Origin of the sequence: Marinobacter sp. GH_1 (assembly GCF_048595985.1) — a bacterium.
In the GTDB taxonomy this organism is placed as follows: Bacteria; Pseudomonadota; Gammaproteobacteria; order Pseudomonadales; family Oleiphilaceae; genus Marinobacter; species Marinobacter shengliensis.
On record NZ_CP184460.1, the window covers coordinates 2,181,497 to 2,238,894 of the forward strand.

Sequence of the window (57,398 nt, forward strand, 5' to 3'; positions counted from 1 at the left end):
GCTGGTGGACAAACTGAAGAACGAAGCGAAGGTGATCTAAATGAGCATCCTGGTAATTGCTGAACACGACAACAGCAGCCTCAAGCAGGCTACCCTGAATGTTGTAGCGGCTGCCAAGGCCATCGGTGGTGACATCGACGTGCTGGTCGCCGGTGAGAACGTAGGCGCCGTCGCTGAAGCCGCTGCCAAGGCAGAAGGCGTGAACAAGGTACTGGTTGCCGACAATGCTGCCTACGGTCATTTCCTGGCCGAAAACCTGGGCGAGCTGGTTGCTGAAGTAGGTAAAGGCTACAGCCACATCCTGGCGGCTGCCGGTACTACCGGTAAAGACTTCATGCCGCGCGTTGCAGCGCTGCTGGACGTTGCCCAGGTGTCTGACATCGTGCGCGTTGAATCCGAGGACACGTTTGTTCGTCCGATCTACGCGGGTAACGCCATCGCCACTGTTAAGGCGAGCGACGCCATCAAGGTTATCACGGTACGCCCGACCGGTTTCGACCCGGTAGCTGCCGAAGGTGGTTCCGCTTCCGTTGAGCAGCTGGACGTTGTAAAAGACGCCGGCCTGTCTTCCTTCGTTGGTGAAGAGAAAGCCCAGTCTGATCGTCCGGATCTGGCTTCTGCCGGTATCGTTATCTCCGGTGGCCGCGGCATGCAGAACGGCGACAACTTCAAGATGCTGGAGCAGGTTGCTGACCTGATGGGCGCTGCCGTTGGTGCATCCCGCGCCGCGGTTGACGCAGGTTTCGTACCCAACGACATGCAGGTTGGCCAGACCGGCAAGATCGTTGCGCCGCAGCTGTACATCGCGGTCGGCATCTCCGGTGCCATCCAGCACCTGGCCGGTATGTCTGATTCCAAGGTGATCGTTGCGATCAACAAGGATGAAGAAGCGCCGATCTTCCAGGTTGCTGATTACGGCCTGGTTGCGGATCTGTTTGAAGCCGTACCGCAGTTGGAAGAAGAGCTTAAGAAAGTCCTGTAACTTTCTGTTAGTTCGATCAAAAAAGGCGCCTCAGGGCGCCTTTTTTGGTTTTGAAGCAATGCGTTTTTCCGCTTTGCTGATAATCAGCGTGTCTGCCAGGATGTGCAGGGCACGATTGGTGGTTCTCACCGCCTGATAAACCTGTTCACTTTTCTGGTGATGGGTTTGCCGGGCCTTACGGGTACTGTCTTTGAACTCCTCATCCTTGGAGAACATGTCGATCAGACCGAAGGTGGTGTTGGCTATCGCCTTATGCACCTTCTCAACCGCAGAAGCGCCGCCTGAGACGGTATCTTCGAGAAGTCGGGCCCGGTTGCGCACTTCCGCCAGGTCCATCCGGCTCTTCTGGATGGCGCTACGGGCCGCAATTCGATGGGCATTGATAATCAGTAACCGTTTTCGGGTTTGGTTCGACAGACGGAACCCCGAAAAAAGAAGCGTTGCCGTGCCGGCAAGGCAAATGATGACCAGAACCTGAGAGACCATAGCCGTGCTCCTCAGCGATACTCAATGTGCATTTCAACGTCGATATCCCGCTCAAACAGTTCGCTTTCCAGTTCTTTCATGACTTCCTGATAGACCATTTTCCGGGTCATAACCGGCAGTTTGTCTGCCAGCGCCCGGCCGGTTCGGGATTCGCGCTTTGCCAGGGCAATCGGATCCAGCACCCGCAACGTAAGCACCAGTTCCGGTTCGCGATGGATATCACTGATATCCTCGTTTTCGAGCATGTTGTTGATCATTTTGCGCTGTTCAAGCAGTTGCCAAAGCAGTAAACCGCTGATGGCCAGCAATATCAGGCTTGTGATGGTCAGAAAGATGATCAAGGGATGCCTCCACACTTGTGTCATTATGCGCCACAGTGTGCAACAAGCTGTATGACAAACGATTGGCCGGCCGGACGCCTGTTATGGTGTATCCGGGAAAGTCGTGCCGGTTTTAAACCTGTTACCATCAATTCAATGAAACTCGAAAGGAATCCAATATGGTCTGGATAAAGGCGTTTGTTGCGGGCTTTCTGGCAACACTGATTTTCCATCAGGGGCTATTTGCCGTGTTTTACCTGGCAGGTGCCGCACCCGCAGCGCCATTTAACCTTACTCCCGTGCCGCCATTGGGGGTACCATCGGTGATCTCCCTGGCATTTTTCGGCGGCTTATGGGGTGTCGCGATATGGGCCATCGCCGGCCGCCTGAAAGGAGCGTTGTACTGGCTTGGCCATGTGATACTGGGTGCCGTCGGCCCAACCGCCGTAGCGATGCTGGTTGTCTTTCCGATGAAGGGTTTGGCAGTATCAGCTCAGACTTGGGTAGGTGGTCTCATTCTTAACGGCTTCTGGGGGCTGGGAGTGGCCGTATTTATGGTGCTGATGGCAGCAAAAGCGTCTCGCCAACCCTGACCGATCAGAGATATTCGTACACGCAAACCAAAAAGGACATGTAATGACGAATTCCAAGCAGGCAGACTATGATCTGGTGGTATTTGGTGCCACCAGCTTTGTGGGCCAGATTCTGACCCGATACCTGGTAGAGAACTATGGCGCGGCCGGCAAGGTGAAGTGGGCGATCGCTGGCCGTTCAGAGGGCAAGCTGAATACCCTCAAAGCCGAACTGGGTGCTCAGGCTGCGGACTTGCCGGTTCTGGTGGCAGACGCGGCCGACGATGCCGCACTGGCGGGCATGTGCCGACAGACCCGCGTGGTGATCTCCACCGTTGGCCCATACGCATTGTATGGTGAACCGCTGGTCAAGGCCTGCGTGGACACTGGCACCGATTATTGCGACCTGACCGGTGAGGTGCAGTGGATTCGCCGGATGGTCGAGGGCTATGAAGCCCAGGCCAGGAAAACCGGTGCTCGCATTGTCCATTGCTGCGGTTTCGACTCAATCCCGTCTGATATGGGCGTCTGGTTCCTGCAGCAGCAGGCTGAGAAAGCCTTCGGCAAAACCTGCCAGGATGTGCGCATGCGGGTGAAGGTCGCCAAGGGCGGCTTGTCCGGTGGCACCGTGGCATCCATGATTAACGTGGCCAAAGAAGCTGGCGCCGATCCGAAACTGCGCAAGGAGCTGGCCAATCCCTTCTCGATCTGCCCGGAGGGCCACCGTTCGAAGGTGCGTCAGCCCAGCCTGAAAACCGCAGAGTACGACAAAGACTTTGACGTGTGGCTGGCGCCGTTCGTGATGGGTGCCATCAACACCCGCGTGGTGCACCGTTCAAACGCGCTTCAGAAGGCCCGTTACGGTCAGGAGTTCACCTACGACGAAGCGATGATGACCGGAAAGGGCGCCAAAGGCCGCCTGACCGCTTACGGCATCACCGCCGCACTTGGCGCTTTCTTTACCGCTTCCGCCATCAAGCCAACCCGTTGGGTGGTTGAGAAGTTGGTGCCCAAGCCCGGTGAGGGCCCAAGCCCGGAAGACCAGGAAAACGGCTTCTATGACCTGCGTTTTGTGGGGCGTACCACAGACGGCAAGACCATCATCACCAAAGTCACCGGCGATCGGGATCCGGGTTACGGTTCCACGGCCAAAATGCTGGGCGAGGCAGGCCTGTGCCTGGCGTTTGATTTGTCAGACGATGACCAGGGCGGTTTCTGGACGCCGGCTTCCATGCTGGATGGAAAACTGCTGGAGCGCCTGACCAGCAAAGCTGGCCTGACTTTCGACGTGTTAGAAACCCGCTGAGGGTCAATTCAGATGCAGGGTATGGCCGGAGGAGGGCAATAGCGCCTCCGGTCCATGCCCCAGGCAGATAACCGCTCGATCTTCCAGCCATCGATTGATCTGGGGCGCTATCCGCCCCCTGGTGTCTGTATCCACTCCAGTAAAAGGTTCATCCAGAATCACCAGGGGTGCCGTGCTCAGCAACACCCTCGCCAGCACCAGACGCCTTGCCTCACCACCAGACAGCCGGTTACCGGCACTCCCCAGCCAGGTGGATAAACCTTCGGCTTCACGGGCAAACCTGTCTGCCAGCTCTACCAGTTCCAGAACACGCCATAGATCCCCATCGGTAGCATTGGGGTTGCCCAATAACAGATTGGCTTTAACCGTGTCTTCGAACACCACCGTCGCTTGTGTGAGATAGGCGCAGGGCAGGGAGGCGAGTTTCCCTTGCCGGGGCGGAATCACGCCGGCGAAGGTATCCGCCAGGGTAGATTTACCGGAGCCGGAGGCGCCAACAATGCCGAGTCGTTCTCCTGGGCCAACCTTGAGGCTGAAATGGGTCAGAACCGGTGGCAGCCCTGGGTGGCCAACCGAGAGATCCCGTGCTTCCAGTGCATTGGCGGTGGCTTCTGCCGGCTGCCTGTCAAACGCTGAAGAATAATCGGTTCCCGGAGCGGGCTGCACCTCCTGGTTCAGGCGCCGGGCTGCAGACAGGGTGGCGCCGAGTTTGGCAAAGGCATCGGGCAGCATGGCATAGACTTCCAGCAGTCCCATCAGGGCGATGGGCAGCAGAACCAGCACGGGGCCGGTTACCGATCCCTGGTTAAACAGGGTAATACCAACCCACAGTGTCACCACAACCGCCAGATTCACGATTAACTGCGTGGCTGCCTGATGCCATCCGGCACGGCTATCCACCCGCGCCTGGGTTCTGGACATCGACAGCGCTTGCCTCATCAACCGGCCGGAGTGTTTGCCCGTGCGCCCGGCTGCAGTGAGTTCGGCAAATCCTTCCAGGTGCTCAATAACATCGCCACGGAGTTTCTCCTGCTGGTCACTTAGCTGGCCCGATAAGTGTTGTGTACCGGCGAACACTCGCCAACTCGAAAGCAAGATAGCCACCGCCAACAGTATTAGCAGTATCAGCGCCAATGAGCCCGAGAACAGCAGCCATGCTGAGAGCACCAGCAACACGCTGACGACCCCGGCCAGGGCCGTGGGCGCGATCACCCGAAGGTACAGGGTATCCAGAGCATCCACGTCTGCGGTAAGCCTGGATAGCCATTGGGCGCCAGATTTCTGGCCCCGGTCACGGTGTCCGGCTTCGGCCATTCGGTTAAACAGGGCAACACGAATATCGGTTAGCAACTGCAGTACCGTGTTGTGGTTGTACACCCGCTCAAGATAGCGGGAGACCGTGCGGGACACCGCGAAAAAACGGATGCCGCCGCCCGGAACGTACAGGTTGATGTAGGCTTGTGTGCCAGCGGCCAGCAGCAGGCCCACCAGTGCGGTCTCGGTCAGGAACCAGCCCGACAAGGCCAATAACCCGATACCGGAGAGCAGGGTAGCCAGCAACAACAGGGCACCAACCACCAGGCGGCCGCGCCGCTGAAGAATCAGGTCCAGCCAGGGCTTGAGCTCATGCATGGCGAACCTCGCCGTCATTGACAATCAGCACCTGGTCCGCGAGGGCCAGCAGGGCTTGGTGATGCGTTGAGAAAACCAGCGTCTTGCCCGCTTCCGCCAGTTTGTGAAGCGCTTCCAGAACCAGAATCTCGCTGGTCGCGTCCAGCCCGGCGGTGGGTTCATCCAGCAGGATCAGGTCATAATCCGCCAGGAAAATACGTGCCAGGCTCAGCCTGCGAGCCTGCCCGCCGGACAACCCCTGGCCATCTTCCCCGATCAAACTGTGAATACCCTGGTCCCGGCTTTCAAGCACACTGCCCAGGCCCACCAGGCGCAGCGCGTTCTCAATGGCAATGTCTGATGCCTCCGGACTGGTCAGGCGGAGGTTGTCTGCCCAGGAGCCCTGTATCCAGAACCCGCGCTGGCCAAGCCAGCCAAACGGGCACTGGCCGGGTGGCTGGCCGAACACGCTGATGGCACCGCTATCCGGCTGGATAAACCCTGCCATCAAGTGCAACAAAGAGGATTTGCCACCTCCGGAGGCCCCGGTCAGCGCAACCGCTTTTCCACGCTCGATGGTCAGGTCAAGGTTGGCGAGTACCGGCTTGCCGCCCAGGTAGCTGAGGGTGACGTTGTCCAGGCTAAGACCGTGATCCGGCAACGATGCGGGCGTATCGGATGCAGGCTCCCCGCCAACGGGGGTTGCCAGTCGAGCAAGGATTTCAGCACCTGCGCCAAGAGCGGCGGCCCGGTCGTGGTAGTGTTGCGACAGCGTTCGCAGCGGCTGGAAGAACTCCGGCGCCAGCAACAGAATCAACAAACCGGAGAAGAGTGTGAGGTCCGCGCTGGGCCCATAAGTGATGTAGCCCAGCAATCCAAAACCAATGTAGATGGCGATCACTGCGATGGCGACGGAGGCAAAAAACTCCAGTACAGCGGAAGACAGAAAGGCCACCTTGAGGGTTTTCATGGTGATCTTACGGTATTGGTCAGACCGCCGATGCAGGGTGCGGGAAGCATCCTCCGTCTGACGAAACAATTGCAGGGTTGTGAGGCCGCGGACCTTGTCCAGAAACTGGCCAGATAATCGACTGATGGTCTCGAAATGCTGCTGGTTGACCTTCTCGGCACCCATTCCCACCAGTGCCATGAAGATCGGAATCAGCGGCGCGGAAAGCAGCAGAAAAATGCCCGCCAGCCAGTCCAGCCAGAACACCAGAACCAGAATGGCCAATGGCACAATCACCGACAACGACATTTGCGGCAGGAAGCGGGCGAAATAACCATGCAATGCTTCCACATGGTCCAGCCATTCCCGGGCCAGAGTGCCGGCCGAACTGTCGGCGAGCGCCACCGGGCCGGCATCCCGCCAGTGGCGGTGAATCTGCCGTCGGGCATCGCGCCGCACCTGTTCGCTGCAGCGCGCCGCAAACTGTGTCTGGAAACCCTGGCCCAGCGTGCGAACCAGCAGCGTAGCCACCAGGGCCACGAACCAGGGTGCGAGTGTAGACGCAGTCTGGCCCTCAATGACGATTTGGTGCACCAGCCAGGCCAGCAGAGCCATCTGAACGATGGTTGCCAGCCCGACCAGCACCCCGGCTACGACCGTGGCGCGAATCCACCGCTGGTTTTTCCGGGCGAGCCCGGCAAGCCATTGGCGAATCTCAGCCTGGGCCGGTTCCGCCACTCAGTGGTACCCCTCACCTGCACGGACTTTGCCGCGAAATACCCAGTAGGTCCAGGCGGTGTAAGCCAGCACGATGGGGATAACGAAGAGCAGCCCCAGCAGCAGGAACAGCTGTGATTCATAGGCAGAGGCGGCATCCCACAGGGTGTACTCCGGGGGAACCACATAGGGCCAGCGGCTGACAATCAGGCCCAGGTAAGTGGTGATGAACAGCCCCATGGTCGCCACAAATGGCATGCCCTCGAAGCGATTGCGAACCGAGCGCCAGATCTGGAACGCACACAGCAGAGTCAATGCGGGCAGAACCCAGATGACTGTGATGTGATCAAACCAGCGCTCACGGACCATGTCATCCACGAACGGGGTCCATACGCTGATGATGGCGAAGATCACCAGCACCGCGATCAGCAGAGGTGTAGTAATACGGTATGCCCACTCCTGCAACCGGCCTTCCGTCTTCATGATCAACCAGGTGGAGCCCAGTAAGGCATAACCGGCAAGCAGGCCAAGACCGGTCAACACCGTAAAGGGTGTCAGCCAGTCAAGAGCGCCACCGGAGTAGGCACCGTTGGTAGTTTCAAAGCCCTGAATATAGGCGCCAACCACAGCACCCTGAGCAAAAGCAGCGATGGTGGAGCCGCCGGCGAAGGCCCAGTTCCAGAGATAGCGGGAGGTCCGGGCCTTAAACCGAAACTCGAAGGCTACACCCCGGAAAATCAATCCGGCAAGCATCAGAAATACGCCAATATAGAGCGCAGGCAGGATGATGGAATACACCAGCGGGAAGGCTGCTAACAAGCCGGCGCCACCAAGCACCAGCCAGGTTTCGTTGCCATCCCATACCGGAGCCACGGTATTCATCATGGTGTCTCGGTCGGTCTCCGTTGGGGCGAAGGGGAACAGGATGCCCACACCCAGATCGAAACCATCCATCAACACATACATGATCACGCCGAAGCCAATAATGAATGCCCAGATCAAAGACAGATTGAACAGTTCCATGATCAGTGACCTCCCTCGTTGGCAGGCTTGGCGTGGCTAACATCACCTTGGCCATGTTCAATTTCAAACGGTACATGGGCGGCAGACAAAGGCCGAGCAGGGCGGTCAGATTCGTGCTCGCCTTCATCCTCGTCTTCGAGGCCCACATAGAGCACACGTAGCAGATAGTAGACGCCTGCGCTAAAGACAAGTCCATACACAACAACATAGCCAATCAGGGTGAACAGAGCCATGCCCCCGGTAAGCGACGGTGTCAGTGCCTCGGCCTGGTTCATCATGCCATACACCAACCAGGGCGAACGGCCTATCTCAGTCACAAACCATCCTGCAATCACCGCAATAAACGGGGTGATACTCATGAACCGCAAACCCTGAAGGAACCAGCGCTTCTGGTAATAGGCGCCATTGCGTCTGAGCAACAGACCAGCGAGGGCAAAGGCAATCATCAACAGTCCCAGGCCAACCATCACCCGAAAAGACCAGAACACGATACCCACTGGCGGCTGCTCTTCTACCGCAACCTCGTTCAGGCCAGGCACCTCACCATCCCATTCGTGGGTCAGGATAAAGCTGGCCAGGTTAGGAATACCAATCTCGAACCGGTTGGTCTGGTTTTCCTGGTCGGGAATAGCAAACAGCAGCAGCGGCACGTTTCGAGAGGTTTCCCAATTACCTTCCATGGCTGCGACTTTGACCGGTTGATGCTCCATGGTATTCAAACCATGAAGATCACCAATCACCGCCTGGGTCGGGGCCAGGAACAACAACATCCACAGGCACATAGACAAGGCCTTGCGGTTTGCTTCCACCTCTCGCCCACGAAGCAGGTACCAGGCGCTGACGCCAGCTACCACAAAGCCACCAGTCAGGAACGACGCCACAACCATGTGGGCGAACCGATAGGGGAAAGAGGGATTGAATATGGCCTGAGACCAGGACGTTACATGGAATACGCCGTCCCTCAATTCCACACCCGCGGGTGTGTGCATCCAACTGTTGGCAGACAAAATCCAGAACGACGAAATAAAGGTGCCAACCGCCACCATAATGGCTGCGAACAGGTGAACGCCCGCCGGCACCTTATGACGACCGAAAAGCAGCACACCCAGAAATGCGGCCTCCAGGAAAAACGCCGTGATCACCTCATAGCTAAGCATGGGGCCGAGGAAGTTGGCTGAGGCCTGGGAGAAGTTGCTCCAATTGGTACCGAACTGAAACGACATCACGATGCCTGATACCACCCCCATCCCGAATACCACGGCAAACACCTTGGTCCAGAATGCGGACAGCTTTTCCCATAGTGGATTGCCGGTTTTAAACGCCAGGCCTTCGAGGACAGCTATGAAAGACGCCAGACCGATGGAAAACACCGGGAAAATGGCGTGAAATGACACGACAAACGCGAACTGGATTCGCGATAGGATGAGAGGATCGAGTTCCATAGTACCTCCGGTAACTCAAACATAGTCAAAAAAACGGGTCAGCGCGCCCGTTCAGCCGCTGCCTTGGCTCATCTTGTCTATTGTTATTACCGGCAGTTCATTACGATGCTACGCAAATTGTAGCAATAATGGATAGGGCAGTTTGTCGCACCCCTTGATCAAAAACAATTATGGTGAGCCGCATGAGCTTTTACGAGGATAGAGTGTTACCTCACATTATCGACAAGGCATGTTCCATGGGGCAGGTGATGAAACTGCGTAGCCAGATCGTTCCGAGGGCCCGCGGCAGAGTGCTGGAGGTTGGTATGGGCTCCGGAATCAACCTGGAGTTTTATGACCAGAGCCGGGTTGAAATGGTCTATGGCCTGGAGCCCTCGGAAGGGATGAGGCGCAAAGCATTACCAAATCTTAACCGCTCGCCCATCGCGGTGGAGTGGTTGGACCTGCCCGGTGAAAAGATTCCGCTTGAGGACAACTCCGTGGATACGGTATTGCTGACGTTCACGCTCTGCACCATCCCGGACTGGCATGCGGCTTTGCTGCAGATGAAACGGGTACTGAAGCCCGGCGGCGACCTGCTGTTCCTGGAACACGGGGAGGCTCCCCATGAAACAGTCCGAAAATGGCAGCATCGCATAACCCCGGGCTGGAAAATGTTCGCGGGTGGTTGCCACCTTAACCGACAAATTGAAGACCTTATTCGCCACGCCGGCTTTGAGATTCAGGAGCTGGAAAACCTGTACATGCCCAATGCGCCGAAAATAGCCGGGTTCATCTACAAAGGGCGCGCCACCAAGCCGGTTTGATTCAAGTTGGCGGGAAAGTGAGCAATCAGAGCTGAGGGAGTGGAACAGAATTGCGTTACGCCATCGGGCCTTATACAATTCCGCCCTTCAAGAATCTCCCCTCCGATGCCCGGATGGTGAAATTGGTAGACACAAGAGACTTAAAATCTCTCGACCGCAAGGTCGTGCCGGTTCGATTCCGGCTCCGGGCACCACTATTATTTCCCTTTGCTTAAATCCGGACATAAAAAAACCGCCCCTTGAATCAAGAAGCGGCTTTCAGTGCGTCCCTTTGCTCTGAAATCAGGCAGCCTGGCGCATCTTGCGGCGAACGCCCAGTCCCAGCAGGCCCAGGCCAAGCAAGGCCAGGGTAGAAGGCTCTGGTACCGATACCGGACGAGAGGTGATCAAGCCTTTCAGCGTTGCGGTATTGGTTTTCTTTTCCTTGGTCCAGAATTCATCGGCCAGTGCACCGTCGTAGAAGAAGCCGGCGATGTCGACGAAGTAGTTTACGCCACCGATCAGGAAGCTGTCAGAAGCCCCCACGTTCAACGCGAAGGTAACCCGGTCTGCGCAGCCGTTGATGTTGATGCCGGAGTAGTTCGCGCCACCATTCGCGCAAGGCCTGTCTTCATTCGGGGTTTCCCAGTGCAGGAACTCAAAGACCGACATGACCGTTTCTTCTACGCCATCAATCTCAAGGGTTGACTGTACGGTCAACTGCGCGGAGGTCAGCGCTGGTTCATAAATCGGGTAGTTGAAGTGCGTGAAGGTACCCAGGTTGAAGGCGATGTCTTCCGTTACCAGTGCTGGTGTGGCCGCACTGTAAAAGCGGTAACCGCTTTGGCCGCCGGAGGTGGCGGGAATGCCCCAACGGATTTCGTTTGTGTTCTGGCCGGTGACGTCCGGTGCGGAGGGTGTGGTGGCGGTCCACGATCCGGTCACACTGGTGAGGTTGATAACGGCCGCACTTGCTGTTCCTACAGACAGCATGGCGGCGGTTGCACCGGCCACCAATAGTTGTTTAATCATGAGAGGCACTCCCTGTGAGTATGTCGTTGTTATGTCGCGCTCGGAAAAGCGATTCCAAGGCATACCCGGGGGTATCAGCAATTGGAGTGCCTGAAGGCGAAATTACTCAAATTAACAACAGCTAAGAGACAACAGTGCCGCTGATAGAAGGGGTGCAGGGGTGCCCTTGTAAATAATCTGGACACACCCTTTGTCGATTCAAAGGCGCTTAAACGGCCAACGGGCGGTCGTCATTAACCCGGATTATTGGCCCTGCTCCTGATCTTCCGCTTCTTGCACCGGTTGCTGGTACTGCGATTCCTGGACCGGCATTACCGGGCGTATCTGGTTGATATCGCCGGTGGGCACCCTGGGGTCATCTTTTATCAATACCATGAGGGCGCCACCCAGGATCAGGACCAGAAGTGCTATTTTTATCAGTACATTGCGAGACATAGATTCTCCTGTTTGCATTCGCCTCTTATTACCTTGAGGGCTCTGGTGCTAATTACAACCATTGTCCAAAGGTCGGTTCGACACAGGCGCAGGGTTTGGTGATACTGCCCAGACGTGTTTTGAGGGAGGAGCAGGCTATGACACAAGCAACCGGTAATCTGGTGCGACAGCGCACGGAGAATGGCATCACCACCGTAACGCTGAGTCATCCGGAGCGGCGAAACAGTCTGTCGATGGCCATGCTGGAGACATTGTCAGATGTTTTTACAGCCATAGAACAGGATTCCGAAACCCGTGTGGTGGTGCTGGCTGCCGAGGGGCACGTATTCTGCGCGGGGCATGATCTGCGGGAGATGCGTTCGCAGTTCGACAGCCATGAATTCCAGCTGGCACTGTTTCAGCAATGTAGCAAGGTAATGCAGCAGATCGTAAACCTGCCGCAGCCAGTGATCGCCAGGGTGGCGGGGGTAGCCACGGCAGCCGGTTGCCAGTTGGTTGCCAGCTGTGACCTGGCCGTGGCGGAGCAGGGGGCCCGGTTTGCCACCCCTGGCGTGAATATTGGCTTATTCTGTTCCACGCCAATGGTGGCGTTGTCTCGAAATGTCTCCCGCAAGCACGCCATGGAAATGTTGCTGACCGGGGAACTGATTGATGCGCCCAGGGCGGAATCCATCGGGTTGGTTAACCGGGTGGTCGCGGCAGACGTTCTGGATGAGACGGTGTATCGAATGGCGGCAACGATTGCCAGCAAGTCCGGGCATACCCTGAAAATCGGCAAATCTGCGTTCTATCGCCAGCTGGAAATGCCGTTATCAGAGGCCTACGAATACACCGCAGAGGTGATGGCGGCTAATGCCTGCACGGATGATGCCCAGGAGGGGATCTCGGCTTTTCTTGAGAAGCGTGACCCCAATTGGAAGCACCAGTAAGACTGTTGTTTTTATGGCTGGCAGGCCTGTTCTGCCGGCCATAAAAGCTGATCGCCCGCAGTGATGCCCCGCGCCTCGAAGAAGCCCGCATTCATTTCCACAGCGTTCCAGAACCGCTCCCCCGATGGATAGGTTGGGCAGTTCCGGCCTTCGGATGAGGGGCAGGGAGTCATCGTATGGATACTGACGATAACGCCTTGCTTATCCAGATAGGCGATGTCCAGGGGGATCAGAGTCTGGTACATCCAGAATCCGTGATTCGGTGAGCGTTCGGTCTGGTAAGTAAACAGCATGCCGGCGTCTTCTGCCAGTGTGGTTCGTTCCATCAATCCCCGTTGCCGCTGCTTGTTTTTACTGGCCACCTCAAGCACTACGGCATGCTTGTGATCGGTGGTCGCAAAGCAGGCTTCCACAGTGGGCAGCGGTTCCAGCGTATCGGCCAGTGCGGCCGGGGCAAAACCCGCCGTTATCAGCGTGGCGACAACGGCAGCGCTGAACGGACTCATGTACGCAACCTGTAACCGGTTTTGAAGATCCACCACACGGCGACCATACACAAAGCCAGGAAGACCAGGGTCATACCCACGCTGATGGCCACATGGACATCCGCCACGCCATAGAAGGCCCAACGGAAACCGCTGATCAGGTACACCACCGGGTTGAACAGGCTGATGGTTTGCCAGGTGTCGGGCAGCATGTCGATGGAGTAGAAGGTGCCACCCAGGAACACCAGAGGCGTGACGATCATCATGGGTACAATCTGCAGCTTCTCAAAACCGTCTGCCCAGATGCCAATGATAAAACCGAACAGGCTGAAGGTGATGGACGTCAGTACCAGGAACGAGAGCATCCAGAATGGGTGCAGAACCGAGTAATCCACGAACAGCCGGGCGGTGGCCAGGATGATCAGGCCGAGGATGACAGCCTTGGTGGCGGCGGCGCCCACGTAGCCAAGCACAATCTCGAAATAGGAGACCGGCGCAGACAGCACCTCGTAGATGGTGCCGGAGAACTTGGGCATGTAGATACCGAAGGAGGCGTTTGAAATGCTTTGCATCAGCAGCGACAGCATCACCAGCCCGGGGATGATGTAGGCGCCGTAGTCGATACCGCCGATCTCGCCCATGCGAGAGCCTATGGCCGAGCCGAACACCACAAAATACAGGCAGGTGGAGATCACTGGCGACAGCACACTCTGCATGACGGTGCGTTTCATGCGCGCCATCTCGAACTTGTAGATTGCTTTTACACCGTACAGATTCATTACGCTCTCCATTCGTACCGGCGGCTATTCGTGCACCAGGCCAACAAATATTTCTTCCAGCGAGCTTTCCCGGGTTTGCAGATCCCGGTATTCAATACCCAGATCCCCAAGGGTACGGAGCAGGCGGGCAACGCCGGCCTGCTGTTGCTGGGCGTCGAAGGTATAGATCAACTGGTAGCCGTCGTCTGACAGTTCCACCGGTTCCAGGGTAAGCTCGCCGGGAATCTTTTCGAGCTTGTTCTGGAGGTGCAGGCGCAGCTCTTTCTTTCCGAGCTTGGACATCAGGCGATCTTTGTCTTCCACCAGGATGATTTCACCCTGGCGTATCACCCCGATGCGGTCCGCCATTTCTTCGGCTTCTTCGATGTAATGGGTGGTGAGAATGATGGTGGTGCCGGTCTCACGAAGTTTGCGCACCATTTCCCACATGTCACGGCGCAGTTCCACATCCACTCCGGCTGTGGGCTCGTCCAGGAACAAAATACGAGGCTCGTGAGACAGCGCCTTGGCAATCATCACCCGTCGTTTCATGCCGCCGGAGAGAGACATGATGCGGTTGTTGCGTTTGTCCCAGAGTGAAAGGTCTTTCAATACCTTTTCGATGTGGGCCGGCTTGGGTGGTTTGCCAAACAGCCCACGGCTGAACGACACCGCATGCCAGACCGTCTCAAAGGAATCGGTATTCAGCTCCTGGGGAACCAGGCCAATGGCCTCCCGGGCTTTGCGGTAGTCTTTCACGATATCGTGGCCGGCGGCTTTTACTTCGCCGTCGCCTTTATTGACGATGCCGCAGATGATGGAGATCAGGGTGGTTTTGCCGGCACCATTGGGGCCAAGCAAGGCAAAAATCTCACCGGGGTAGATTTCCAGATTGACGTCTTTCAGGGCTTGAAAACCGTCGCCGTAGATCTTGTTCAGGTGCTTTACGGAAATGTCCGGTTGCACGGGCGTGTCCTGTTTTTTGAGTGACTCAGACCAGAAAGCCCGACATTTTCTCATGCTGGCAGCAGTTTAGAAACCTTTGCTATGTCGGGATTTATCCCCATAATGCCCACTTTGGAACAGCTGGGGGCGGAGAATGGTACGAGCCATCGTGATCGTAGGTTTAGTAGTGGGAGCAATTGTTCTTACGCTGTTCGGTTCGCGCCTGCTCGATACCACGGGTGATACCGCTGACCATCCCGAGTGCGATCTTCTGGCAGGTGCCTGTAGCTGGACCACCCAGGATGGCGAATGGCGAGTGAGGTTGCAGGAGGTAGAGGAGGGCGCCCAGGGCATGGAATACGTTCTTCAGGTTTCCGTTCCGAAGGCGCCCGACCGTTTTCTGGCTGTCCTTAAAGGCCAATCGATGTACATGGGGGAGTATCCGGTGCCGCTGGTTCGGGAAGCTCCGCTCGAGTACCAGGCGAGGTTTACCGCACCGTTCTGCACGACCGGCGCCGATATGATCTGGCGAATCGATCTTCAGGATGGTCAGGAAAGATTGGAAAATGTGCCCTGGACACTGGTGTTCAAAGCGCAAAAATAGTTAAATCCTGCAAAATTACAGTTGTTTCCAGGGAAAAGTGATGGATTACGGGGAAAGTGTTCAGAAGGTTCTGTTGCGCAAGATTACGAAAGCCGAGCAGGACCTGTTGCAGCTCAAACTGGACTACTGCCGGTTTGTTTTTGGCCTGTCTCATCGCGCCCGGGTAACCGCTAACGGTAAAACCTGGCTTGTGCGCTCAGTAGACGTGCAGTCGATGACCTACACAGACGACGGCACCTTCACCAAGCCCAGTGTCAGCGGCACTCCCGAAGAAGATGATACCGGCCGGCAGGTCGTTACCCTCGGTACTGAATGGGAATTGGCAACGGTCAAATAAAGGCGTTGCCGGTTACCACCTCATAGAGGCTGAATGCCGGTGGTACGAACTGATGCTCTGCCCAGAATTCCGCGCCTTCCAACCCTGCACGATAACAGGCCAGTAGTTCGCTGCTGGAGGTAAGGGTGGCGATGGCCTGGATGGCCGCCGGCTGGCGGATCCCGGTTTTCCGATGCACAATTCTGGCAACCAGCCCTGCCAGGGCGTCGTTATGGCGATTGGCTCGTGGGCTAAGGGCGCAGGCGGCACCGTACAGCCAGGCAGCCGTGTAGGCGCGCACCACCTCTGGAGCATCTGTTAGCGCAAGTCCTTTGACCCGGCAGTCACGCTCCTGCAGTGCGGCCAGGATATGCAACTTGGTAAACAGTTCCGTTTTGTCGGAAGACTCAACTGATGGGGATTCCGACTTCGGCCGGGTAGGGTGTTCCGGGGCGGGCGATTGAGTAAACGGTGCTCCCTCAATACCGCCACCATTTCCGATAACGCCACCCTGAACCAGGGATTCCTGCCGAATGAGCGAAAACATTCGCAATCCCAGCAAAGCCATCAAAATCACGAGCCCAACTTGGGTAATAACGACCAGTCCATTGACCATCATCGGTGTGCCTGCCTTTAAAACATTCGGTTAACTGCTGATGCTGCGAATTGTAACAGCGTGTAACCGAATGGCGAGCCAACTGGCCAGCAGAACGGGCAAAAGCTGGTGGCTAACTCTGAAATTGTGAACGGTATCCCAGCGCTTTAGCAGGTGGGCATGGTTTGCAGTGCTAGTTTGCGACGTATGTAACGGCCGAGGATATCGACGCCTATGTTCAGCAAGGCCGTGATCAGTATCAGGATCATGGCGCGGTCAAACTGAATGTTCTGGATGGCGGAATCCACATAGAAGCCCAGGGTGTAGATACCCAGAATGCCCAGAATCGCGGTTTCCCGCATGATGATTTCCCATCGGTAGAACAGAAACGCCAGGAACGATCGATAAACCCGGGGCACCAGTTCCCAGCTGTAGCGGGCGAAACCCTGTGGGGCGTCCGGGCGCAGGTGGATGGTGTTGGTCTGGCGGCCAATCAGGTGCCCGATGATGCCGCCGTTGTGCAGCGCGAGGGCCACCACAGCCGGCAACATGGATGGGCCCCACAGCTGCAGCAGAATGTAAGCCAGGATGTATTCCGGGGTGGAACGGGCAATCACCAGAAACACGTGGCCGGAGGTGCGGCGCACCGGCCCGCCAAAGTGTTTCGAGATCAGCGGGAATGCCAGTAGAGACAATATCCCCGTGGCCACCAGGGCGATCTGGGTGAGCACTACCGTGTTCCATATCCCAGGCAGGGCCTCGCTGACCATCACATCGCCAAGCCAGCTGGAGAAAGCCGCCAGGCCTTCACCATTGCGTAACGGCGCCGGCACAATGTCTTCGGTAAAGAAACGCTCAACGTTACCCCAGACAATCGGAAAGCCCTCTCCCAGAAAGAACGGTGCGGCCAGTATGTAGACAGGTAGTACCTTGGGCCTTACCCAGAGCGGCATGGTGGCAATTAGCACGTAAAACAGAATAAGCATCGCTCCGGCGTCGGAATACATTCCCTGGGAGAACGACGACTCCAGATAGAAACCGAGTGTAGGCAGGCCAACAAAACCGAGGATAGCGGAGGACCGCAAACCGCATTCAAGGCGGTAGGCGGTGTAGGTGCGCAGTTGAACCCAGCAGTCCGGTATCCGGGCGTACAGGAAGGCGGCAATGGCGTGGGTGCCTTTAGGCAGAAGTTGCGCCGGTTCCGGGTCAGACTCATCCAGGATTTCTGAATACACCTTGGCAAAGATGCCGGCGTAGGGGATGGCAATCGCCAACACACCGGTCAGCGGGTGAAAGCCAAAGAACTGAAGGAAGATCAGCGCCCAGAACAGTTCATGGATTGCACGGATGAACGCACAGAAAATCCGTACCGGCATGAAACGATACAAAAGCGCCAGCAGGAAGCCGAAGAAACTTCCAAGGGTGACCCCCACAAAACCAAAGGCAACCGTGCGCAGCAGAGCAGTTAACAGGCCTTCGGTACTGAAAAAATTGGGTGTAACCACTCCCAGAAAGAATTGCCCCAGATCCCGCCAGGGGTTGGCGGTGGTGATGGCAATGTCGGCCACCAGCAGGCCTGCCACGGCGATGGCAAGAAACAGAAAGCTGGCGCGAACGGTGGGATAAGAGAACATGGGGTGCCGGCGCTGCCTGTCAGTAAAGCGTCATGATATCAGACGCGTTCAGTTTGCTGGCCGGTTGGTCCAGTGCCACCTGTCCATTCTGAATACCCACGATCCGGTTACAGTAGGCAAGGGCCATATCGACATCGTGGAGTGCAATCACGCTGGTATGGAAGCGCTCTGTCAACGCGTTCATAACCAGATGCGCCATAGGGCCGTCCAGGGCAGAGATCGGTTCGTCGGCCAGCAATAACGGGGCATGCCTGTACAGGGCCCTGGCAATGGCAACCCGCTGCCGCTGGCCACCAGACAGCGAGGCCGTGGGTGACCATTGCTTTTCAGCAATGCCCAGTTGATTCAGCAGGTCGCTGATGACGGCGCGGTCCTTGCGGAACGGCCGGAGCAGGGTAAGGGTGTTGTACCACAGCGGGTGTTGGTCCAGCTGGCCCATAAACACGTTGTGAAACACCGGCAGGGCGTTGACCAGCCCAAGCCCCTGGGGGACCAGCGAGGCGTCGCGGGTCAAACGTTCATACAGCAGTTTGATCAGCGTGGACTTGCCGGCACCGCTCTTGCCCACCAGGGCCACATGCTCACCATCGTTTACCTTCAGAGACAGCGGGCCTATCACCCGCTTGTCTCCAAAACTTGCCTTTAGCTGATCAAATGAAAAGCCTGACATCAATCGATGATTCCAATGTCTTTAGCAACGCTACGAATCGGTTCGTAATCATCGTTGGAGGCGGGAATAAAGCCTTCACGGGGGAAGCTCTCCAGCAGTGCGGGGTCGTCCAGATCAAGCAGGGCCTGGCGAACCCTGTCCGTGAATCCTTCACCGAAACGGGCGTCAACGTCGCCGCGGATGGTCCACTGGTAGTTGGGGAAGCCCGGGGTTTTCCAGATAATCCGGACGTCATCTGTGTTGATGTTGCCGTCTTCAAGCTCCTTCTCCCAAACCTTGTAGTTGAGTGCGCCGACTTCATAGGTGCCGGACTCGACCAACCTCAATGTTCGGGTGTGGTTGCCGCTGTAACCGACACGGCTGAACACAGTTTCCGGCGCTTCGCCGAAACGCTGGCGGATGTGGTACTCGGGAATCAGGCGGCCGGAAGTCGAACCCTTGGAGCCAAACGTGAACGTTTTGCCGCGAACGCCCTCGGGCAATTCGTCACCGCGCTCAAGACCGGTGCTCTTGTGGGCGATGAAGTAGTTGTAAAACGCCTGGTCTTCAACGCCCTGGGCGAGTGCTTCTGAGCCGGGAACCAATGCACGGGCCTGAACACCCGACAACCCGCCAAACCAGGCCAGTTGTACCTGGTTATTGCGGAATGCAGAAATGGCGGCGGCGTAGGACTTAACTGGAATATAGCGTACATCTACCTCAAGTTGCTCCGACAGGTAATCTGCAATGCCGCGGAAGCGCTCTACGAGTTTGGTTTCGTCTTCATCGGGAATCGCGGTAAAGACAAACGTTTGTGCAGACACAGTGCCGGAGGCAAGCAGGATCAGGAAACCGGAAACAAGCCATTTCCGTATTTGCTTGGTGATCATAATCTTTCCTTCTAAAAGAGGGTGATGATGTTGCTGTGGATTGCGACCTGCAGAGGATAACGTGATTACGGTCAAGTCTGAACCGATATACGGTAGAACTCTTTACCTGGAGCATTCAGAGCGACAGAATTGTGCAAAATCTTCCTGGCAGGCCTATGAATATTAGCATTCTTACCCCGGCGGGGCCGGACTCAAAAGCGGGGAACCGCGCAACCGCCGTGCGATGGCAGCAGTTGCTGGAGCAGGCTGGCCATCAGGTAACGGTGGTTACAGGCTATGATGGAGAGCCAACAGACCTGCTGATAGCCCTTCATGCCTGGCGAAGTGCCGACGCGATCCAACGGTTCCACACCGAATGGCCTGAAAAGCCACTGATCGTCGCCCTGACCGGCACCGACATCTATCATCACCAGTACCAATACCCGGAACCAACCCATGCCTCTATGGCAGCGGCATCGGTATTGATTGGCCTGCATGATCTTGTTGCCCAGGACATTCCTGAAACCTTCCGACACAAGCTGCTTACCTTGCGGCAGTCCGCAGCCAAGCCTGCGGTTCGCGGTGGATCCCGGCCAGAGCCAGGTCAGTTCAATATCTGCGTGATCGGGCACCTGAGGGATGAGAAGGATTCCCTGCGTGCCGCTTGGGCCAGCCGGCTATTACCGGAGGAATCGGCCATCATTGTGTCCTGTGCCGGAAAGCCTCACAACGATGAGTGGCGGGAACGGGCATTGAGCGAAAGCAAGGATAACCCCCGTTTCCACTGGCTGGGACAACTGGACAAAGCGCAGCTGGAAAATCTGATGGCCGTGAGCAGCCTGATGGTGATCAGTTCTGTGATGGAGGGTGGCGCTAACGTGGTGTCTGAAGCCTGCAGGGCAGGGTTGCCGATTCTGGCTTCGGATATTCCAGGTAACCGTGGCCTGCTGGGTGAGCACTACCCCGGGTATTATCCTGTCAAGGATGAGGCTGCCCTGGCCCGGTTGATGCGCAAGGCCGAAACCGAACCGGAATTTCTGGCACAACTGACTGACTGCGTTAAGGAGCTGGCAGAAACCTTCACTCCGGAGCGCGAACGCCAGAGCCTGGAACAGGCCGTGGCGCTGGCGCTCGCTGCGGTTAATCCCGCAGGGTGATGGGTTCTATCGGGCCGTTTTCATCCTGGGCAAGTACCCGGCCGATAATCGCGGTGTGGGGATAACCCAGGCCCTTGAGCTCCCTGACACAAGCTTCCGCCACCGCTGCGGGCACGCTGGCCAGAAGTCCTCCAGCGGTTTGCGGATCAAAGATCAGGGGATAGCGGGGGTGGTTAACCCAGTCTCCCTGGTCCCGAATACCCCGGCGCAGCCTTACGTTCGCCGGCTGCAGCGAGCTTAAAATCCCTGCTGCCACGGTTTCTTCCGCACCAGGCAGAATGGGGATAGCGGTCAGGTCCAGCTCGGCATCGACACCGGAAGGCCTGGTCATTTCCACCAGGTGCCCCAGCAGGCCAAAACCGGTGACATCGGTGCAGGCCCGTGCCCCGTGGCGCAGCAAGCACTCAGCAGCAGCTTTATTGGACTGGACCATGGAGGCCAGCGCGGCATCAATCCAGCGCCCCTTGGCCGCCAAACGGGCATGGGCGGCGAACAGGGTGCCAGTACCAATGGGTTTGGTCAGCAGAAGCACATCACCGGCCTTCAGGCCGCCCTTGCTCATGACCTTGTCCGGATCGATCAGGCCATTCACCGCAAACCCGAGCGCAAGCTCCTTGCCTTCGCCGGTATGGCCGCCGACCAGTGCACAACCCGCCTCGTTAAGCACCTCCACCGCGCCAGACATCATCTGGAACACGGTATCTTCCACCTTTGATTCGATCCCGTACGGGACAGTCGCCACCGCCGTAGCGCTCTGGGCTTCTGCGCCCATGGCAAATACATCACCCAGGCTGTGATTGGCGGCTACCTTTCCGAAAATGTAAGGGTCATCAATGAACGCCCGGAAAAAGTCCACGGTATGGACCACCGCCTTACCCGGTGGCACTTTCAACACTGCAGCATCATCCGGTGCGTGCAGGCCGATGAGAATGTCGTCGCGCTCAATCGGGCGCAGCTCACCCAGTGCCCTGGACAGTACCGTGCTGCCAACCTTGGCGCCACAACCGCCGCAACGCATGGCAACGGCCGATATGGCCTGGGAGGCTTCTTCGGGATTCTGGGCGGCCGAGGTGTCTGGCAGTCTTGCGCTGTCTTCCATGGCCGGCAGGTCAGTGAATTTCTTCATGAACCGACGGTCAATCCAGTCTTTCCAGCGCCAAACCCAGGCGCCCGAAAACCCGTAATTGCCTTTGGAGGCGACGGCGAACTGGTCACCGGTGCTGATCAACGCCAGCCAGGTTTTCTGGGGATTGAACGGTCTGGGTGGTTTTCCCAGAGCCATGCGTTTGAGGTTATCCGCCAATGGCCGCCCCTGGCGCACCGCGAACACCCCGGCTTTTTCACGGGGGTGGTTCACCACGTTGGCGATGTCGCCGGCCACAAAAATGTGGTCGTCATTCGCTGTCTGCAGGGTGTCCCGGGCCCGGATAAACAGGCCGTCATCCAGTTCCAGGCCGGTGGATTCCAGCCAGGCCGGGCCGCCGGCACGGGTAACCCAAAGAACTTCGTCGGTTTGCAGTGTCTGGCCGGATTCGGTGGCCAGTAGCCCTGCGTCTACCCGGGAAACAGCATCGCCCAGATGCAGTTTTACGCCCCGGCGAACCAGTTTGTCCCGGAACACCGCACGGACCTTGGCATTATGGGTGGGCAGAATCTCGTTTGCGGCGTCGAACAGATGAAAGTGCAGTTGTTCCGGGTCTTTGCCCCGATTTGCAAGTTCATTGCGCAAGCGGAACTGCATGGCCAGGGTGAGTTCCATCCCGCCGGCACCGGCACCCACAACGGCGATGGTCATGGGGCCATCGTGGTTCTCGATGCGTGACAGCAGCGATAGCCATCGGTTGTTGAACCCGGTAATGGGCTTGACCGGTACCGCATGTTCCGCAGCACCGCTGACCTCAGCAACCCGGGGAGAGGAACCAATGTTGATCGACAGGATATCGTAGGGAACGTTCGGGCGGCCTTTGCAGATGACGCGTTTTGCCGCACGATCAATGCCAGACACTTCCGCACGGTAGAACCGGGCACCGGCATACTCTGCCAGCCGGCTCAGATCAATATGCACATCGTCATAGCTGTAATGCCCCGCCACGTAACCGGGAAGCATACCGGAATAGGGGGTGTGGGTATCACGGCATATGAGCGTGAGCCGAACGCCGGGGACCGGATTCATGGCGAATCGCTTGAGGACCCCGACGTGGCTGTGCCCGCCACCTACCAGGACAATGTCCCGTAATACAGGTTGATCGGGTGTTTGCATCAGATGACTTTCTTGGCTTCAGCAGACAGCTCACTGAACCCTTTGATGCTCTTGAAGGCTTCCAGTTTCTGTTTATCGGCATCGCTCGGGTTGGCGATCTGGTCGATGGATGTAATGCCGGCATCTTTCATCTTCTTCGCCGTTGCCGGGCCAATACCCTTGATGCGGGTCAGATCAGACTTGTCCGCCGGCTTGGCGGTTTTGGCTGCTACCGGTTTCTTTGCTGCAGGCTTTTTGGCGGCGGCAGGCCTGGCCTTGCTGGCAGCCGGTTTTTTAACGGCAGGCTTCTTGGCCGCGGGCTTCGCACTCGTCGCCTTTTTAGCGGCAGTCGTAGCCTTCTTGGCGGTGGTGTCTGCGGCTTTCTTGACGTCTTTGCCAGATTCCTTGGCTGCAATACCCAGCTTGTCCAGCAATGAGCTCTGCAGTTCGTGGAATTCGTTCATCCGGCGTTCGAACTCTTCATTGAAGCGCTTCACTTCGCGCTCACGGAGCTCGTCCATTTCCTTGAGCAGTTTACGAACCGGATCCTGAACCTGATGCTGCAGGTGGTCAAACTGCTTCAGGGCATCATTGATGAGTGTTTCAATCTGAGCCGTGGTTTTCTCGAACTCTTTGTTCACTTTTTTGACAATCTTATCAACACTGGGTTTGGCTTTCTTTGCCATAGGGCGTCTCCTTACAGAGGGGGATAGAACGATGGAACGGTGTATCAGGCCAATTGCCTCATTCCGTTGGTCGTATTCGAGCTTCGTCTGGATTTGAGGCTTTGCTTCTTCAGAAGCACTTCACGAATACGGCGTAGCTTGTCCGAAAGAGGGGAGTTATCTCCGGATTCAAGTTGAAAAAAATCAATAGAGTAGAAGAAGTTGCTACAGTGCTTTCTCTTTTCGGTAACCAGTCCGGTAACACCCTCGGCGCGGATCTCTTCAAATGGCATATCCATGATGAGGTCGAGTGTGATGGTGTCGCCGGGCTTGAACAGCTTGTCGGTTTTCATCACGCAGCCGTAGCTGTCTAGCTCATAAAGGCGAGCTTCCACGGTTTCTTTGCGAAACAGGCCGTGGCGTACGCGGAAACGGGCAACAAGATCCGGTAGTTCTTCGTTCATGAAATGCTTTCTCTGCCTCTGAGATCAGCCAGATTATTTGAGCATAAATTAAACAATAGACGGGCTATTTAATTTTGGCAATGCCATCAGCTGTCTACCGTAACCCTTTCATGGAATAGTTCAACATCCGCCCCCCGCAAAGGGGGCCAGATGCGGTCGTTATCTGGTTTTCAATTCGTACAGATCAACACGACGATCTTTCAGATTGGTGACTGAGCCTTCGTTACGTACCAATTTGAGTTTCTCCAGGTCCATATCCGAGAACATGATCATTTCGGTGTTCGGGGTGGTCTCCGCCATCACGGCATCGTGCGGGAATGCGAAGTCAGACGGTGAGAATACGGAGGATTGCGCGTATTGGACGTCCAGGTTCTCAACCTTGGGCAGGTTGCCGACACTGCCGGTGATCACCACATAACACTCGTTTTCGATGGCGCGGGCCTGGGCACAATGGCGAACCCGCAAGTAGCCGTTTTTGGTGTCGGTCCAGAAGGGTACACAGATGATGTCCACATCCTGGCTGGCAGCTACGCGCCCGAGCTCCGGAAATTCGATGTCGTAACAGATCATAATGGCAACCCGGCCGGCATCTGTATCGAATACCTGGAACTTGTCGCCGCCTTCAATAACCCAGTCGCGGCGTTCATGGGGCGTGATGTGGATCTTGCGTTGCTCGTCCACGCGGCCATCCCGATGGCACAGGTACGACACGTTATAAACCCGGTCGTTCTCGATCAGCGGCATGGAGCCGGTGATAATGTTGATGTTGTAACTGACCGCCATTTCCGACATTTCATTGCGGAACTGCTCGGTAAAACCGGCAAGGAAACGAATGGCGCGGGTCTGGTCCATCTGGTCGGTCAGGCCCATCAGGGGTGCGTTGAAGAATTCCGGGAACAGGGCAAAGTCACTTTTGTAATCAGACAACGCATCCACGAAATACTCAACCTGCTTCAGCACTTCCTCCACTGAGGTGAATTCCCGCATCTGCCATTGCACGGCACCCAGGCGAACCTGGGTTTTCTTCACGTTCAGCACCGAGGAGGGCGGGGTATACAGGATGTTCCGCCATTCCAGCAGGGTGGCATAACCCAGCGACTTTTCATCTTCCGGAAGATATTTGTGCATCAAACGGGTTACCTGAAAATCGTTGGACAGCTGAAAGGTGAGAATCGGATCGTAGATCTCTTTGCGGTCGACGCGATGGATGTACTCTTCCGGCGTGTACTGTTCGGAATACTTGAAGTAATTGGGGATACGCCCGCCTGCGAGAATAGCCCGCAGGTTCATGGAACGGCAAAGTTCCTTGCGGGCTTCATAGAGCCGCCGGCCCAGGCGGTAGCCCCGGTACTCGGGATGAATAAATACATCCAGGCCATAGAGCGAATCGCCATTGGCGTTGTGCCAGATTTTCTCGTTACGGAGGATCAGGTCGTCGTAGGCGTGGGGGTTGCTGAAGCGCTCGTACTTAACGCATACGGTCAACGCAACGGCCACCAGGTGCCCGTTGTCTTCAATACAGATCTGACCGTCCGGGAACTGCTCAACCAACGCCTTGATGGTTTCCTTTGGCCATGCGCCCCCGATATCGTCGTAAACCTCGTCCATCAGCTCCTGGAGCTGGCTGTAGTCTTCAAGCGTCAGGTTTCGCAGATTCAGGTGGAGCTCTTCATGGGCCATCTGGTGTATCTCCTTTGGTTTGGCAGCCTTGGTTGCCTGTAAGTCCATTCTAACAAAGAGTTCTAAAGACTTCGCTCAAATTGCCGTTAGTCAATTAATTCACATCTATAATTGATGAGAAGCTGATTGAAACAACCTCAGTCTTATCGGAGGGACTCCCCTTGCAATTCTCATTTTCTCAGAAACTGCTCGTTGCCGTAGGTGCTCTCATCATAATGCTGATGGCTGCGTTGACAGTGGCAACGGATATCAGGCTCAGATCAACGACGGATCGTTATGTTGACGCGCTTATGGCCGACGCGGTAGAGCAGAGTACGTCCAGTATTTCCGATTGGCTCAACACTCGCCTGGACATGGCTGAGGCGACGGCCAACGCCCTTGAGGGCATCCGCACCGACAATATGGCCCGTACCCTGATGGAAGCGATGACGCGCGGCGGCAATATTATGGATGTCTATGCCGGCACCGAGGACGGCCGGATGCTAATGCGGAGCCCAGAGGTGGAAGCGACACTGCCACCTGACTACGACCCCCGCACCCGCCCCTGGTTCCAGGGAGCCCAGCGGTTAGGGCGTTCATCATTCACTGAGCCCTATCAGGATGCCAGCACTGGCGCGACCATTATCTCCGCCATGGCCCCGATCAAGTCCGGTTTATATAAAGGAGCAGCCGGCATGGATATCGGGCTTGGCACGATTGACCGAATGTTGTCGACGATCACCCTGGCCGATACCGGGTTCGCCGCACTGGTAAACGAGAAAGGCACTGTGCTCTTCTACCCGGACTCAGAGGTGGTCGGAAACAACATTTCGGACATTATCGGCCAGCGGCCCGCTCTTGATGGCAGCCAGCATACATTTGAGATGGACGGCGCCCGCTGGAGTGTCAGTTTTCATCCGATAGCCGATGCCCGGGCTGTGGAGTGGTACCTGGTGACGTTTGTTAACGAGGACCTGATCAACGCTCCGATTGTTGAGGCCCGGGTGGGCGGCCTTGTCATTGCCGCTGTGGGTTTGATAGTTGCCCTGGTGGCGCTGTATTTCGGAATACGATTGCTGATGGTGCCGGTGCGCCGCCTGAACAGTGCGATGTCCAGTATTGCTTCGGGTGATGCAGATCTTACCCGCCGACTGGACGATTCCGCTTCGGACGAGTTTGGCGCACTGGCGCAAAGTTTTAACCGATTTGTGGAGAACATTCAGCAGGTTGTCCGGGAAGTCAAAGAGGGTAGTGATGACCTGGATGAGAATGTGACCGCCTTGCGCAACACCTCCAGTACCAGCCGTTCGAGCGTTGAGAGCCAGCAGAGCGAGATTGACATGATTGCTACGGCCATCAACGAAATGTCTGCTGCTGCCGGAGAGATTGCCCAGAACGCACAGCAAACAGCGGAAGCGGCTGAGAATGCCGATCAGGAGAGTCGCGAGTCGTTGCTGACGGTGACTGCGTCGAGGGATGCGGTGCAAAAGCTTTCCAATGAGGTTAATGCAGCTGCTGAAGTCATCGACACGCTGGGTAAGGATGTGTCGTCCATCACCACGGTGCTGGAGGTTATTCAGGGCATAGCAGAACAGACCAACCTGCTGGCACTGAACGCCGCAATCGAGGCCGCAAGGGCAGGGGAAGCGGGGCGTGGCTTTGCGGTGGTGGCAGACGAAGTACGCAACCTGGCCCAGAGGACCCAGTCTTCCACTGAGGAAATCAATAACATGATCGAGCGTCTGCAGAAAGGCGCCGGCGATGCGGTGGAAGTGATGAAGGCGTCAACGGCGGTGTCTAATGTCAGTATGGAAAAAGCCCAGGACGCCATGGAATCCCTGAACCGGATTGCCGAGGCCATCACCGCCATCAGCCAGATGACGTCTCAGATTGCCACAGCGTCTGAGGAGCAAACCTCGGTTACCGAAGAGCTGAATGCCTCCATCACCCGGATTGCGGACCAGGGCAAGGAAGCAGCCAAAGCCGCCAGTGAAAACGATGTGTACAGCGGGCACATTGAAACCATTGGCAGAACATTGAATGAAAAAGTGACCCGCTTCCGCGTATAGCGGAGGCTGGCCATGGACGGCCAGCGGGTCATAACCTTTCAATCAGGTGAGGCAATCTGGCTCAGATAATCGAGCCGGCGACGCAGGTTTTCCAAAGTGTGCCGCCCCACATACATGGATTCCTCGCTGAGGTACGGGTTCTCCAGGGTTATCACTTTGCGCTGCTCAAGCCCAAGCTCTGTCACTGCGCGACCGAACCATCGCTTCAGGTAAACTGCAAAACTGCCATCTTTGATGGCGCGTTCTATTCCCAGCTGTAACCGATGGGCGGCCTCCTGATCATTTGGAGCGACAAAAAGATAGGATGGCATGTGGTAGGCGAACAGAATGTTGGGTTCGATGACCAGATCGTCTGCCCGATTGTGTTCAAGGTCAAACAATACTTCACCAACGCCACGGGCAAAGCATTCAAAACGTTCATTGCGCAGCATACCAAACAGGATTTCATAGCGGGTGTGCGTAACCACCTGCAGGCCGTTGGCCTCGAGAATCGGCGTGTCTGGCCAGTGAGAGCCCTGGCCAATCCGGATTTTTCTTGAAGTCAGGTCATCTATGTTCTGGATGCCCTCGAACTGGGGCAGATGCTTTGGTAACACCAGGCACACCCGAAAGCCCAGCAAGCCGCCGTCTACCGGCAAGGGAATAGGATTGAGAAATTCCTCCCGTTCAGCGGTGGTCGCAACATTGGCAATATCCACCAGCCGGTTATTATTGTTGGCCAACTCTCGCAGTACCCGGCCCTGGCTCAGTTCCTCACTGCGCACGACCGTGAAGTCGCCGTATTCCGACGTTTTGGCCAGTGCCAGTTCCACCAGTGACCGGATGGCCGGGTTATCGTAATTCCGGTACCAAAGAATAAAGGTGCGCTTGTCATCCGGTTCGACCGACATGGCTGGAGCGGGCAAAGACAAACACAGGGCCAGAAGAAACCCCGGTAGATAACGATGAATGAAACGATTTCGTGCAACCAATGCCTTGTTCCTTAAGTGGCGCGCCCCCTAACTGTAGAACAGAATCTGTTACTGAAACCGGATAACTTTCAAAAATACTGTAAAAGATTCTTGAAGCACGCGCGTTCGGCTGTAATGATCCCAAAAAACCATTCTCTGGAGCCCTGAATATGGCACTCATTGATACACTTATCGGCACCGCTGGCCAGTGGGTAACCGCGAGCGACCCGAAAGCCACGCTTCTGCAGCCTGTTGCATGGCTTAAGAAAACCGGCAGCTATGCCACTGTTAACCGCCTGATTGGACTCGCCATTCCCTTCGCACCGCGAAACGGCTTCAGTGTCGAAGAGATGCGCCCCGGTTATGTTCGGGCGAAAATAAAGCTCAAGGGCAACAAGAACCATTTTGGCAGCCTGTACGCCGGTGCCTATTTCCTGGTGGCGGAAATTCCCGGTGGCGTACTGTCGCTGTTTGACTTGGGGCCTGCCTATACGCCGATCCTCAAGGAGATGACCCTCGAGTTCCTGCAGCCGGCCAATTCGGATGTCACGGTAGAGTTTTCACTGGCGCCGGAAGCGGTTGCCGCCATTCTGGCGGACGCCGATGCCACCGGCCGGGCGAAGTTCACCCTGGAAGGCAAGCTGAAAGACAAAGAGGGCAACCACGTGGCCACCTCGCTGGCCCATTACCGGGTGCGCAAGAAGGGTTTCAAGCCTCAGGACTGAGCAATTTCCCGCAGGGTTTGCAGGAAGACCTCGCCATATTTCTCCAGCTTGGCGGCCCCTACGCCGCTGACCTCTGCCAGTTGCTCCAGGGTTTCCGGGCGGCGTTCCAGCATATCGAACAGGGTGGTGTCGTGAAAAATCACGTAAGGCGGCACACCCTGTTTATCTGCCAGTTCCTTCCGGCAGGCCCGTAACGGATCCCAACCGGCCTGGTCGGTAATCTGCTCCCGTATTGCCGGGCCCGAGCGTTTGCCGGCCGATCTGGACGATGCGGATTTTTTGGCCACCGGGTCTTTGCGTAACTCGATAGCCTGTTCACCCTTCAGCAGCGGGCGACACTGCTCCGTGAGCTGCAAGGCGCCATAACCCTCCGGATCTGCCCGCAGGTAGCCGTTGGCAACCAGCTGGCGGAATACCGATTTCCATTCGTTAGCGGTGAGTTCGGTACCAATACCATAGGTGGAAATGGCCTGGTGGCCAGATTGAAGAATACGTTCGTTCTCGGAGCCACGCAGCACGTCAATCAGGTAGTTAACGCCAAAGCGCTGCCCGGTACGATACACACAGGACAGCGCCTTTTGCACGGCCACCGTGCCATCCCAGGTCTCAGGGGGCGTAAGGCAGGTATCGCAATTACCACAGGGCTGCTCCAGTTCATCACCAAAATATCGCAACAGTACCTGGCGGCGGCAGCGGGTAACTTCGCAGAGGCCAAGCATGGCATCGAGCTTCTGGCGTTCCACCCGTTTAAACTGGTCGTTGCCCTGCGATGCCTCAAGCATCTGTCTCAACTTAATGACATCCTGAAGGCCGTAAACCATCCAGGCGGTGGACGGCTTGCCGTCCCGGCCAGCCCGGCCGGTTTCCTGGTAGTAGGCTTCGAGGCTTTTGGGTAAATCCAGGTGGGCGACAAACCGAACGTCTGGTTTATCAATACCCATACCAAACGCAATGGTCGCCACGATGATAACGCCGTCTTCGCGCAGGAACCGTTCCTGATGGCGGGCCCGGGCTGTGGCATCCAGCCCCGCATGGTAAGGCAGGGCGGTGTAGCCTTTGTCCGCCAGCATCCTGGCGGTGGCGTCTACTTTGTTGCGGGACAGGCAATAGACAATCCCGCAATCACCTTCATGTTCTGCTTTAATAAAATCCAACAACTGGTTGTTTGCATTTGTTTTTGGTGTGATCCGATACTGAATATTTGGGCGATCAAAACCGCTGACAAAGTGCCGGGCAGTGGTCAGGGACAGGCGCTCGGCAATCTCTTTACGGGTTCGCTCATCCGCCGTTGCCGTCAGGGCGATCCGTGGGATACCCGGGAACTCCTGGGCGAGCATGCTTAACTGAAGGTAGTCGGAACGGAAGTCATGGCCCCACTGGGATACACAGTGGGCTTCGTCAATGGCAAATAACGATAACGACGCGTTGTGCAGCAGGTCGATGGTGCGCGGCTGTATCAGCCTTTCCGGTGCGCAGTAGAGCAGATCAAGCTCGCCGGTCATCAATGCGTATTCGGTTGCTCGGGCCTGCTCATAATCCATGGTGGAGTTGAGGAATGCCGCTCTCACACCGAGTTCCCGCAACGCAGCTACCTGATCCTGCATCAGCGCGATCAGGGGCGAAATAACAATGGCCGTGCCGGGGCGGACCAGCGCGGGCACCTGATAACAGAGCGATTTACCACCGCCGGTGGGCATCAGAACCAGGGCATCGCCACCATTTACAACTTCCTGAACAATCTCCCCCTGTAGCAGGCGGAAACTCTCGTACCCGAAAACCTCATGCAGTACCTGCTCCGGGCTGCGGTTAGCGGAGGAAGGCGGTTCGCGGGTCAGTTGCTCGAAGTCCTGGTCCGGATACATGGTGGTTGTCAGCCTTTGGGCGGGTGAAGTTCGGGGCGAAATGATACCAGATACTGCTGCTGGAGTGGTCAATACACCTTTTGGGATGGAGGCAAAGCGACAAGAGAAAGGATACAATAGCGCCCCTTCAGAGACTGTGATTAACCATTTCGAAAAACAACAGGGCATGCATGCAGGAATTTGACGCGATCCGACCTTATTCGGATGAAGAAACCGCCCCCGCGATTCAACGTCTGGTTAACGACCCGGATTTCCTGGACATGGTTGGCCGGTTCAAATCACCGGTTGCGGCCAAGTGGGCGCCGGCCCTGCTGAGAATGTTTGTGAAGCGCTGGCTGGTTCGGAATTTCGGCCACTACCATCGGGTGGATGACTTGCAGGCCGGCTTGTCCGGCTATGTTGGCGACCTGGTTGAAAGTACCACGTCCAGGGTGACTCATAGCGGCCTGGAAAATCTGAGCAAGAACTCTGCGCACCTGTTTATCTCCAACCATCGGGATATTGTGTTTGACCCGATGGTGGTGAACTATCTGCTGTTCCAGAACGGCTTTCACACCACCCGTATTGCCATCGGGGACAACCTGCTGGCAAACCGGGTATTCGCGGAGATGATGCGGCTGAACAAGAGTTTCGTGGTGCGCCGCAACATGACCAGCCCCCGGGAAATGCGGGATGCCTACCTGACCCTCTCCGGGTTCATCAATCACAGCATTGATACCAACCACAGCATCTGGATTGCCCAGCGCGAAGGCCGCGCCAAAGACGGCATTGATGTGACAGACCCAGCCATCATCAAGATGTTCTACATGAGCCGAAAGAAATCCGGGCTGGAGTTTGACGAGGCCATGAACCGGCTGCACATCGTGCCGGTTTCCATCGCCTATGAATACGACCCCTGCGATGCGGACAAAGCCCGGGAACTGGAGGTAAGGGCCAGAACGGGCAATTACCAGAAAGCAGAAGGCGAAGATACAAATCAGATCATGAAAGGCCTGACCGGGTACAAGGGCCATGTTCACGTGCATTTCGGCGCGCCGATCGCGGATGCGGAAGATAACCCGAGGGCCCTGGCGTCGCGGATCGATCATGAAATGCATGCCAATTATCACCTGCATGCGTCTAACCTGGTGGCCTATCAGATGCGGGGTGTTCACCCGGAAGCCCACGAGACACCTGGTAGTGTGAGCGAAAGTGTTGTGACAGCGGAAACCTGGTCACCGGCAGACCTGGAAGCCGCCAAGGCAGAAATGGAGCGGCGGCTGGAGGCCTGCGATGCGGCCATTCGCCCGTATCTGCTGGATATGTACGCCAACCCGGTGGTGAACGCCCTCGCCGCAAACGACATCGGCGAGGCTGTGCTGTCGCCGGCGGAGTGAGTCAGGCCCAGAGCATGGCACCCATCTCCAATGGGTGGGTGAGTGCGTCATGGTATGGGTACATACGCACCCGCAGGGTTTGCAGGCCCGGGTAGGGTGGTTGTACCCGGGTTTTGAACAGCGTCTGGCCCTCTTTTTCGCCATCCGGCTCCAGGAAAAAGCGGTCCGGGCCCGGTTCCGCATGGGTGCCAGCACATTCCGGCGTCACCAGACATTCAACCCGAACATCGCTGGGGGCCAGGCCATTCAGGCTAACGCCAATGCTCAGTTCCACGGATTCATCCCAGGCACACTGGTCATCCACGCAACCCCGAACGTGAATCGACACACCATCCCAGGCGGCTCTGACTCGTGCCTTCCACTCTGCGAGCTCAGTGGCCAGGTTAAAGCCATCGGCAGTCAGGCGTTTACCTTGCGCTGTGGCGGGCTGGTAATAGTTGCGAACGTAATCCATCACCATACGCTGCGCGTTGAATCTCGGCGTGATAGTCTTCATGGAGGCTTTTGAGCGGGTTACCCAACCCTTGGAGTAGCCCTGCGACGCACGGTTGTAGTAGAGCGGGATGATGTCCTGTTCCAGCAGATCGAGCAGGTCCCTGGCTTCTTCCCGATTGCGAAACTCCTGGTCCAGCCCGGTATCCCTTGGGGTAATCGCCCAGCCGTTGGTTTTGTCATAACCCTCTCCCCACCAGCCGTCCAGAACACTGAGGTTGAGGGCACCATTAAGCGCTGCTTTTTCTCCGGACGTACCGCTGGCCTCTTTCGGGTACTCGGGTGTATTCAACCAGACATCTACACCACTGAGCAGCCGTCGGGCCATGGCCTGGTCATAGTTTTCCAGCAGGATGATGTGGCCCATCAGGGAGGGCTGCATGGATAACCCATGGATGACTTTGATCAGTTGCTGGCCGGGTTGGTCCTGGGGATGGGCCTTGCCCGCGAACACCAGCACCACGGGGTGATCTGGATTGGTCAGCAGCCGTTCCAGCCTGGCCAGGTCGGAGAAAATCAGGGTTGCCCGTTTGTAGGTGGCGAAGCGCCTGGCAAAGCCGATAACCAGGGCGTCTTTCTCGGGCGAGGCCAGCTGCCGGGCCATGCGCTCGGTTACCGAATGCCCGGTGCCGTTTCGTTTGTGCTGGCGCTTGAGCCGGCGCACGGTGTACTCGGCCATCTGTTGTTTAAGCGCCTTGTGAACGCTCCAGTAGTGATAGTCCGGAATCTTGTCGATGAAGTGCCAGAAGTCCGGGTTCAGCAATTCGCTTTTCCAGGTTGGGGCGTGCATGTCGAACAGACTCGCCCACTCCGGCGCCAGGAAGGTTGGTACATGCACGCCATTGGTGATGTACTGGATCGGGTTATCCCTGGCTGGTACCTGGGGCCAGATATCCCCCTCCATCTGCGAGGCCACCCCGCCGTGAATGCGGCTGACGCCATTGTGAAAGCGGGAGCCGCGCAGCCCCAGACTGGTCATGTTGAAGCTGTCGTCGCCATTTTTTGAGCCCAGCGCAAACACTTCCGTAAAGTCCAGCCCTGACTCCTCTACATACGCCCCTAGATGATGGGCGACCAGATCCCGCGGAAAAATGTCGTGGCCAGCAGGTACGGGTGTATGGGTGGTGAACAGGGTTGACCCTGCAACGGCTTCCAACGCCGCACTGAACGGCAGACCTTCCGCCATAGCCATACGGCACCGTTCAAGAATCTGGAACGCGGCGTGGCCTTCGTTAATATGCCAGGCTGTCGGCTTGATCCCGAGTTCAGATAACACCCGCACACCACCGATCCCGAGCAGCATCTCCTGACTTACGCGTGTGCTGAAGTCGCCACCGTAAAGCTGCAGCGTCAGCGCCTGGTCGTCTGCGTTGTTGTCCGGCGTGTTGGAATCCAGCAGGTACAGGCGAATATGCCCGACCCGTGCCATCCAGACTTTCGCGTGGACATCGCGGCCAGGGAAGGGCACGGACACCGTCAGCTGCTTTCCGCCTCGTTCCACCGGGGTAATGGGCAATTCATCACTGGAATGGCTCTGATAGCGCGCGATTTGCTGACCCTGGGCATCAATGGTCTGGATGAAGTAACCCTGCTGATACAGCAACCCAACGGCCACGAACGGCAGACCCAGATCGCTGGCGGCCTTGCAGTGATCGCCGGCCAGAATGCCAAGGCCGCCGGAATAGATCGGAAAGCTTTCGTGGAAGCCAAACTCTGCACAGAAATAGGCCACCAGGCTGGTCTTTGGGTCGAGTGCTTCCAGAACACCGGCCCCTGGCTCGGATTCGAGGTAGGCATCGTAACTGGACAGTACACGGCGGTATTCCGCCATGAAGGCACGATCTTCCGATGCCTCATTCAGCCGGGTCTGGGACACCCGGCGCAGGAACAGTTTCGGGTTGTGCTCAACCTTTTGCCACAATCGAAGATCGATACGGGCGAAGAGGCTTCGTACCCCGTGATCCCAGCTATAGAACAAATCGTTAGCCAGAACCTCAAGCCCTTCAATAGCCTCCGGAATATGGGGGCGGGCTTCCAGCCGGAACTCCGTTGCCTTGTGCATGATCATGACCTCCTTGCGGCCACTGGCACTGTCTCAGTCATCGTGTATCCGGCCATTGCCGGTCAACAGGTTCTGATAAAGCGTTGCGTAATCCCTGGCGCGCTGTTTCCAGGAATAATCTGCGCTCATTCCGTTATCCTGCAGTCGCCGCCATGTCTTCCTGGTGCCAAGGGCCTGCAGGGCACGCTCCACCGCCTGGAATAGCGCATCGGGTGTGGGTTCCCGGAACACGAAGCCATTGGCTTGGTCGGCAGTGACTTCTGACGGGTCGAATACGGTGTCGTTCAGGCCACCCACACCGTGGACGACCGGTACGGTGCCGTAGCGAAGGCTATACATCTGGTTCAGCCCGCAGGGCTCGAAGCGTGATGGCATGAGAAACAGGTCCGCACCGGCGGTAATGCGGTGCGCCAGGCCCTCGTTGTAACCCAGGGTCAGTGACAGCTGCCCGGGCCATGCCCGTGCCAGCTCCTGCAGCCGCATCTGGTAGTGACTTTGGCCGGACCCCAGGATGGCAAACTGGCAGCCGCGTTCCAGCAGGGCCACCGTGATTGCCAACAGCCAGTCGAGGCCTTTTTGTTCCACCAGGCGACCGACAAAACCAAACAGGGGAGCGCCGCTGGCCTCAAGCTTGAGCTCCTGGGCCAAGCGCGCCTTGCACTGTTCCTTGTTTTTCAGGTGGCCGGGGCCGTAATGAAAGTCTAACCATCGGTCCTGTTCCGGGTCCCAGGCGCGGGTGTCTATGCCATTGAGAATGCCGTGCAGGTGACGGGAACGATGGCGCAGCAGGCCATCCAGTCCGTAGCCAAACCACGGTGTCTGGATTTCCTCGGCGTAGCCGGGGCTGACCGTGGTGATGGCGTCACTGAACACCAGGCCGCCTTTGATAAAGGATAGCTGGCCGTGGAATTCAAGCAGCTCCATACGCCAGAGAAAGTCTGGCAGACTCAGGGCCCGAAAGGTTTCCTGGCTGAAAAGTCCCTGGTAAGCCAGGTTATGAATGGTAAACACGCTCTTGGGCGGGTGCTGGGCGTTCTCCAGGAACACCGGGATCAGCGCTGCCTGCCAATCGTTGCAATGCACAATGTCGGGTTGCCAGGACAACCCGAGCTGCCCCAGAGCCATCATGGCACCGATTCGGCCGAAAAGATGAAAACGGTGAGCATTATCCCACCAGTCTTCACCATCATCGTTCTGGTAGGGGCTGTCGCCGGGGCGATCAAACAGCGCCGGGCAGTCCACCAGCCAGAGACTGACTGCCGTTCCGGGTAAACGTGTCTGCCACAAGGCAACGTCATACTGGCCATAACGGAAACGGGTTTTGCGGCGCGAACCTGCCCCCCGGGCGGCTGCCAGGGCAGCGGGATAACCGGGTAACAGTATCTGGCAATCATAACCAAGCTTGCACAGGGCCTCGGGCAGACTTGCGGAAACATCCGCCAGACCACCGGTCTTCACCAGCGGGTAGACCTCGCTTGTGGCAAACAGGATGCGGGTCATGGTGCTGCCCTCAGAATGATCAGCGCCAGGGGAGGCAGGGTTACCTCCAGAGAGGATGGCCGTGCCATCCACGGCTGGTCATCGGCGATTAATGGGAGAGGATTGCCCAGGTTGCTGCCGCCATAATAAGTGGAGTCGGAATTGAAGATTTCCTGCCAGGCCCCACCACTGGGCACCCCGATTCGGTAATGTCGGCGCGGGATGGGAGTAAAGTTGACGATGACAACAAGAACTTCCTGCTGCTGCCCACCCTTGCGCACATAACTGATCACCGATTGCGGCGAGTCGTGACAATCAATCCACTCAAACCCCGCACCGGTGAAGTTCCGGCCATGGAGGGCGGGCTCACGGCGATACAAACCGTTCAGATCCCTGACCAGCGTTTGAATGCCCCGATGCGCGTCGTGTTCAAGCAGGTGCCAGTCCAGCTCCCGCTTTTCGCTCCATTCACGGCGCTGGCCAAACTCACCACCCATGAACAGTAACTTGGCGCCGGGGTAGGTGTACATGTAACTGAATAAAAGACGTAACGAGGCCCGTTGTTGCCATTCATCCCCCGGCATTTTCTGGATCAGGCTGGACTTGCCGTGTACCACTTCATCATGGGACAACGGCAGCAGGAAGTTCTCGGAGAACGCATAAAGCAGGCCGAATGTGAGTTTTTCATGGTGATACTGTCGGTACACCGGATCTTGCTGGAAGTAACGAAGGGTGTCGTGCATCCAGCCCATGTTCCACTTCAGGTTGAAACCCAGCCCGCCAATTTCCGGCGGCCGGGTTACCCTCGGCCAGGAGGTGGATTCTTCCGCCATCATCAAAGTGCCCGGGAAGCGGCTTTGGCACACCCGGTTGAGATCTTTCAGGAATTCGATGGCTTCGAGATTCTCGTGGCCGCCAAAATCGTTGGGCAGCCATTCGCCTTCTTCACGGGAATAGTTCAGGTACAGCATGGAGGCCACGGCATCCACCCGTAATCCATCCAGATGAAAGGCGTCGAGCCAGAACAGCGCGCTCCCGATCAGGAAATTACGGACTTCGTGGCGGCCATAATTGTAGATCAGGGTACCCCAATCCTGGTGCCGGCCGCGGCGAGGGTCTTCATGTTCGTAAAGTGCGGTGCCATCGAAACGGGCGAGGGCGTAATCATCGTCGGGAAAATGCCCCGGCACCCAGTCCAGTATCACCCCGATGTTGTTCTGATGACATTGGTCGATAAGGTAACGCAGATCATCCGGGCTCCCGTAGCGGCTGGTGGGCGCATAATAGCCTGTGGTCTGGTAACCCCAGGACTCATCCAGTGGGTGCTCGGTAATCGGTAACAGCTCAATGTGGGTGAAACCGGTTTCCAGAACGTAGGGAACGAGCTGGTCGGCCAGCTCACGATAGGTCAGCCAACGGCCAGAGCCATGGTGTCGCCAGGAGCCGGGGTGTACTTCGTAGATACAGATTGGGCGATGCTGCCAGTCAAAACGGCTTCGTTTGTCCAGCCAGTCACCATCGCTCCAGGGGTATCGGCCACGCTCGGTGACCACGGCGGCGTTGGAAGGCCGATGCTCAAAAGCCTGACCATAAGGGTCAGTTTTGATGATCTCACCACGGGCCGTGCTGATCGCAAACTTGTATATGGCCCCGGGCCGGACACCCGGTATAAACAGAGACCAGACCCCCGAGCTTTCGTTCGCCCGCATCACGTGCTGGGCCGAACTCCAGCCGTTGAAATCACCAATCACACTGACTGACCGGGCGTTGGGTGCCCAGACGGCAAAACGCACGCCCTCTTTCCCGCTGACCCTGAGAGGGTGGGCACCCAGCACATTGTAAATGTGCCAATGGCGACCTTCGGCAAACAGGTGGAGATCGAACTCGCTCAAGGCAGGGCTTTCCATAGACCTTCGATTCCCGATCAGGATGGCAGGACAATGACCGTTATTGAACGCCGTTAGGCCTGTACAAAAAATGACCCAAGACAATATTACGTCATAATCTTCTGCTAGTGTTCTAATATTAGTATCAGTGTCAAATTGATGTCGACTCTCCCTTCATCTGAACAAACAGGGAAGGAAGGCCGCCAAGGTTTTCAGGGAAGGTGTCATGCATACTGCGAAGCGCTTCGTCAGCCGTCTTACACGACAAACTCTCGCTCTGGTTCTTGCCGGAGGGCGCGGTTCCCGACTCCATGATCTCACCAAGTGGCGCGCCAAGCCCGCCGTGCCTTTCGGCGGAAAGTTCAGGATTATTGATTTCCCCTTATCGAATTGCATCAACTCCGGCATCGCCCAGGTCGGAGTGATTACTCAGTACAAGTCTCATTCCCTGATACGCCATATACAGAGGGGGTGGGGCTTCATGCGTGGTGAGCTTGACGAGTTTGTGGAATTGCTTCCCGCCCAACAGCGCATTGAAACCTCCTGGTATGAGGGCACGGCAGATGCGGTATTACAGAATCTCGACATCATTCGCAGCCATGAACCGGAGTACGTGCTGATCCTGGCCGGGGACCATGTTTACAAAATGGACTATGGCACCATGCTGGCAGCTCATGTGGAGAATGAGGCCGACATTACCGTTGGTTGTATTGAGGTTCCGATCGAAGACGCTACGGCCTTCGGCGTGATGTCGGTGGATGATGAACTACGGATTACCGAGTTTGTGGAGAAGCCCGCAGTACCGAAGGCCATGCCAGGGCAACCCGATAAAGCCCTCGCGTCCATGGGCATCTACGTATTCAGTACCCGAATTCTTTTTGATGAATTACTGCGAGATCATAAGCTTAACAACGACTCTTCACATGATTTCGGAAAAGACATCATCCCGTCGGTCATACGGCGTCTTAATGTGTGTGCCTTTCCGTTCCGGGATCCTGTCAATAAAAAGCCGGCCTATTGGCGTGACGTAGGGACTATCGATTCACTCTGGCAAGCGAACCTTGAGCTGATAGACGTGAGCCCCGAACTGAATCTCTACGATGCCCACTGGCCGATCTGGACCTACCAGGAGCAGCTACCGCCGGCCAAGTTCATATTTGACGATGAGGACCGCCGGGGAACCGCCGTTGATTCCATGGTGGCCGGAGGCTGCATAGTGTCCGGGGCCCGAATTCGCCACTCCTTGCTGTTTTCACAGGTGCGTGTGCATTCGTTCACCACGGTTGAGGACGCTGTCATCTTTCCGGATGTAGATATCGGCCGGCATTGCCACATTCGCAAAGCCGTCATTGATCGAGGATGCAGAATCCCGAATGGCACCCACATTGGCTTTGACAGAAAAGCAGACGAAAACCGTTTTCATGTTTCACCCAAAGGCGTTGTTCTGATCACGCCCGAGATGCTCGGGCAGGATTACCCCCATGGACTCTGACCATCGCACCCCCGTTGTCCTTTGCTGGCATATGCACCAGCCCGTGTATCAGGACCAGCACACGGGCGAATTTCTGTTCCCCTGGGTCTATCTGCATTGCATCAAGGATTATGTCGATATGGCAGCGCACCTGGAGGCTCATCCAGAGGCCAGGGCCGTGGTGAATTTTGCCCCGGTTCTGCTGGAACAGATAGAAGACTATCTGGTTCAAATTGAGCGCTGGCGACACAGTGGTGCGGCTGTAGGCGACCCGGTGCTGGCAGCACTGGTGGCTGACTCCTTGCCCGAGCCCGGCTCTCCTGGCTTTCTTGAGCTGATGGAAAAATGCCTGAGAGCAAACGAAAACCGGATCATCAAGCGGTTTGCGCCCTATAAACGGCTGTCGGAACTGGCCCGCTTCTATCGCACCCGCCCGGACATCCAGCGATACATCTCACCGCAATTACTGGTGGACCTGCTGGTTTGGTACCACCTGGGGTGGATGGGCGAAACCGTGCGTCGTACTCACCCGGTGATCCAGACCCTGGAGGAGAAAAGCCACCAGTTCACCATGGAAGACCGGAGAGCGTTATTGGACGTCATCGAAGAGCTGATGGCTGGCCTTGGCCCCAGGTACCGCCACCTTTCGCAAACTGGCCAGGCCGAGTTAGCCATGAGTCCCTGGGCTCACCCTATCGTACCGCTGTTACTGGATTTCGGTTCCGCCAGGGAGGCCATGCCGGATATCCGTATGCCCGAACATTCGACCTATCCCGGCGGCAAGGACCGGGCGGACTGGCATATTCGTATGGGACAGCAGGTATTTCAGCGGTTCTTTGGTGAGCAGGCCGCAGGCTGCTGGGCGTCTGAAGGTGGCCTAAGCCAGAGTACCCTGGCATTGCTCAGTGAACACGGCTTTCAATGGACCGCGAGCGGCGATTCCGTTGGTCACAACAGCTTTCGCCTGGCTAAAGAACAGGGGGCGCTGAACAAGGAGCCTCCTATTCACCGTCCTTTCCTGTTCGGGGAACAACCGGTAACCGTGTTTTTCCGCGATGACGGTTTGTCGGATCTGATCGGATTCAATTACGCGGATTGGCATGCGGAAGATGCCGTTGGCGACCTGGTCCATCACATGGAGAATATTGCCAGTAACCGCAAGGCAGGGGAGTGCCCGGTTATTTCTGTGATTCTTGACGGTGAGAACGCCTGGGAATACTACCCGGAGAACGGCTACTACTTTCTGGATGAGCTATATCGGGTATTGAAAAACCATAAGACCCTGCGGCTGACTACCTACCGGAACCTGCTGAACGAGCCGGTGTGCGACCCCGTGAAATTGCCGCACCTTGTGGCCGGAAGCTGGATTTACGGCACTTTCTCAACCTGGATTGGTGACCCGGACAAAAACCGGGCTTGGGACCTTCTTTGCGAGGCCAAACAACACTATGACCGTGTTATGGATAATGGCAGCCTGACGGCCGAACAGAAAGAAAAGGCCAGCTACCAGCTTGGCCTTTGTGAGGGGTCGGATTGGTTCTGGTGGTTTGGTGACTACAACCCGGCTCCGGTGGTTCGGGATTTCGAACATCTTTATCGCCGGCATTTGGCCAACCTCTACGACAACATTGGCTACCCGGCGCCTGCCCGCCTGTTCCAGCCAATCAGCCAGGGTGGGGGAGAGCCTGCGCGGGGCGGCGCCATGCGCCCGGGGCATGAGGCCGGGGGGCTGGAATGACTGGAGCACTGACACCGGCACCGGTATTTTCCCGTCGTCGTGCAGGTGTGTTGCTACACCCGACTGCCTTGCCAGGAAATGACGGCAAGCTTGGGCAACAGGCCCGGAGCTTTATTGACTACTTGGCAGACGCAGGCATAACGGTTTGGCAAACCCTGCCAACAGGCCCTACCCATTCCGATTTATCCCCTTATCAGTCGTTATCCGCCCACGCCGGCAACCCTGAGTTTATCGACCTGTCGGAGCTTGTTTATCTGGATTTGCTCAGTACCGATGAGCTTGCGCGCGAGGCCAGGGCCCGCGCCCTTGAAATCGCAGCCGGGCGTTTTCTAGCGGCCACCGGCCCAACGTCCGTAACCGCCAACCAGGACACTTGGCGACAGTTCCTGTCTGACCACAAAGCATGGCTGGATGACTTTGCTCTGTTCATCGCCATCCGGGATGCCCATGGCGGGATTCCCTGGCACGAGTGGCCAATGCCGCTGCGGCGTAGGGAACCATGGGCCCTTGAGGAGTTCAGAGCCCGGCACTGTAACGCCATCGAACAGGTCTGTTTTGAACAGTTTATTGGTCACTTGCAATGGCAGGCAATGCGCCGCTACGCCCGGGAACGGGGGGTGCTGTTGTTCGGAGATATCCCCATTTTTGTCGCCCATGACAGCGCTGATGTCTGGGCCCACCCTGACATGTTCAAGCTGGATGCTCAGGGCCAGCCCCTGGTCGTTGCTGGCGTGCCCCCGGACTACTTTTCTCCCGATGGTCAGCACTGGGGTAATCCACTTTATGACTGGCAAGCCATGGCCGGTGATGGTTATCGATGGTGGATAGATCGGCTGGCCAGCCAGCAGGAGAAGTTCGACCTGCTCAGGATTGATCATTTCCGGGGCCTGCAGGCATTCTGGGAAATTCCTGCGGCAGATGCCCGCCCGGTGAACGGACACTGGGTGGCGGGCCCGGCCGATGCCTTCCTGTCAGCGTGTTTTGAGCAACTCCCGGAACTGCCGCTGGTTGCAGAAAACCTTGGCATCATAGGGGCCGATGTCGAGGCACTTCGGCAGCGGTTCAACTTGCCCGGCATGACGGTCATGCAGTTTGGTTTTGACGGTAGCGCAAGCAACCCTCATTTACTTCATAACCATAAAGAGCATGACCTGGTGTACACCGGTACTCACGACAATGACACCACCCTGGGCTGGTACCAGAGCCTGGATGAACGTACCCGGGATCACGTAAATCAGTACCTTCGGCTCACCGACGACAACGTTCCAAGGCAGATTATCCAGGCGGCGCTGGGGTCTGTCTCAGGGCTTGTGATGATTCCCATGCAGGATCTTCTCGGTCTGGACTCCAGTGCCCGCTTCAACACACCTGGCACAACTTCCAATAACTGGATCTGGCAGTTGCCAGAGAACTATCAATCGCTGGCGCGGTCTGATTCCCTGCGGTCTATGGTCAACATCTACGGACGTTAAAACTGACGATTGGTCATTAATTGATCAGCATCAAGATGGTTAAACCTTGACCAGTTTTAAATGCAAGCAGCGGGTGTGTTTATCGAAGGGTATTTTACGTTGAGTAAATGCAGGGGGATATCATGGAGCATCGGCTTAGCCAGCGCATTGAGGGTGAATTACCTATACTGGTGTACAAAAGGGGAATGCCGGTAGCCACCGGGAAAATCCAGGACGCATCCCGGCGAGGATTGTTTGTGGCGACCGATTACGCCGACATCCGGTTGAACCAGCCCATTCAGCTGGCCTTCAAGCTCCCGGATCAGGGACGGGATTGCCACCGTGTGCTGAAGGCGCACGTTATTCGCCGCTCTTCCGGCGGACTTGGTTTGGGGTTTGATGGCACGGATAACGAGGTGGACGTGATTACAGAGTTGGTCCAGTGGCTGCAGAACCAATATTTGCTAACTGGATTCAGGGTAGAGGGCGGCACAGACCGCACCCACAGAATCGCCGCAAGAAGGAATGGATAACATGGCACGATTAGCAGGCAAGGTAGCAGCAGTGACAGGCGGAGCCGTTGGAATAGGCAAGGCCGCGGCTCAACGTATGGTGGAAGAGGGCGCAGCGGTTGGCATACTGGATGTTCTTGACCAGGCCGGTGAAGCGCTCGCCACGGAACTGGCCGCCAAGGGTTACAAGGTGGCCTATTGGCATTGCGATGTAGCAGACGAGGCCCAGGTAAAAGAGGCTATCAATAGCGTTGCGGATAAATTCGGCAAGCTCGACGTATTGGTGAACAATGCCGGTATATCCGGCACCAACAAACCGACCCATGAACTGACAGAGGAGGAGTGGGACAGGGTCCAGGCGGTTAATGTGAAAGGTGTTTTCTTCTGCACGAAGCACGCGATACCGCACATGAAAAAAGCGGGCAGCGGCAGCCTGATCAATCTTTCATCCATCTACGGCCTGGTAAGCGCTCCAGATGTTCCGCCTTACCACGCGTCGAAAGGCGCGGTGAGATTGATGACCAAGACCGACGCGATGATATATGCACCAGACCGGATTCGCGCTAATTCGATTCACCCCGGATTCATCTGGACGCCCATGGTTGAGAATCACCTGAAAACCACCGGCATGGACCCGGAAGAAGCCAGGCAGGCGACTGCGGCCTTGCATCCGTTGGGCCACATGGGTGAGCCGGACGACATTGCCTGGGGCATCGTTTACCTGGCGTCTGACGAGTCCAAGTTTATCACTGGCAGCGAACTGGTTATCGACGGCGGCTACACGGCGCATTAACACCGGGCCAAGATCATGACGCTCGCTGCATACACCATGCGGGCCCTGCCAGCGCAGCTGTCGGGGCTTATTCCACTGGCGCATGATTTGCGCTGGAGCTGGCACCATGGCAGTGATCAGCTATGGCGATTGCTGGATGAAGATGTCTGGGAGTCTACGCAGAACGCATGGTTGGTGCTCAACAGCGTGTCTTCTGAACATTTACTGGCTCTGGCGGAGAATCCCGAGTTCCTCGAGGTTTACCAGGCCCAGATAAGTCACCATCAGGCACTCAACGCGGCAGATACCTGGTATACCGATACCTGCGATGGCCAACTTGGTGAGGGCGTTGCCTGGTTCTGTATGGAATACGGTGTGTCTGAGGCTTTGCCGTTGTACAGCGGCGGCCTCGGCGTACTGGCGGGAGATTACCTCAAAGCTGCCAGTGATCTCGGCGTGCCGGTGATGGCGGTCGGCCTGCTGTTCCAGCAGGGTTATTTTCGCCAGGCCCTGAGTGCTGACGGCGAACAACTGGAGTTTTACCCCTACAACGACCCAACCATGCTGCCGGTGGCACCTGTGAGAGACCCAAGCGGAGAGTGGGCAAGGGTGACGGTTCCGTTCCCGGGACGGGACGTTCGATTAAGGGCCTGGAAAGGCCAGGTCGGCCGATGCGAATTACTGCTGCTGGATGCAAACGACCCCCGTAACGAACCCGGCGACCGGGGCATCACCAGTGAACTCTATAGTGGCGACCCCGAAAAACGTATTCAACAGGAAATGGTACTGGGTATTGGCGGTTGGCGATTGCTGGAGCTATTGCAGCGCAAGCCTGCCGTATGCCATATCAACGAGGGACACAGTGCACTGGCGTTGATCGAACGTGCCCATTGCTGGCAGAAGGCAAATCAATCGGATTTTGCAACGGCCCGACTGGCTACCCGCGCCACCAACTTGTTTACCACCCATACCTCGGTGGCCGCCGGTTTTGATCGATTTGCGCCGAAATTGGCAGAACTCTACCTCTCCCCCTGGCTTTCCGAGAACAAAAACTGCCTACAGAACCTCATTGAAATCGCCAACGGTGGCAGTCGCGATCTGAACATGGCTGGCGTTGCGCTTGGGATGAGCGGCCGCTTTAACGGTGTAAGCCAGATCCACCGCAAAGTTACCCAGGCAATTTTCCAGCACTGGTTCGGGCGCTGGCCTGCTGACGACATCCCGGCCGAGTTCGTGACCAACGGCGTGCACACTCCCAGCTGGGACTCACCGGAATCCGATGCTTTGTGGACCAGGGCGTGCGGCCAAGAGCGCTGGCGCCGGCCGTTAACACAATCCTGCCCGCTGCAGCCCATCACCGACAACGAGCTTTGGCAGATGCGCAGGAACCAGCGCAAACGGCTGGTCAGTTATCTCCGCAAACGCCTGCGAAGCCAACACTGCGAACACAAGGTTGGTACCAGTGTCGAGGCCGCGTGCGGCCTGCTGCTAGACCCGGAAACCCTCACGCTCGGGTTTGCCCGACGTTTTACAAGCTATAAACGCCCGGATCTCCTGCTAAAAGACCCAGAAAGACTGCTGGCGTTACTCTGCTGCCGCGACAGGCCACTTCAGATTGTTTTGGCAGGCAAGGCCCATCCTCATGATCAAGCCGGAAAAGAGCTTATCAAACGCTGGAAAGATTTCTCCAGGCGCCCCGAGGCAGAGGGCCGGGTAGTGTTCATTGAGGACTATGACCTTGCCGTGGCCAACCAGCTTATTCAGGGCGTGGATGTGTGGCTCAATTGCCCGAGGCACCCCTGGGAAGCCTGTGGAACAAGTGGTATGAAGGTGCTTGTGAATGGTGGCCTGAACCTGTCCCAATACGATGGTTGGTGGGCAGAAGCCTGGAACGAGAACGTGGGCTGGGCCATTCGGCCTGGCGCCACTTTTGAAGAACTCAGCCATTCCGACCAGCATGATGACGCCGACGCAAACGAACTCTTCGAGTTGCTGGAGAAGCAAGTGGTACCCGAGTTCTACCAGCTCAACGGCGAGGGATTGCCGGCGAACTGGTTACAACGGGTGCGAGCCAGCATGGACCAGTTAACGGCCAGTTATTCCGCCAATCGCATGGTTCGGGAATACGTTGATGCTTTCTACCTGCCGATGATTGCCAAGGGCCATCAGAGGAACCCTGAAACCGCCAGACAATTGCTTCAATGGCAGCAACAAATTGCCCAGCATTGGGCAAGATTGCGCTTTGGAAGACTCACCAGCCAACAGGAAGACGGCACACGGGTGTTTACCCTAGATGTGTACCTGGACGGACTAAGCCCAGAACAGGTGATGATCGAGCTGGTGGCTGAGGCTTCGGAACACGGTGGGCGCATTGTTCAGCCTATGAAGCTTGAACGAAGCCTGCCCGGCGCTGAAGACAGCTACCTGTTTTCAGTATCGGTACCAGACCGGCCGGAGGATCACTACACTCCAAGGATTCGCCCACACCACCCGCTGCTTCATATCCCGTTAGAGGATCAGCACGTGCTCTGGTATCGCTAATGGGCGTTAGCCGCGCCAGAACCCGGGTGAAAGCACGATCACCACACTGAGAATTTCCAGCCGGCCCATCAGCATACCCACCGACAGGATCCACTTGGCGGCATCCGGCAGGGGAGAGAAGTTACCCGACGGACCAATAATGTCACCCAGCCCCGGGCCAACGTTGGTTAAAGAGGTGAGGGCGCCAGACAGGGCTGTCACGAAATCGAGCTGAAGTGACGCCAGCAGCACCGTGATAATCAACAGGCACAGCAGAAAAATGAAGGTGTAGGCAATCATCGATGAAATAATCTCGTCGCTGACCGCCCGCCCATTGTAGTTCCGGGTGAAGACCGCCCTTGGGTGAAGCAGCCGCATCAGCTGTTCCCGAAGAATGATCAGCGACAGTTGGAAACGGAAAATCTTCATGCCGCCAGAGGTCGAGCCGGAACAGCCGCCTACAAACATCAGAAAGAAGAACACCACAAAAGCCAGTGGCCCCCAGGCGGCGTAATCTTCCGATGCGTAGCCTGTTGTGGTGACCACCGAGGTTACGTTGAACAGCGTTGCTACGTAATTATGCAAGGGATCAAACGGGATCGGCGACACCCACCAGCGGTAGAGCGTGAGCAGCGCAGGAACCGTAAAGAGAATTGTCAAAAACAGTCGAACTTGCTGATCTTTAAACAGAACACCGTGTTGCCCATGCATTTCACGAACGAATAAAAAGAACGGCAAACTGCCAATGATCATGAACAACGTGGCTTCCATCAGGATCAGATCGCTGAACTTGCCCATCGACAGATCAGAGGTGGAGAAACCACCGGTGGCAATGCTGGTCAAGCCGTGATTAAAGGCATCAAACAGACTCATGCCGGACAGCCAGTAGGTAACCACCGCAACCACCGAGAACACCAGGTAAACAATCAGCAGGCCACGACTCAGCGTTTTCATGCGCGGCAAGGCTTTGTCTGTCCATTCAGACGATTCTGTCGCGAACAGCCGCATACCACCAACGCGCAGGAACGGAAGCACCGCAACGAACATTCCGATGATACCGATGCCGCCGATCCATTGCAGGATGGACCGCCAGAGCAGCAGATCCCGATCCATATCATCAAGACCGCTGAGCACCGTGGCACCCGTTGTGGTAATGCCGGAGGTACCCTCAAAAAACGCATCCGCTGCAGAAATACCGTTGCCACTGAGGTAAAAGGGAATAGATGAGAGCAGGGCGATGATCAACCAGCTGGAGACGGTAAGAACAAACATGTAGCGGGGCTTGAGATCCCTGGGTTGCCGATACATTGACAACACACCGGCCGCACCGAGCAGGAATACTATTCCGGCAGACTGGGCGAAGGCTACCGCGTTTGGTACATCCTCACCTGCAAGTGCCAGAAGAACAACCGGTAAAGTCATGAAAACACTGAGAAGTATAAACATGACGCTGATAATAAAAATAACAGGGTAAAGGTTTCTCAAGGTGCGCCCGCGCCAGCTGACAAAGAGACGGCGTCAGGATACCCGCGGTACCGGGCTTCCGCAAGGAAACAGGCGAACGCACGGGCCATTAACACCAAATTAAATCCCTGTAAAAGCAACGTAAATTCGGAACCTGGCTATGGCAAACAGCGTCTCTGTGATGCAAGTTGTAAAAAGGAGCGTTACTCATCAGCTCCCCATAAGGAACAAGGAGAACCGGTTATGAACGTAAGAAAGAATCTGTTACTCGCATCGGTTGCGTCTGCAGGCATCGCTATGGCTGGGGCTGCATCTGCGCAGGATATGTATAAGTCTGGCGTGGGCAGTTTGTACGCTGGCTTGAACTATACCTTTATGGATGTGGACTTTGACGGCTTCGGCAGCGCTGATGTTGGCACTCTGTCCGGTAAAGTGGGCGTCATGGCCAACGAATTTCTGGGCATAGAGGCCCGCGCCGGTTTTGGTGTAGACGATGACCGCCTGTTCGGTCAGAAAGCCAAACTTGATAACTTCTTTGGTGGATACGCCACCATTAACATGGCAAACCAAAGCCCGGTAACTCCGTATGCCGTGGTTGGTTTCACCAGAATCGAGGCCGAAATTGGTCCCCAGACCGATGACGACTCTGACTTTTCCTACGGTGCGGGTGTGAATTTCAAGTTTGCACAGAATCTGTCAGGAAACCTGGAGTACATGCGCTACTACGATGATAGTAACGTGACGGTTGATGGTATTGGTCTGGGTATACAGATGAACTTCTGAGCCAGAATTAACCAGGCGATTGCCCTCCTGCAATGACCAAAACAGTGTGTTGCGGGAGGGGCGTTGAGGCGCCTCCCCTAATGCGATTCAGGAGATTCCCAGAAACCGGTAACCGACGCCGGGTTCAGTCTGAATATAGCGCTGCTCTGTTGGATCGTCCCCCAGTTTTTGTCTGAGCCTTCCTATCAAAATTCTCAGATAGTGAGTATCGGTGGTATGTGTCGGGCCCCAGATATCCTTTAACAATTGCGACTGAGTGACGATCTTTCCAGACGCAAGCAGCAGGACCTTCAGTACGGCAAACTCCTTGGGTGTCAGCCTGACAGGGTCACCGCTTACCGTGACTTTGCGCATAGCTAGATCAATATTAAGCTCACCGTTATCAAAAATGGCCGAGGTTTCAGGAGCTACTGCGCTTTTTCCTTTCTGGTGTATGCGCAACTGGGTTCGAACTCGTGCAAGGAGCTCATCGATGCCAAACGGTTTTGTGACGTAGTCGTTCGCGCCAAGATCCAGGGCTTTTACCTTTTCCAGTTCCCGATCCCGCACCGAAAGAATGATAACCGGAGCTGATGACCACTCCCGCAAACCGGCCAGCACCTCTGAGCCATCCATATCCGGAAGCCCCAAATCCAGAATTACGAGATCCGGTGAGTGCCTCGCGCAAAGCCCCAGCCCGGCCTCTCCATTCTCGGCTTCAAGCAGTTCGTAGCCTTCCGTTTTCAGGCTGATGCGCAGGAAATGACGTATTTGCGGTTCGTCATCGATGATCAGAATGCAGGGCTTTTCCCGGTTATGTGCTGGTGTAGTCATTCACTGGATTCCCGATTAGACTCTCGCTCAGGCGATTCTATCAGGGGCAGGGCTATTTCGATGGTCGCACCGACACCATTTTCGCCAGCCAATGCCTGAATCCGGCCACCATGAGCCGCAACCATGCCGTGACAGATAGCCAGGCCAAGCCCGCTACCATGAGGGCCCCGGTCTCCTTCGCCGCCTGTGAAGAACATATCGAATACCTGGCCCCGCTGGTTTTCTGGTATGCCCGGTCCCTCATCCGAAATCGCTATGATTAATTCGTCTTCCTTCCTGCGGGCGAGGATAGACAGCGTTGAGTCATTGGGCGCAAACTTGGCGGCGTTCTCCAGCACATTGACCAATGCCTGCTCAATAAGCGCCGGATGCACGAAAAGCAACGGAAGGTCCTCTTCTACCTCCCGTTCGACACGGACTTTCGACATCAGGTTTCTGGTGCGCCTGAGCGCTGACGAAAGGATGTCGGTGAAAGCAATCCAGTCCCGTTCGATCTTGAGGGTGCCATGGCCCAGTTTGGTCATGTCCAGCAGATTCCGGATGTAGCGATCCAGACGCTCGCCTTCACCGAGCACTGAATCCAGAAGGCTATCGCGATCCTCGTCCGAGAGCCGGTCGAACATCGATTTCAGCGTGCTGGCAGAGCCAATCATGGAGGATAACGGTGTCCTCAGGTCGTGGGAGATGGAAGATAGCAGGGCAGAGCGCAGCCGTTCGGTTTCCTCTGCCACCCGTGATGCTGACAGATTGGCCGCCAGGCGGGTACGAAACCATGCCAAACCCAATTGATGCACGTAAACGTTGATGGCCAGGCCCCGGTAGTACTCCGGGGTCATATCCTCCACTCGAAAACCGAGTACGCCGTAGACTTCACCGTCTGCTTCAATCGGTTCAAAGCGCCAGGAAAGGCTGTTCAGCGTGTCAGAAAAAGCACCGCTGGGTTTGGCGTTACGGATGGCCCAATCAATGGCCGATCGTGCCGCATCGTTTAGTAAGTGAGAGGGGCCGCCCTGAACCACCACTTCAATTGCATCATTTTCAGGGCTCCGTTGGGCGATAATCAGAGGAAGCTTGAGCTGGGCATAGAGAGCCTCGACCGCCTCGGTCTGGACAGAGGTGATATCAGGCGCGGAGGCGAGCCTGCGGGTAAACTGCAGATGAGCATCAGTGAGATCATTCGAGGCGCGAAGCATCTGGACCTGGTCCCGCAATCGGCCGGCAAGGTTACCTCCCATGACAGCGATAATCAGGAAGAACACCACGGTCAGCAGCTCATCCGTATCGGCCATCTGGAAGGTCAAACGGGGTTCTGTGAAGAAAAAATTGTAGGTCAGAAAGCTCAGAGCCGCCGTAAACAGGGCTGGCCGAATACCGGTTCGGGCGGCCACCCACAATACAGATGTCAGAAATATCAGGGACAGGTTGCCCAGCGGAAGAACGTTTTGCATTCCCATTGCAATGGCGGTTGCAGCAGCCACGCTACCGACGGCCCAGGTATAGTCACTCCATCTGACCGGATGGCCGGCGGCTTCAGCAAGCCGACGCCGTTGTTTTCTTGGCACTGGTATAAAGGTAACTTCAAAGGCCTCAGCCTCTTTCAGCAACTTACGACTGGTGGATTTTCGTAGGTGCCACCAGCGATTGTGGGAGCGGCCGAGAATCAGGGTTGTGACGTTTTGCTCTCTTGCGAAGGCCAGGATTTCTCCGGCCACGTCGTATCCGCGTAGCGTTCTGACCTCTGCGCCCAGGCGGGTGGCCAGGTCGAACACTTTTTCCAGCCGTTGGCGTTCGTCGGCGCCTGCCCGGCCACTGTCCACGGTGACCACGGTCCAGGGCGCTTTCCGTCGCTCGGCGAGTCGCCGTGCTGCCCGAACCAGGGTTTCACCCTGCCCAGACCCGTCTACGGCAACCAGCATTCGGGCGCGGATGTGCCAGGGACCTTCGATGCCACGGGATTGCATGGTTTCACGGACATCCGAATCCAGCCGCTCGGCGATTGCCTGGACCGCCATTTCCCGTAGGGCAGATAGGTTTGAAGGTGAGAAGTACCCCTCCATCGCTGCCCGAGCCTGTTCAGGCACGTAAACCTTGCCCTGTTTCAGGCGTTCAAGCAGCTCCGAGGGTGTCAGGTCCACGAGCACGATGTCCCGAGCCCGTTCAAGAATTGAATCGGGTACGGTTTCCCGCATCCGCACGCCGGTAATACTGGCCACTACGTCTGACAAGCTTTCCAGGTGCTGAATATTGATCGCTGTCCAGACAGTAATACCTTGGTCGAGCAGTTCCTCAATGTCCTGGTAACGTCGTGGATGCCGGGAGGTAGGGATATTGCGGTGGGCCAGTTCGTCAAGAAGCAGAACCTCCGGTTTCCGCTCCAGGGCGGCATCGACATCGAACTCCCGGAAGTGTTTCCCGGCGTACTCAACTTCTTTTGCCGGGAGCTGCTCAAGGCCCTCACAAAGTGCGAGCGTATCGGCTCGCCCGTGAGTTTCCGCCACACCCACGACTATATCCACACCCTGACGCTTCAGCTCATGGGCCGCCTGGAGCATCTGATAGGTTTTCCCCACCCCCGGGGCTGCGCCCAGAAAGATCTTGAGCCCGCCGGCGGAATCACGCTCCTGGGCTTTCAGGAGCGCGTCCGGGTTGGGGCGATTCGGATCGCCATGATTCAATCGTTCAACTCCTTGCCATCCAGTGCCAGATTAATCTTGAGAACGTTAACTCGCGGCTGGCCAAAAATCCCCAGGGTAGGCCCTTCCGTGTGCTCCGCAATCAATTCATTGACCCGCGCAACCGGAATGTCACGAGCCATGGCCACACGCTCGGCCTGTATCATAGCCGATTCTGGCGAAATGTGAGGGTCTATGCCGGAGCCCGACGCTGCCAATAGGTCCGCAGGGATGGACGTCGGGGCAATACCCTCCCGCTCGGCAACGGCCGCGGAATCCTCCGCAACGCGGACCCTCAACTCCGGATTGCTGGCCGCGTAATTCGAACCTCCGACGGAGAACGGATCATAACTGGCCGCGGAAGGCCGACCATGGAAGTACTCGGGGGCGACGAACCGCTGACCCACCAGTTCTGATCCGACGATCTTGTCGTCCACGTTGATCATGCTCCCCAATGCCTGATGGGGAAACATGACTTTTCCGGCCGTTGTAACCAGCAGGGGATACAGTCCGCCACACAGTAGGATCAGGACAACGGCGGCGCGCACCGCAGGGAGCCAGGAAGCGGACCGGGTGACGGCCCTGGTTTTTGAATCAGTCATCATGTCATTCTCCTCAGATAACCACGGTGAGCATCAGATCCAGGGCCTTGATGGCCGCGAACGGCAGCAGCAGGCCTCCCAGTCCGAAGATCAGAAGGTTACGACGCAACAGCTGGGTTGCAGTTGCCGGTTTGAATTGCACGCCTTTCAGGGCGAAGGGGATCAAAGCCGGGATAATCAATGCGTTGAAGATGGTGGCGGCCAACACCGCGCTCATCGGGCTTTCAAGATCAAGCACGTTCAGGGCATCCAGGGCCGGCAGGCTGGTGACAAACAGCGCTGGCAGGATTGCGAAGTACTTGGCGACGTCGTTAGCCAGGGAGAAGGTGGTTAACGAACCCCGGGTTATCAGCAATTGCTTGCCAATTTCAACCACAGCGAGCAATTTCCCGGGGTCGGAATCGAGATCCACCATGTTGCCGGCTTCCCTCGCTGCCTGCGTGCCCGAGTTCATGGCCAGGCCAAGATCCGCCTGAGCCAGGGCAGGGGCGTCATTGGTGCCATCCCCCATCATGGCCACCATGCGGCCCTCCGCCTGTTCCTTGCGAATGATATCGAGCTTCTGCTCCGGTGTGGCTTCGGCGATGAAATCATCCACACCCGCTTCGGCGGCAATCGCCGCAGCAGTTATCGGGTTGTCACCGGTAATCATCACCGTCTTTACACCCATGTCCCGAAGCTTGGCGAAACGCTCCTTGATGCCGGACTTGATTACATCCGACAGGGCAATCACACCGAGTACCCGATTACCTTCAGCAACCACCAGTGGAGTGGCGCCGTTCTTGGCGACCCGGTCAACCAGAGTGTCTGTTTCCTGGGGGTAGTTGCCGCCGTTCTCCGTGACAAATTTTCGAATGGCATCCGTTGCGCCCTTGCGGAGAATCCGCCCATCCGGCAGGTCCACACCGGACATGCGGGTGTTGGCAGAGAACGCAATGAATTCCGTGCCCTCGGCTGCCTCGGCGTCTGAGCCCTTGTCCCGAGCCAGAGCGACAACGGATTTGCCCTCGGGGGTGGGATCTGCCAGAGACGTGAGCAGTGCGGCATCCCTAAGGGTACCCGGTGCCACGCCCCGAACCGGTTCGAATGCAGTTGCCTTTCGATCGCCCAGGGTGATGGTGCCGGTTTTATCGAGCAAAAGTGTGTCGATAGAGCCTGCCACTTCCACCGCTTTACCGGACTTGGCAATCACGTTGGCGCGCATGGCACGATCCATACCGGCAATGCCGATGGCCGGCAGCAGGCCCCCGATGGTCGTCGGTATCAGGCACACCAACAGGGCCACCAGAACCGAATAGGAGGGTGTGGCGCCGACAAATCCGCCAAAGGGCACCAAAGTCACCACTACAATCAAGAACACCAGGGTCATGGCGGCCAGCAGCACTGACAGCGCCAGCTCATTGGGTGTCTTCTGGCGCTTTGCGCCTTCCACCAGGGCGATCATGCGGTCCAGCAGTGAATTGCCCGGGTCGACGGTTACTTCGATCACGATCTCATCCGACAACACTTTGGTGCCCGCGCTGACACCGCTGTTGTCGGTACCTGCTTCCCGAAGCACCGGCGCAGATTCACCAGTGACCGCCGACTCATTGATAGTCGCGGCGCCTTTCACAATCTCGCCATCAGCCGGGATCAGTTCGTTCGGTTTTACCAGCACCCGGTCACCCTTCCGAAGGTCTGTGGCGGCCACGTCCTTGTGTTGCTCGCCATCGAGTTTGCGGGCTTTCAGGTCTTTCCTGGTTGCCCGGAGCGCACCCGCCTGAGCTTTGCCGCGAGCTTCCGCGACAGACTCGGCGCCATTGGCGAAGAGCACCGTGAACAACAGGATCGCGCTGATGGCGAAATCCATACCAGCCGGGGCGCCCTGGGCGAGATGGCTCAGGCCCAGCAAAAACGTAACTACCGTTCCGATACCGACGACCATCATGACCGGGTTACGGGCCAGATCCTTCGGCGTCAGCCGCCTGATGGATTGGCCGACAACTGTGCCCAGATCAAGTGAGTCAGTCATTTTGGGGGTTCTTTTGGACATCATCATTCTCCACTCAGGACATCAGAGCCAGGGCTTCAGCGATCGGGCCGAGAATCAGCACCGGCATAAAGCTCAGCAGGGTAAACATCACAATCACCGCCAGGGTCATCAGCCCGAAGGTGGGCGTGTCGATGCTCAGGCTGCCGCGACCTTCAGGAGCGGAACGCTTGGCCGCGAGCGAGGCCGCGATGGCCAGGGGCGCCAGGATTGGAATGAAACGACCGAGGGCGAGGTTGACTGCACATGTCACGTTCCACCACACGGTGTCGTCGCCGAGGCCTTCAAAGCCGGAGCCATTGTTGGCAAAGGCTGAGGTGTACTCGTATATCACCTGGCTGATGCCGTGGAAGCCCGGATTGGAGTTGCCGGTCAACGCCGGGAAGGCAACGGTAATGGCGCTGAAACCAAGGATCAGGAGGGGCTGGATCAGCAGAGCGATACAGACCAGTTTCATTTCCCGGGTTTCCAGCGCCTTACCGGCAATTTCCGGTGCCCGGCCAATCATCAGTGAGCCAAGGAAGGCCGCCAACAGAAGGAAGAGCAGGTAGCCGATCAGACCCACGCCGATACCACCAAAGGTGACATTGATGAACATGTCGATCATCGGAACCATGCCGCCAATGGGGTTAAAGCTGTCGTGCATGCCGTTGACCGACCCGTTCGAGGTCTGGGTGGTCCAGCTGCCCCAGAGTGCGGTTGCGGTGGCACCAAACCGGACTTCTTTGCCTTCCAGGTTCTCACCGTCTGCCGCAAGTCCAGAGAAGGCGGCGTTAGGCTGGTTTTCGGACCATATCGCCACCGACGTCAGCGACACCGACATCACCACCATCACGCCCATTACCACCATGGCCAGGCGCCGCCGGCCGGTCATGAACCCGAGCGCAAACACCAGGGCGGCGGGAATCAGCACGAGAGCGACTGTCTGGACAAAGTTGCTCAAGGGTGTCGGGTTTTCCAGGGGAACACTGGAGTTGGGGCCGTACCAGCCACCGCCGTTGGTGCCTACCTGCTTTATGGCCACCATTGGCGCCACCGGACCGATCGGAATGTTCTGCTCTTCCATACCAGCGGTCTGGTCCAGCGGAATGGCCGTACGGGCACCCTCGTAGCTGTTCGGCACGCCCTGGGAGGCAATGATCAATGCCACCACCGCAGCGACCGGCAACATGACGCGAAAAATGGCCCGGGTGATGTCCTCGTAGAAGTTGCCCACAGAGACAACACCATCGACGGCCGGTTGTTTCTTCTTGTCTGAACGGCCCAGAAGCGTGCGCACAATCGCCACCAACACCGCCATGCCGGCCGCAGGTGTGACCACCTGAAGCGTCACGATGCCAAAGGTGTGCGCCAGGTAGCTGAGCTGCGCCTGCCCGGAATAGTGCTGCTGGTTGGTATTGGTCAGGAACGAGACTGCCGTATGAAGCGCCAGATCCCAGCTCATGCCGTCGATACCGTCCGGATTCAGAAACAGAAAGCCCTGGGCCATCAGCAGGCCGAAGACGATTAGAACCAGAGCAAGGTGCAGTTTCAGCAACGCCTTGCCGTAACCCTGCCAGCTCATAGGCTGGGAAGGGTCTACACCAAACAGTCGATACAGACCATTTTCCACCGGCAAAAAGACGGCGCCTGCCGTCCCCCTGGCGCCGCCGAAAACGCCTGCGATGTACTTACCCAAGGGCCACGCCAAAAGAAGCGTGACCGCGTAAATTACAATGACCTCGTTCACAGCCGTTCCTCCAGATCAATGAACAGGAAACACAGGCCAAACAGCCCCAAAATCACGCCAATACCGATCAGTGCCATGGTCAGAACCTCTCGGGCCGGAGCAGGGCGGCAACCAGGTAGCCGCCGACTGCAACAGAAACAAGTAACAGGAAAATAGACACGCTCAATCTCCTTCTGTGAGTTCGCACTTCCATGGTGCGGGGGCAGAGCGTAAAAATTCGATGACCAAAACGGGGGCGGGCGTAAAAAAAGCGTTAAAAATAGGGCTCTCTCCCCTTCGATAACGTTCGGAAAGGTAGACTTTGCGCAACAAT

General features: G+C 56.9%; 50 protein-coding genes and 1 tRNA gene (1 of these 51 cut by a window edge). 20 read left to right on the top strand and 31 right to left on the bottom strand.

Annotated features, from left to right (window positions below):
• Both ACNSOI_RS09930 and ACNSOI_RS09935 read left to right on the top strand, forming a co-directional pair.
• Positions 1-40, top strand: partial view of an electron transfer flavoprotein subunit beta/FixA family protein gene (locus tag ACNSOI_RS09930; RefSeq protein WP_061332887.1) — the 3' portion only. The gene continues 710 nt to the left of window position 1, outside the view; the window shows 40 of its 750 coding nt (coding positions 711-750); its start codon lies beyond the left edge, outside the window; its stop codon occupies positions 38-40.
• A complete protein-coding gene (locus ACNSOI_RS09935; protein WP_061332888.1) occupies positions 41-982 on the top strand; it encodes an electron transfer flavoprotein subunit alpha/FixB family protein in 942 nt (313 codons plus the stop codon).
• Positions 983-1,012: 30 nt separating this feature from the next.
• On the opposite strand, the gene ACNSOI_RS09940 is transcribed toward ACNSOI_RS09935, so the two are convergent.
• The gene (locus ACNSOI_RS09940) at positions 1,013-1,468 is read right to left on the bottom strand and encodes a hypothetical protein (protein ID WP_106695744.1); all 456 of its coding nucleotides are present in this window, start codon (positions 1,466-1,468) and stop codon (positions 1,013-1,015) included.
• Positions 1,469-1,479: 11 nt separating this feature from the next.
• Positions 1,480-1,809 carry a hypothetical protein gene (locus tag ACNSOI_RS09945; RefSeq protein WP_058089793.1) on the bottom strand — a complete coding sequence of 110 codons (330 nt, stop codon included), beginning with the start codon at positions 1,807-1,809 and terminating at the stop codon, positions 1,480-1,482.
• A 158-nt stretch (positions 1,810-1,967) separates the two neighbouring features.
• On the opposite strand from ACNSOI_RS09945, the gene ACNSOI_RS09950 reads away from it, so the two are divergent.
• Entirely contained in the window at positions 1,968-2,381 is a 414-nt protein-coding gene (locus ACNSOI_RS09950) for a hypothetical protein (RefSeq protein WP_420193925.1), read from the top strand.
• Positions 2,382-2,424: 43 nt separating this feature from the next.
• Positions 2,425-3,666, top strand: a complete 1,242-nt coding sequence (locus ACNSOI_RS09955) for a saccharopine dehydrogenase family protein (protein ID WP_061332891.1) — start codon at positions 2,425-2,427, stop codon at positions 3,664-3,666.
• 3 nt (positions 3,667-3,669) lie between these two features.
• Here the strand turns inward: ACNSOI_RS09955 and cydC are convergent, their stop codons facing one another.
• The 4 genes from cydC to ACNSOI_RS09975 are packed head-to-tail and all read right to left on the bottom strand — an operon-like array spanning position 3,670 to position 9,408.
• Positions 3,670-5,316, bottom strand: a complete 1,647-nt coding sequence (gene cydC / locus ACNSOI_RS09960; protein WP_420193926.1) for a thiol reductant ABC exporter subunit CydC — start codon at positions 5,314-5,316, stop codon at positions 3,670-3,672.
• Complete coding sequence (cydD, locus tag ACNSOI_RS09965) at positions 5,291-6,964, bottom strand: thiol reductant ABC exporter subunit CydD (protein WP_420193927.1); 1,674 nt, start codon at positions 6,962-6,964, stop codon at positions 5,291-5,293. The genes cydC and cydD overlap by 26 nt, the downstream gene beginning before the upstream one ends.
• Positions 6,965-7,966, bottom strand: coding sequence for a cytochrome d ubiquinol oxidase subunit II (gene cydB, locus ACNSOI_RS09970; protein WP_420193928.1), 1,002 nt, complete (start codon positions 7,964-7,966; stop codon positions 6,965-6,967).
• A gap of 2 nt (positions 7,967-7,968) precedes the next feature.
• Positions 7,969-9,408 carry a cytochrome ubiquinol oxidase subunit I gene (locus ACNSOI_RS09975; RefSeq protein ID WP_072677313.1) on the bottom strand — a complete coding sequence of 480 codons (1,440 nt, stop codon included), beginning with the start codon at positions 9,406-9,408 and terminating at the stop codon, positions 7,969-7,971.
• Positions 9,409-9,590: 182 nt separating this feature from the next.
• Here ACNSOI_RS09975 and ACNSOI_RS09980 point away from each other — a divergent pair, with 182 nt between their 5' ends.
• A complete protein-coding gene (locus tag ACNSOI_RS09980; RefSeq protein ID WP_420193929.1) occupies positions 9,591-10,214 on the top strand; it encodes a class I SAM-dependent methyltransferase in 624 nt (207 codons plus the stop codon).
• A gap of 107 nt (positions 10,215-10,321) precedes the next feature.
• Positions 10,322-10,408, top strand: a tRNA-Leu gene (locus ACNSOI_RS09985).
• An 88-nt stretch (positions 10,409-10,496) separates the two neighbouring features.
• On the opposite strand, the gene ACNSOI_RS09990 is transcribed toward ACNSOI_RS09985, so the two are convergent.
• Together ACNSOI_RS09990 and ACNSOI_RS09995 are read right to left on the bottom strand one after the other, a co-directional pair.
• Positions 10,497-11,225, bottom strand: a complete 729-nt coding sequence (locus ACNSOI_RS09990; RefSeq protein WP_420193930.1) for a THxN family PEP-CTERM protein — start codon at positions 11,223-11,225, stop codon at positions 10,497-10,499.
• Between the two features lie 243 nt (positions 11,226-11,468).
• Positions 11,469-11,660 carry a hypothetical protein gene (locus ACNSOI_RS09995; protein ID WP_061332897.1) on the bottom strand — a complete coding sequence of 64 codons (192 nt, stop codon included), beginning with the start codon at positions 11,658-11,660 and terminating at the stop codon, positions 11,469-11,471.
• A 137-nt stretch (positions 11,661-11,797) separates the two neighbouring features.
• Between ACNSOI_RS09995 and ACNSOI_RS10000 the strand changes: the two genes are divergently transcribed.
• Entirely contained in the window at positions 11,798-12,589 is a 792-nt protein-coding gene (locus ACNSOI_RS10000) for an enoyl-CoA hydratase (RefSeq protein WP_420193931.1), read from the top strand.
• Positions 12,590-12,600: 11 nt separating this feature from the next.
• Here ACNSOI_RS10000 and ACNSOI_RS10005 read toward each other — a convergent pair whose 3' ends face one another.
• From ACNSOI_RS10005 to ACNSOI_RS10015, 3 genes are read right to left on the bottom strand one after another with little or no spacing between them, the layout of a single operon-like run.
• Positions 12,601-13,095, bottom strand: coding sequence for a DUF192 domain-containing protein (locus ACNSOI_RS10005; RefSeq protein WP_420193932.1), 495 nt, complete (start codon positions 13,093-13,095; stop codon positions 12,601-12,603).
• A complete protein-coding gene (locus tag ACNSOI_RS10010; RefSeq protein ID WP_420193933.1) occupies positions 13,092-13,853 on the bottom strand; it encodes an ABC transporter permease in 762 nt (253 codons plus the stop codon). Before ACNSOI_RS10010 ends, ACNSOI_RS10005 begins: the two co-directional genes overlap by 4 nt.
• 24 nt (positions 13,854-13,877) lie before the next feature.
• Positions 13,878-14,798 carry an ABC transporter ATP-binding protein gene (locus tag ACNSOI_RS10015; protein ID WP_061332901.1) on the bottom strand — a complete coding sequence of 307 codons (921 nt, stop codon included), beginning with the start codon at positions 14,796-14,798 and terminating at the stop codon, positions 13,878-13,880.
• Between the two features lie 133 nt (positions 14,799-14,931).
• Between ACNSOI_RS10015 and ACNSOI_RS10020 the strand changes: the two genes are divergently transcribed.
• A complete protein-coding gene (locus tag ACNSOI_RS10020) occupies positions 14,932-15,381 on the top strand; it encodes a hypothetical protein (RefSeq protein ID WP_106695754.1) in 450 nt (149 codons plus the stop codon).
• 40 nt (positions 15,382-15,421) lie between these two features.
• Positions 15,422-15,718 carry a hypothetical protein gene (locus ACNSOI_RS10025; protein WP_106695755.1) on the top strand — a complete coding sequence of 99 codons (297 nt, stop codon included), beginning with the start codon at positions 15,422-15,424 and terminating at the stop codon, positions 15,716-15,718.
• On the opposite strand, the gene ACNSOI_RS10030 is transcribed toward ACNSOI_RS10025, so the two are convergent.
• The 4 genes from ACNSOI_RS10030 to ACNSOI_RS10045 form a co-directional block, all read right to left on the bottom strand.
• The gene (locus ACNSOI_RS10030; RefSeq protein WP_420193934.1) at positions 15,711-16,244 is read right to left on the bottom strand and encodes a hypothetical protein; all 534 of its coding nucleotides are present in this window, start codon (positions 16,242-16,244) and stop codon (positions 15,711-15,713) included. The two genes, ACNSOI_RS10025 and ACNSOI_RS10030, sit on opposite strands and share 8 nt — an antisense overlap.
• Before the next feature lie 215 nt (positions 16,245-16,459).
• Positions 16,460-17,926, bottom strand: coding sequence for a PhnE/PtxC family ABC transporter permease (locus ACNSOI_RS10035; protein WP_374812930.1), 1,467 nt, complete (start codon positions 17,924-17,926; stop codon positions 16,460-16,462).
• 19 nt (positions 17,927-17,945) lie between these two features.
• The gene (locus tag ACNSOI_RS10040; protein WP_420193935.1) at positions 17,946-18,596 is read right to left on the bottom strand and encodes an ATP-binding cassette domain-containing protein; all 651 of its coding nucleotides are present in this window, start codon (positions 18,594-18,596) and stop codon (positions 17,946-17,948) included.
• Positions 18,596-19,465, bottom strand: a complete 870-nt coding sequence (locus tag ACNSOI_RS10045) for a putative selenate ABC transporter substrate-binding protein (protein WP_420193936.1) — start codon at positions 19,463-19,465, stop codon at positions 18,596-18,598. Before ACNSOI_RS10045 ends, ACNSOI_RS10040 begins: the two co-directional genes overlap by 1 nt.
• Before the next feature lie 155 nt (positions 19,466-19,620).
• Here ACNSOI_RS10045 and senB point away from each other — a divergent pair, with 155 nt between their 5' ends.
• Positions 19,621-20,601, top strand: coding sequence for a selenoneine biosynthesis selenosugar synthase SenB (gene senB / locus ACNSOI_RS10050; RefSeq protein ID WP_420193937.1), 981 nt, complete (start codon positions 19,621-19,623; stop codon positions 20,599-20,601).
• Here the strand turns inward: senB and selD are convergent.
• The 4 genes from selD to ACNSOI_RS10070 form a co-directional block, all read right to left on the bottom strand.
• On the bottom strand, positions 20,585-22,861 hold the full coding sequence (selD, locus tag ACNSOI_RS10055) for a selenide, water dikinase SelD (RefSeq protein ID WP_420193938.1): 2,277 nt from the start codon (positions 22,859-22,861) through the stop codon (positions 20,585-20,587). The two genes, senB and selD, sit on opposite strands and share 17 nt — an antisense overlap.
• Positions 22,861-23,526, bottom strand: a complete 666-nt coding sequence (locus ACNSOI_RS10060; protein WP_420193939.1) for a helix-hairpin-helix domain-containing protein — start codon at positions 23,524-23,526, stop codon at positions 22,861-22,863. Before ACNSOI_RS10060 ends, selD begins: the two co-directional genes overlap by 1 nt.
• A gap of 44 nt (positions 23,527-23,570) precedes the next feature.
• On the bottom strand, positions 23,571-23,969 hold the full coding sequence (locus ACNSOI_RS10065; protein WP_061332911.1) for a hypothetical protein: 399 nt from the start codon (positions 23,967-23,969) through the stop codon (positions 23,571-23,573).
• 159 nt (positions 23,970-24,128) lie between these two features.
• Positions 24,129-25,649 carry a bifunctional GNAT family N-acetyltransferase/carbon-nitrogen hydrolase family protein gene (locus ACNSOI_RS10070; protein ID WP_061332912.1) on the bottom strand — a complete coding sequence of 507 codons (1,521 nt, stop codon included), beginning with the start codon at positions 25,647-25,649 and terminating at the stop codon, positions 24,129-24,131.
• Positions 25,650-25,870: 221 nt separating this feature from the next.
• Between ACNSOI_RS10070 and ACNSOI_RS10075 the strand changes: the two genes are divergently transcribed.
• On the top strand, positions 25,871-27,697 hold the full coding sequence (locus ACNSOI_RS10075) for a methyl-accepting chemotaxis protein (protein ID WP_420193940.1): 1,827 nt from the start codon (positions 25,871-25,873) through the stop codon (positions 27,695-27,697).
• A gap of 38 nt (positions 27,698-27,735) precedes the next feature.
• Here ACNSOI_RS10075 and ACNSOI_RS10080 read toward each other — a convergent pair whose 3' ends face one another.
• On the bottom strand, positions 27,736-28,668 hold the full coding sequence (locus ACNSOI_RS10080; protein ID WP_420193941.1) for a hypothetical protein: 933 nt from the start codon (positions 28,666-28,668) through the stop codon (positions 27,736-27,738).
• 149 nt (positions 28,669-28,817) lie between these two features.
• On the opposite strand from ACNSOI_RS10080, the gene ACNSOI_RS10085 reads away from it, so the two are divergent.
• Complete coding sequence (locus ACNSOI_RS10085; RefSeq protein ID WP_061332915.1) at positions 28,818-29,372, top strand: PaaI family thioesterase; 555 nt, start codon at positions 28,818-28,820, stop codon at positions 29,370-29,372.
• Here the strand turns inward: ACNSOI_RS10085 and recQ are convergent.
• The gene (gene recQ / locus ACNSOI_RS10090; protein WP_420193942.1) at positions 29,363-31,234 is read right to left on the bottom strand and encodes a DNA helicase RecQ; all 1,872 of its coding nucleotides are present in this window, start codon (positions 31,232-31,234) and stop codon (positions 29,363-29,365) included. The two genes, ACNSOI_RS10085 and recQ, sit on opposite strands and share 10 nt — an antisense overlap.
• Before the next feature lie 170 nt (positions 31,235-31,404).
• Between recQ and ACNSOI_RS10095 the strand changes: the two genes are divergently transcribed.
• Complete coding sequence (locus ACNSOI_RS10095) at positions 31,405-32,610, top strand: 1-acyl-sn-glycerol-3-phosphate acyltransferase (protein ID WP_152438155.1); 1,206 nt, start codon at positions 31,405-31,407, stop codon at positions 32,608-32,610.
• Between the two features lies 1 nt (position 32,611).
• On the opposite strand, the gene glgP (ACNSOI_RS10100) is transcribed toward ACNSOI_RS10095, so the two are convergent.
• The 3 genes from glgP (ACNSOI_RS10100) to glgB are packed head-to-tail and all read right to left on the bottom strand — an operon-like array spanning position 32,612 to position 38,550.
• Positions 32,612-35,164: an alpha-glucan family phosphorylase gene (glgP, locus tag ACNSOI_RS10100; RefSeq protein ID WP_420193943.1), complete on the bottom strand. Its 2,553-nt coding sequence runs from the start codon at positions 35,162-35,164 to the stop codon at positions 32,612-32,614.
• Between the two features lie 33 nt (positions 35,165-35,197).
• On the bottom strand, positions 35,198-36,664 hold the full coding sequence (glgA, locus tag ACNSOI_RS10105) for a glycogen synthase GlgA (protein WP_420193944.1): 1,467 nt from the start codon (positions 36,662-36,664) through the stop codon (positions 35,198-35,200).
• A complete protein-coding gene (gene glgB, locus ACNSOI_RS10110) occupies positions 36,661-38,550 on the bottom strand; it encodes a 1,4-alpha-glucan branching protein GlgB (protein WP_420193945.1) in 1,890 nt (629 codons plus the stop codon). The genes glgA and glgB overlap by 4 nt, the downstream gene beginning before the upstream one ends.
• A 205-nt stretch (positions 38,551-38,755) precedes the next feature.
• Between glgB and glgC the strand changes: the two genes are divergently transcribed.
• The 6 genes from glgC to glgP (ACNSOI_RS10140) all read left to right on the top strand — a co-directional run bounded on the left by glgC (position 38,756) and on the right by glgP (ACNSOI_RS10140) (position 47,014).
• A complete protein-coding gene (glgC, locus tag ACNSOI_RS10115) occupies positions 38,756-40,021 on the top strand; it encodes a glucose-1-phosphate adenylyltransferase (protein ID WP_420193946.1) in 1,266 nt (421 codons plus the stop codon).
• A complete protein-coding gene (locus tag ACNSOI_RS10120) occupies positions 40,011-41,738 on the top strand; it encodes a glycoside hydrolase (RefSeq protein WP_420193947.1) in 1,728 nt (575 codons plus the stop codon). Before glgC ends, ACNSOI_RS10120 begins: the two co-directional genes overlap by 11 nt.
• Entirely contained in the window at positions 41,735-43,210 is a 1,476-nt protein-coding gene (gene malQ, locus ACNSOI_RS10125; RefSeq protein ID WP_152438161.1) for a 4-alpha-glucanotransferase, read from the top strand. The genes ACNSOI_RS10120 and malQ overlap by 4 nt, the downstream gene beginning before the upstream one ends.
• Before the next feature lie 122 nt (positions 43,211-43,332).
• On the top strand, positions 43,333-43,722 hold the full coding sequence (locus ACNSOI_RS10130) for a PilZ domain-containing protein (RefSeq protein ID WP_152438162.1): 390 nt from the start codon (positions 43,333-43,335) through the stop codon (positions 43,720-43,722).
• Position 43,723: 1 nt separating this feature from the next.
• Positions 43,724-44,494, top strand: coding sequence for an SDR family NAD(P)-dependent oxidoreductase (locus tag ACNSOI_RS10135; RefSeq protein WP_152438163.1), 771 nt, complete (start codon positions 43,724-43,726; stop codon positions 44,492-44,494).
• Positions 44,495-44,509: 15 nt separating this feature from the next.
• Complete coding sequence (gene glgP / locus ACNSOI_RS10140; protein WP_152438164.1) at positions 44,510-47,014, top strand: alpha-glucan family phosphorylase; 2,505 nt, start codon at positions 44,510-44,512, stop codon at positions 47,012-47,014.
• Positions 47,015-47,020: 6 nt separating this feature from the next.
• Here glgP (ACNSOI_RS10140) and ACNSOI_RS10145 read toward each other — a convergent pair whose 3' ends face one another.
• Positions 47,021-48,439: a TrkH family potassium uptake protein gene (locus tag ACNSOI_RS10145; protein ID WP_152438165.1), complete on the bottom strand. Its 1,419-nt coding sequence runs from the start codon at positions 48,437-48,439 to the stop codon at positions 47,021-47,023.
• A gap of 261 nt (positions 48,440-48,700) precedes the next feature.
• Here ACNSOI_RS10145 and ACNSOI_RS10150 point away from each other — a divergent pair, with 261 nt between their 5' ends.
• A complete protein-coding gene (locus ACNSOI_RS10150; RefSeq protein WP_152438166.1) occupies positions 48,701-49,240 on the top strand; it encodes a porin family protein in 540 nt (179 codons plus the stop codon).
• A gap of 87 nt (positions 49,241-49,327) precedes the next feature.
• Here ACNSOI_RS10150 and ACNSOI_RS10155 read toward each other — a convergent pair whose 3' ends face one another.
• From ACNSOI_RS10155 to kdpF, 6 genes are all read right to left on the bottom strand, one after another.
• On the bottom strand, positions 49,328-50,053 hold the full coding sequence (locus ACNSOI_RS10155) for a response regulator (protein ID WP_152438167.1): 726 nt from the start codon (positions 50,051-50,053) through the stop codon (positions 49,328-49,330).
• Positions 50,050-52,728: a sensor histidine kinase gene (locus ACNSOI_RS10160; RefSeq protein WP_152438168.1), complete on the bottom strand. Its 2,679-nt coding sequence runs from the start codon at positions 52,726-52,728 to the stop codon at positions 50,050-50,052. Before ACNSOI_RS10160 ends, ACNSOI_RS10155 begins: the two co-directional genes overlap by 4 nt.
• Positions 52,725-53,330: a potassium-transporting ATPase subunit KdpC gene (gene kdpC, locus ACNSOI_RS10165; RefSeq protein WP_420193948.1), complete on the bottom strand. Its 606-nt coding sequence runs from the start codon at positions 53,328-53,330 to the stop codon at positions 52,725-52,727. Before kdpC ends, ACNSOI_RS10160 begins: the two co-directional genes overlap by 4 nt.
• Before the next feature lie 10 nt (positions 53,331-53,340).
• On the bottom strand, positions 53,341-55,359 hold the full coding sequence (gene kdpB, locus ACNSOI_RS10170) for a potassium-transporting ATPase subunit KdpB (RefSeq protein ID WP_416376912.1): 2,019 nt from the start codon (positions 55,357-55,359) through the stop codon (positions 53,341-53,343).
• Between the two features lie 13 nt (positions 55,360-55,372).
• A complete protein-coding gene (gene kdpA, locus ACNSOI_RS10175) occupies positions 55,373-57,085 on the bottom strand; it encodes a potassium-transporting ATPase subunit KdpA (RefSeq protein WP_152438169.1) in 1,713 nt (570 codons plus the stop codon).
• 79 nt (positions 57,086-57,164) lie between these two features.
• On the bottom strand, positions 57,165-57,278 hold the full coding sequence (gene kdpF / locus ACNSOI_RS10180) for a K(+)-transporting ATPase subunit F (protein WP_152438170.1): 114 nt from the start codon (positions 57,276-57,278) through the stop codon (positions 57,165-57,167).
• Positions 57,279-57,398: the final 120 nt, after the last annotated feature.

What these genes read in the sequence shown, in the direction of transcription:
- ACNSOI_RS09935 (WP_061332888.1), top strand. Translation starts at nt 41, where the DNA reads ATGAGCATCCTGGTAATTGCTGAACACGACAACAGCAGCCTCAAGCAG.
- ACNSOI_RS09940 (WP_106695744.1), bottom strand. Translation starts at nt 1,468, where the DNA reads ATGGTCTCTCAGGTTCTGGTCATCATTTGCCTTGCCGGCACGGCAACG.
- ACNSOI_RS09950 (WP_420193925.1), top strand. Translation starts at nt 1,968, where the DNA reads ATGGTCTGGATAAAGGCGTTTGTTGCGGGCTTTCTGGCAACACTGATT.
- ACNSOI_RS09955 (WP_061332891.1), top strand. Translation starts at nt 2,425, where the DNA reads ATGACGAATTCCAAGCAGGCAGACTATGATCTGGTGGTATTTGGTGCC.
- cydC (WP_420193926.1), bottom strand. Translation starts at nt 5,316, where the DNA reads ATGACGGCGAGGTTCGCCATGCATGAGCTCAAGCCCTGGCTGGACCTG.
- cydB (WP_420193928.1), bottom strand. Translation starts at nt 7,966, where the DNA reads ATGGAACTGTTCAATCTGTCTTTGATCTGGGCATTCATTATTGGCTTC.
- ACNSOI_RS09975 (WP_072677313.1), bottom strand. Translation starts at nt 9,408, where the DNA reads ATGGAACTCGATCCTCTCATCCTATCGCGAATCCAGTTCGCGTTTGTC.
- ACNSOI_RS09980 (WP_420193929.1), top strand. Translation starts at nt 9,591, where the DNA reads ATGAGCTTTTACGAGGATAGAGTGTTACCTCACATTATCGACAAGGCA.
- ACNSOI_RS09990 (WP_420193930.1), bottom strand. Translation starts at nt 11,225, where the DNA reads ATGATTAAACAACTATTGGTGGCCGGTGCAACCGCCGCCATGCTGTCT.
- ACNSOI_RS09995 (WP_061332897.1), bottom strand. Translation starts at nt 11,660, where the DNA reads ATGTCTCGCAATGTACTGATAAAAATAGCACTTCTGGTCCTGATCCTG.
- ACNSOI_RS10000 (WP_420193931.1), top strand. Translation starts at nt 11,798, where the DNA reads ATGACACAAGCAACCGGTAATCTGGTGCGACAGCGCACGGAGAATGGC.
- ACNSOI_RS10005 (WP_420193932.1), bottom strand. Translation starts at nt 13,095, where the DNA reads ATGAGTCCGTTCAGCGCTGCCGTTGTCGCCACGCTGATAACGGCGGGT.
- ACNSOI_RS10010 (WP_420193933.1), bottom strand. Translation starts at nt 13,853, where the DNA reads ATGAATCTGTACGGTGTAAAAGCAATCTACAAGTTCGAGATGGCGCGC.
- ACNSOI_RS10020 (WP_106695754.1), top strand. Translation starts at nt 14,932, where the DNA reads ATGGTACGAGCCATCGTGATCGTAGGTTTAGTAGTGGGAGCAATTGTT.
- ACNSOI_RS10025 (WP_106695755.1), top strand. Translation starts at nt 15,422, where the DNA reads ATGGATTACGGGGAAAGTGTTCAGAAGGTTCTGTTGCGCAAGATTACG.
- ACNSOI_RS10030 (WP_420193934.1), bottom strand. Translation starts at nt 16,244, where the DNA reads ATGTTTTCGCTCATTCGGCAGGAATCCCTGGTTCAGGGTGGCGTTATC.
- ACNSOI_RS10035 (WP_374812930.1), bottom strand. Translation starts at nt 17,926, where the DNA reads ATGTTCTCTTATCCCACCGTTCGCGCCAGCTTTCTGTTTCTTGCCATC.
- ACNSOI_RS10040 (WP_420193935.1), bottom strand. Translation starts at nt 18,596, where the DNA reads ATGTCAGGCTTTTCATTTGATCAGCTAAAGGCAAGTTTTGGAGACAAG.
- ACNSOI_RS10045 (WP_420193936.1), bottom strand. Translation starts at nt 19,465, where the DNA reads ATGATCACCAAGCAAATACGGAAATGGCTTGTTTCCGGTTTCCTGATC.
- senB (WP_420193937.1), top strand. Translation starts at nt 19,621, where the DNA reads ATGAATATTAGCATTCTTACCCCGGCGGGGCCGGACTCAAAAGCGGGG.
- selD (WP_420193938.1), bottom strand. Translation starts at nt 22,861, where the DNA reads ATGCAAACACCCGATCAACCTGTATTACGGGACATTGTCCTGGTAGGT.
- ACNSOI_RS10060 (WP_420193939.1), bottom strand. Translation starts at nt 23,526, where the DNA reads ATGGCAAAGAAAGCCAAACCCAGTGTTGATAAGATTGTCAAAAAAGTG.
- ACNSOI_RS10065 (WP_061332911.1), bottom strand. Translation starts at nt 23,969, where the DNA reads ATGAACGAAGAACTACCGGATCTTGTTGCCCGTTTCCGCGTACGCCAC.
- ACNSOI_RS10070 (WP_061332912.1), bottom strand. Translation starts at nt 25,649, where the DNA reads ATGGCCCATGAAGAGCTCCACCTGAATCTGCGAAACCTGACGCTTGAA.
- ACNSOI_RS10075 (WP_420193940.1), top strand. Translation starts at nt 25,871, where the DNA reads ATGGCTGCGTTGACAGTGGCAACGGATATCAGGCTCAGATCAACGACG.
- ACNSOI_RS10085 (WP_061332915.1), top strand. Translation starts at nt 28,818, where the DNA reads ATGGCACTCATTGATACACTTATCGGCACCGCTGGCCAGTGGGTAACC.
- recQ (WP_420193942.1), bottom strand. Translation starts at nt 31,234, where the DNA reads ATGTATCCGGACCAGGACTTCGAGCAACTGACCCGCGAACCGCCTTCC.
- ACNSOI_RS10095 (WP_152438155.1), top strand. Translation starts at nt 31,405, where the DNA reads ATGCAGGAATTTGACGCGATCCGACCTTATTCGGATGAAGAAACCGCC.
- glgP (WP_420193943.1), bottom strand. Translation starts at nt 35,164, where the DNA reads ATGCACAAGGCAACGGAGTTCCGGCTGGAAGCCCGCCCCCATATTCCG.
- glgA (WP_420193944.1), bottom strand. Translation starts at nt 36,664, where the DNA reads ATGACCCGCATCCTGTTTGCCACAAGCGAGGTCTACCCGCTGGTGAAG.
- glgB (WP_420193945.1), bottom strand. Translation starts at nt 38,550, where the DNA reads ATGGAAAGCCCTGCCTTGAGCGAGTTCGATCTCCACCTGTTTGCCGAA.
- glgC (WP_420193946.1), top strand. Translation starts at nt 38,756, where the DNA reads ATGCATACTGCGAAGCGCTTCGTCAGCCGTCTTACACGACAAACTCTC.
- ACNSOI_RS10120 (WP_420193947.1), top strand. Translation starts at nt 40,011, where the DNA reads ATGGACTCTGACCATCGCACCCCCGTTGTCCTTTGCTGGCATATGCAC.
- malQ (WP_152438161.1), top strand. Translation starts at nt 41,735, where the DNA reads ATGACTGGAGCACTGACACCGGCACCGGTATTTTCCCGTCGTCGTGCA.
- ACNSOI_RS10130 (WP_152438162.1), top strand. Translation starts at nt 43,333, where the DNA reads ATGGAGCATCGGCTTAGCCAGCGCATTGAGGGTGAATTACCTATACTG.
- ACNSOI_RS10135 (WP_152438163.1), top strand. Translation starts at nt 43,724, where the DNA reads ATGGCACGATTAGCAGGCAAGGTAGCAGCAGTGACAGGCGGAGCCGTT.
- glgP (WP_152438164.1), top strand. Translation starts at nt 44,510, where the DNA reads ATGACGCTCGCTGCATACACCATGCGGGCCCTGCCAGCGCAGCTGTCG.
- ACNSOI_RS10145 (WP_152438165.1), bottom strand. Translation starts at nt 48,439, where the DNA reads ATGTTTATACTTCTCAGTGTTTTCATGACTTTACCGGTTGTTCTTCTG.
- ACNSOI_RS10150 (WP_152438166.1), top strand. Translation starts at nt 48,701, where the DNA reads ATGAACGTAAGAAAGAATCTGTTACTCGCATCGGTTGCGTCTGCAGGC.
- ACNSOI_RS10155 (WP_152438167.1), bottom strand. Translation starts at nt 50,053, where the DNA reads ATGACTACACCAGCACATAACCGGGAAAAGCCCTGCATTCTGATCATC.
- kdpC (WP_420193948.1), bottom strand. Translation starts at nt 53,330, where the DNA reads ATGATGACTGATTCAAAAACCAGGGCCGTCACCCGGTCCGCTTCCTGG.
- kdpB (WP_416376912.1), bottom strand. Translation starts at nt 55,359, where the DNA reads ATGTCCAAAAGAACCCCCAAAATGACTGACTCACTTGATCTGGGCACA.
- kdpF (WP_152438170.1), bottom strand. Translation starts at nt 57,278, where the DNA reads ATGGAAGTGCGAACTCACAGAAGGAGATTGAGCGTGTCTATTTTCCTG.